This is a genomic window from Glycomyces harbinensis (assembly GCF_900101745.1).
GTDB classification, from domain to species: domain Bacteria; phylum Actinomycetota; class Actinomycetes; order Mycobacteriales; family Micromonosporaceae; genus Glycomyces; species Glycomyces harbinensis.
The window spans coordinates 56706-113532 of sequence record NZ_FNAD01000007.1 but is presented as its reverse complement, the minus strand read 5'-3'; the positions used below and the strand labels follow the sequence as shown (position 1 = coordinate 113532).

50 protein-coding genes (2 of these 50 only partly in view) are annotated in these 56827 nt (G+C 71.5%); 25 read left to right on the top strand and 25 right to left on the bottom strand.

Going from position 1 to position 56827, the window contains the following annotated elements; genetic code table 11:
• Nucleotides 1-240: the beginning of a TetR/AcrR family transcriptional regulator gene (locus tag BLQ63_RS13360; protein WP_091035265.1), read on the bottom strand. The gene continues 390 nt to the left of window position 1, outside the view; the window shows 240 of its 630 coding nt (coding positions 1-240); the start codon lies at nucleotides 238-240; its stop codon lies off the left edge, out of view.
• 70 nt (nucleotides 241-310) lie between these two features.
• Between BLQ63_RS13360 and BLQ63_RS13355 the strand changes: the two genes are divergently transcribed.
• The 5 genes from BLQ63_RS13355 to BLQ63_RS13335 all read left to right on the top strand — a co-directional run bounded on the left by BLQ63_RS13355 (nucleotide 311) and on the right by BLQ63_RS13335 (nucleotide 5633).
• A complete protein-coding gene (locus BLQ63_RS13355; RefSeq protein WP_091035262.1) occupies nucleotides 311-1180 on the top strand; it encodes a ketopantoate reductase family protein in 870 nt (289 codons plus the stop codon).
• 272 nt (nucleotides 1181-1452) lie between these two features.
• Entirely contained in the window at nucleotides 1453-2727 is a 1275-nt protein-coding gene (locus tag BLQ63_RS13350; protein WP_091035260.1) for a vanadium-dependent haloperoxidase, read from the top strand.
• 131 nt (nucleotides 2728-2858) lie between these two features.
• The gene (locus BLQ63_RS13345) at nucleotides 2859-3800 is read left to right on the top strand and encodes a sigma-70 family RNA polymerase sigma factor (RefSeq protein WP_177154926.1); all 942 of its coding nucleotides are present in this window, start codon (nucleotides 2859-2861) and stop codon (nucleotides 3798-3800) included.
• Nucleotides 3801-3887: 87 nt separating this feature from the next.
• The gene (locus BLQ63_RS13340; protein ID WP_091035256.1) at nucleotides 3888-5030 is read left to right on the top strand and encodes an NAD(P)/FAD-dependent oxidoreductase; all 1143 of its coding nucleotides are present in this window, start codon (nucleotides 3888-3890) and stop codon (nucleotides 5028-5030) included.
• A 147-nt stretch (nucleotides 5031-5177) separates the two neighbouring features.
• Nucleotides 5178-5633 carry a hypothetical protein gene (locus BLQ63_RS13335; protein WP_143014876.1) on the top strand — a complete coding sequence of 152 codons (456 nt, stop codon included), beginning with the start codon at nucleotides 5178-5180 and terminating at the stop codon, nucleotides 5631-5633.
• Nucleotides 5634-6162: 529 nt separating this feature from the next.
• Here the strand turns inward: BLQ63_RS13335 and BLQ63_RS13330 are convergent.
• From BLQ63_RS13330 to BLQ63_RS13320, 3 genes are all read right to left on the bottom strand, one after another.
• Nucleotides 6163-6828: a GAP family protein gene (locus tag BLQ63_RS13330; protein ID WP_177154925.1), complete on the bottom strand. Its 666-nt coding sequence runs from the start codon at nucleotides 6826-6828 to the stop codon at nucleotides 6163-6165.
• 183 nt (nucleotides 6829-7011) lie between these two features.
• Nucleotides 7012-9531, bottom strand: coding sequence for a tetratricopeptide repeat protein (locus BLQ63_RS13325; RefSeq protein WP_091035244.1), 2520 nt, complete (start codon nucleotides 9529-9531; stop codon nucleotides 7012-7014).
• 148 nt (nucleotides 9532-9679) lie between these two features.
• On the bottom strand, nucleotides 9680-10336 hold the full coding sequence (locus BLQ63_RS13320; RefSeq protein WP_091035240.1) for a hypothetical protein: 657 nt from the start codon (nucleotides 10334-10336) through the stop codon (nucleotides 9680-9682).
• 120 nt (nucleotides 10337-10456) lie between these two features.
• Between BLQ63_RS13320 and BLQ63_RS13315 the strand changes: the two genes are divergently transcribed.
• From BLQ63_RS13315 to BLQ63_RS13305, 3 genes are all read left to right on the top strand, one after another.
• Entirely contained in the window at nucleotides 10457-11020 is a 564-nt protein-coding gene (locus tag BLQ63_RS13315; protein ID WP_091035963.1) for a DinB family protein, read from the top strand.
• Between the two features lie 132 nt (nucleotides 11021-11152).
• Complete coding sequence (locus BLQ63_RS13310; protein WP_091035236.1) at nucleotides 11153-11734, top strand: TetR/AcrR family transcriptional regulator; 582 nt, start codon at nucleotides 11153-11155, stop codon at nucleotides 11732-11734.
• Entirely contained in the window at nucleotides 11731-13296 is a 1566-nt protein-coding gene (locus BLQ63_RS13305) for an MDR family MFS transporter (RefSeq protein ID WP_091035232.1), read from the top strand. The genes BLQ63_RS13310 and BLQ63_RS13305 overlap by 4 nt, the downstream gene beginning before the upstream one ends.
• A gap of 50 nt (nucleotides 13297-13346) precedes the next feature.
• Here the strand turns inward: BLQ63_RS13305 and BLQ63_RS13300 are convergent, their stop codons facing one another.
• The gene (locus BLQ63_RS13300) at nucleotides 13347-13829 is read right to left on the bottom strand and encodes a MarR family winged helix-turn-helix transcriptional regulator (protein ID WP_091035228.1); all 483 of its coding nucleotides are present in this window, start codon (nucleotides 13827-13829) and stop codon (nucleotides 13347-13349) included.
• A 46-nt stretch (nucleotides 13830-13875) separates the two neighbouring features.
• Entirely contained in the window at nucleotides 13876-15198 is a 1323-nt protein-coding gene (locus tag BLQ63_RS13295; protein ID WP_091035959.1) for a bifunctional pirin family protein/GNAT family N-acetyltransferase, read from the bottom strand.
• Nucleotides 15199-15312: 114 nt separating this feature from the next.
• Here BLQ63_RS13295 and BLQ63_RS13290 point away from each other — a divergent pair, with 114 nt between their 5' ends.
• The 3 genes from BLQ63_RS13290 to BLQ63_RS13280 all read left to right on the top strand — a co-directional run bounded on the left by BLQ63_RS13290 (nucleotide 15313) and on the right by BLQ63_RS13280 (nucleotide 17698).
• Nucleotides 15313-15780: a carboxymuconolactone decarboxylase family protein gene (locus BLQ63_RS13290; protein WP_218125243.1), complete on the top strand. Its 468-nt coding sequence runs from the start codon at nucleotides 15313-15315 to the stop codon at nucleotides 15778-15780.
• Nucleotides 15781-15905: 125 nt separating this feature from the next.
• Nucleotides 15906-16958 carry an LLM class flavin-dependent oxidoreductase gene (locus tag BLQ63_RS13285; protein ID WP_091035225.1) on the top strand — a complete coding sequence of 351 codons (1053 nt, stop codon included), beginning with the start codon at nucleotides 15906-15908 and terminating at the stop codon, nucleotides 16956-16958.
• Nucleotides 16955-17698, top strand: coding sequence for an NADPH-dependent F420 reductase (locus BLQ63_RS13280; protein WP_091035221.1), 744 nt, complete (start codon nucleotides 16955-16957; stop codon nucleotides 17696-17698). The genes BLQ63_RS13285 and BLQ63_RS13280 overlap by 4 nt, the downstream gene beginning before the upstream one ends.
• On the opposite strand, the gene BLQ63_RS13275 is transcribed toward BLQ63_RS13280, so the two are convergent.
• A complete protein-coding gene (locus tag BLQ63_RS13275; protein WP_091035218.1) occupies nucleotides 17643-18530 on the bottom strand; it encodes a hypothetical protein in 888 nt (295 codons plus the stop codon). The two genes, BLQ63_RS13280 and BLQ63_RS13275, sit on opposite strands and share 56 nt — an antisense overlap.
• A gap of 194 nt (nucleotides 18531-18724) precedes the next feature.
• On the opposite strand from BLQ63_RS13275, the gene BLQ63_RS13270 reads away from it, so the two are divergent.
• The 3 genes from BLQ63_RS13270 to BLQ63_RS13260 all read left to right on the top strand — a co-directional run bounded on the left by BLQ63_RS13270 (nucleotide 18725) and on the right by BLQ63_RS13260 (nucleotide 23631).
• The gene (locus tag BLQ63_RS13270; RefSeq protein WP_091035215.1) at nucleotides 18725-19519 is read left to right on the top strand and encodes a hypothetical protein; all 795 of its coding nucleotides are present in this window, start codon (nucleotides 18725-18727) and stop codon (nucleotides 19517-19519) included.
• A 164-nt stretch (nucleotides 19520-19683) separates the two neighbouring features.
• Nucleotides 19684-20970, top strand: coding sequence for an MFS transporter (locus BLQ63_RS13265; RefSeq protein ID WP_177154924.1), 1287 nt, complete (start codon nucleotides 19684-19686; stop codon nucleotides 20968-20970).
• Nucleotides 20971-21105: 135 nt separating this feature from the next.
• Nucleotides 21106-23631 (top strand): ATP-binding protein, encoded by a 2526-nt coding sequence (locus BLQ63_RS13260; RefSeq protein WP_091035206.1) that lies wholly within the window; start codon nucleotides 21106-21108, stop codon nucleotides 23629-23631.
• Between the two features lie 80 nt (nucleotides 23632-23711).
• Here the strand turns inward: BLQ63_RS13260 and BLQ63_RS13255 are convergent, their stop codons facing one another.
• Nucleotides 23712-24323, bottom strand: a complete 612-nt coding sequence (locus tag BLQ63_RS13255) for a hypothetical protein (RefSeq protein ID WP_091035202.1) — start codon at nucleotides 24321-24323, stop codon at nucleotides 23712-23714.
• Between the two features lie 207 nt (nucleotides 24324-24530).
• Between BLQ63_RS13255 and BLQ63_RS13250 the strand changes: the two genes are divergently transcribed.
• The gene (locus tag BLQ63_RS13250; RefSeq protein ID WP_143014874.1) at nucleotides 24531-25628 is read left to right on the top strand and encodes a hypothetical protein; all 1098 of its coding nucleotides are present in this window, start codon (nucleotides 24531-24533) and stop codon (nucleotides 25626-25628) included.
• Between the two features lie 118 nt (nucleotides 25629-25746).
• Here the strand turns inward: BLQ63_RS13250 and aztA are convergent, their stop codons facing one another.
• Nucleotides 25747-26382 carry a zinc ABC transporter ATP-binding protein AztA gene (aztA, locus tag BLQ63_RS13245; protein WP_091035951.1) on the bottom strand — a complete coding sequence of 212 codons (636 nt, stop codon included), beginning with the start codon at nucleotides 26380-26382 and terminating at the stop codon, nucleotides 25747-25749.
• Nucleotides 26383-26441: 59 nt separating this feature from the next.
• Here aztA and aztB point away from each other — a divergent pair, with 59 nt between their 5' ends.
• The 5 genes from aztB (at nucleotide 26442) to BLQ63_RS13220 (ending at nucleotide 31142) form a co-directional block, all read left to right on the top strand.
• Entirely contained in the window at nucleotides 26442-27290 is an 849-nt protein-coding gene (aztB, locus tag BLQ63_RS13240) for a zinc ABC transporter permease AztB (RefSeq protein ID WP_091035197.1), read from the top strand.
• Complete coding sequence (locus BLQ63_RS13235; protein WP_091035195.1) at nucleotides 27291-28454, top strand: hypothetical protein; 1164 nt, start codon at nucleotides 27291-27293, stop codon at nucleotides 28452-28454.
• Complete coding sequence (gene aztC / locus BLQ63_RS13230) at nucleotides 28448-29374, top strand: zinc ABC transporter substrate-binding protein AztC (protein WP_091035192.1); 927 nt, start codon at nucleotides 28448-28450, stop codon at nucleotides 29372-29374. The genes BLQ63_RS13235 and aztC overlap by 7 nt, the downstream gene beginning before the upstream one ends.
• A gap of 67 nt (nucleotides 29375-29441) precedes the next feature.
• Entirely contained in the window at nucleotides 29442-30587 is a 1146-nt protein-coding gene (aztD, locus tag BLQ63_RS13225; protein WP_091035190.1) for a zinc metallochaperone AztD, read from the top strand.
• Between the two features lie 225 nt (nucleotides 30588-30812).
• A complete protein-coding gene (locus BLQ63_RS13220) occupies nucleotides 30813-31142 on the top strand; it encodes a nuclear transport factor 2 family protein (protein ID WP_091035188.1) in 330 nt (109 codons plus the stop codon).
• Between the two features lie 74 nt (nucleotides 31143-31216).
• On the opposite strand, the gene BLQ63_RS13215 is transcribed toward BLQ63_RS13220, so the two are convergent.
• Nucleotides 31217-32068 (bottom strand): SDR family oxidoreductase, encoded by an 852-nt coding sequence (locus BLQ63_RS13215; RefSeq protein WP_091035186.1) that lies wholly within the window; start codon nucleotides 32066-32068, stop codon nucleotides 31217-31219.
• Between the two features lie 17 nt (nucleotides 32069-32085).
• Nucleotides 32086-33114 (bottom strand): LysR family transcriptional regulator, encoded by a 1029-nt coding sequence (locus BLQ63_RS13210; protein ID WP_091035183.1) that lies wholly within the window; start codon nucleotides 33112-33114, stop codon nucleotides 32086-32088.
• Nucleotides 33115-33188: 74 nt separating this feature from the next.
• On the opposite strand from BLQ63_RS13210, the gene BLQ63_RS28440 reads away from it, so the two are divergent.
• From BLQ63_RS28440 to BLQ63_RS13200, 3 genes are all read left to right on the top strand, one after another.
• Complete coding sequence (locus BLQ63_RS28440; protein WP_177154923.1) at nucleotides 33189-33335, top strand: hypothetical protein; 147 nt, start codon at nucleotides 33189-33191, stop codon at nucleotides 33333-33335.
• A gap of 8 nt (nucleotides 33336-33343) precedes the next feature.
• Nucleotides 33344-33781 (top strand): VOC family protein, encoded by a 438-nt coding sequence (locus tag BLQ63_RS13205; RefSeq protein ID WP_091035181.1) that lies wholly within the window; start codon nucleotides 33344-33346, stop codon nucleotides 33779-33781.
• Nucleotides 33782-33914: 133 nt separating this feature from the next.
• A complete protein-coding gene (locus BLQ63_RS13200; RefSeq protein WP_143014873.1) occupies nucleotides 33915-34721 on the top strand; it encodes a CPBP family intramembrane glutamic endopeptidase in 807 nt (268 codons plus the stop codon).
• A 16-nt stretch (nucleotides 34722-34737) separates the two neighbouring features.
• On the opposite strand, the gene BLQ63_RS13195 is transcribed toward BLQ63_RS13200, so the two are convergent.
• On the bottom strand, nucleotides 34738-37773 hold the full coding sequence (locus tag BLQ63_RS13195) for a DUF5107 domain-containing protein (protein WP_177154922.1): 3036 nt from the start codon (nucleotides 37771-37773) through the stop codon (nucleotides 34738-34740).
• Nucleotides 37774-37864: 91 nt separating this feature from the next.
• Here BLQ63_RS13195 and BLQ63_RS13190 point away from each other — a divergent pair, with 91 nt between their 5' ends.
• Nucleotides 37865-38728 carry a helix-turn-helix transcriptional regulator gene (locus tag BLQ63_RS13190; RefSeq protein ID WP_091035174.1) on the top strand — a complete coding sequence of 288 codons (864 nt, stop codon included), beginning with the start codon at nucleotides 37865-37867 and terminating at the stop codon, nucleotides 38726-38728.
• Here BLQ63_RS13190 and BLQ63_RS13185 read toward each other — a convergent pair.
• From BLQ63_RS13185 to BLQ63_RS13145, 9 genes are all read right to left on the bottom strand, one after another.
• Nucleotides 38725-39657, bottom strand: coding sequence for an aldose epimerase family protein (locus BLQ63_RS13185; protein ID WP_091035172.1), 933 nt, complete (start codon nucleotides 39655-39657; stop codon nucleotides 38725-38727). The two genes, BLQ63_RS13190 and BLQ63_RS13185, sit on opposite strands and share 4 nt — an antisense overlap.
• Nucleotides 39647-41782 (bottom strand): alpha-galactosidase, encoded by a 2136-nt coding sequence (locus tag BLQ63_RS13180; protein WP_091035169.1) that lies wholly within the window; start codon nucleotides 41780-41782, stop codon nucleotides 39647-39649. The genes BLQ63_RS13185 and BLQ63_RS13180 overlap by 11 nt, the downstream gene beginning before the upstream one ends.
• A gap of 3 nt (nucleotides 41783-41785) precedes the next feature.
• Entirely contained in the window at nucleotides 41786-42643 is an 858-nt protein-coding gene (locus BLQ63_RS13175) for a carbohydrate ABC transporter permease (RefSeq protein ID WP_091035166.1), read from the bottom strand.
• A complete protein-coding gene (locus tag BLQ63_RS13170) occupies nucleotides 42636-43559 on the bottom strand; it encodes a carbohydrate ABC transporter permease (protein ID WP_218125241.1) in 924 nt (307 codons plus the stop codon). Before BLQ63_RS13170 ends, BLQ63_RS13175 begins: the two co-directional genes overlap by 8 nt.
• Nucleotides 43556-44800, bottom strand: a complete 1245-nt coding sequence (locus tag BLQ63_RS13165; protein WP_091035160.1) for an ABC transporter substrate-binding protein — start codon at nucleotides 44798-44800, stop codon at nucleotides 43556-43558. Before BLQ63_RS13165 ends, BLQ63_RS13170 begins: the two co-directional genes overlap by 4 nt.
• 2 nt (nucleotides 44801-44802) lie before the next feature.
• A complete protein-coding gene (locus BLQ63_RS13160; RefSeq protein WP_091035156.1) occupies nucleotides 44803-47289 on the bottom strand; it encodes a glycoside hydrolase family 97 catalytic domain-containing protein in 2487 nt (828 codons plus the stop codon).
• 177 nt (nucleotides 47290-47466) lie between these two features.
• The gene (locus BLQ63_RS13155; protein ID WP_091035152.1) at nucleotides 47467-50091 is read right to left on the bottom strand and encodes a glycoside hydrolase family 97 N-terminal domain-containing protein; all 2625 of its coding nucleotides are present in this window, start codon (nucleotides 50089-50091) and stop codon (nucleotides 47467-47469) included.
• A 154-nt stretch (nucleotides 50092-50245) separates the two neighbouring features.
• Nucleotides 50246-51763 (bottom strand): alpha/beta hydrolase, encoded by a 1518-nt coding sequence (locus tag BLQ63_RS13150; protein ID WP_091035148.1) that lies wholly within the window; start codon nucleotides 51761-51763, stop codon nucleotides 50246-50248.
• A 105-nt stretch (nucleotides 51764-51868) separates the two neighbouring features.
• Nucleotides 51869-52582, bottom strand: coding sequence for a MerR family transcriptional regulator (locus BLQ63_RS13145; RefSeq protein WP_091035144.1), 714 nt, complete (start codon nucleotides 52580-52582; stop codon nucleotides 51869-51871).
• 166 nt (nucleotides 52583-52748) lie between these two features.
• On the opposite strand from BLQ63_RS13145, the gene BLQ63_RS13140 reads away from it, so the two are divergent.
• Nucleotides 52749-54080, top strand: a complete 1332-nt coding sequence (locus BLQ63_RS13140; RefSeq protein ID WP_091035140.1) for an ABC transporter substrate-binding protein — start codon at nucleotides 52749-52751, stop codon at nucleotides 54078-54080.
• A 55-nt stretch (nucleotides 54081-54135) separates the two neighbouring features.
• On the opposite strand, the gene BLQ63_RS13135 is transcribed toward BLQ63_RS13140, so the two are convergent.
• The 4 genes in view from BLQ63_RS13135 to BLQ63_RS13120 are tightly spaced (at most 23 nt apart) and all read right to left on the bottom strand, a layout consistent with a single transcriptional unit that may run on beyond the window.
• On the bottom strand, nucleotides 54136-55392 hold the full coding sequence (locus tag BLQ63_RS13135; protein ID WP_091035136.1) for a HesA/MoeB/ThiF family protein: 1257 nt from the start codon (nucleotides 55390-55392) through the stop codon (nucleotides 54136-54138).
• Nucleotides 55382-55582 (bottom strand): hypothetical protein, encoded by a 201-nt coding sequence (locus BLQ63_RS13130; RefSeq protein WP_091035133.1) that lies wholly within the window; start codon nucleotides 55580-55582, stop codon nucleotides 55382-55384. Before BLQ63_RS13130 ends, BLQ63_RS13135 begins: the two co-directional genes overlap by 11 nt.
• Before the next feature lie 23 nt (nucleotides 55583-55605).
• Nucleotides 55606-56043, bottom strand: a complete 438-nt coding sequence (locus BLQ63_RS13125; RefSeq protein WP_091035128.1) for a hypothetical protein — start codon at nucleotides 56041-56043, stop codon at nucleotides 55606-55608.
• Nucleotide 56044: 1 nt separating this feature from the next.
• Nucleotides 56045-56827: the 3' portion of a hypothetical protein gene (locus BLQ63_RS13120; RefSeq protein WP_143014872.1), read on the bottom strand. 333 nt of this gene lie beyond the right edge of the window; the window shows 783 of its 1116 coding nt (coding positions 334-1116); its start codon lies beyond the right edge, outside the window; it ends in the stop codon at nucleotides 56045-56047.

Sequence of the window (56827 nt, the reverse complement as noted above, 5' to 3'; positions counted from 1 at the left end):
GGGGGTCCGGGCGAGCAGTTCGTCGAGCCCGGCGCGCTGGGCGGCGTTCATGGGTTCGACCACGCGGCGGGCGACTGCGGCCATCAGCTCCGCCTTCGAGCCGAAGTGGTAGCCGACGGCGGCCAGGTTCGCTCCGGCGAGTCTGGTGATCGCGCGGACCGAAGTGCCTCGGTATCCGTGCTCGGCGAAGAGGCGCTCGGCCGCGTCGAGGATCTGGGTGCGGGTGTCAGGGCTCGCCACAGGAGGGATTTTACATATGTTTGAATGAAACGTACGTATGAATCAAACGGACGTGTGAAAGAAGGCTGTCATGAAGCTGCTCGTCTACGGCGCCGGAGTCTGCGGCAGCATGTTCGCCGCCCGCATGCACGAGGCCGGCCACGACGTCTCGCTCCTCGCCCGGGGCGAGCGCCTGGCCGCTCTGCGCCGGCACGGCGTGAGACTCGCCGAGGAGGACGCCCCGGTCGTCGAGCAGGTGCCGGTGCCGGTGGTCGAGCGCCCGGACGGCGGGTACGACCTGATCGCCGTCTTCGTCCGCACCCACCAGGTCGACGCGGTGCTGGCATCACTCGCCGGTGTCGAAGGCGACGTGCTGTTCCTGCTCAACTGGGCGGCCGGTCCCGCGCCGCTCAGTGCGGCGATCGGACGCGAGCGGGTGCTGCTCGGCTTCCCCGCGACCGGAGGCACGATGGACGGCGACGTGGTCCGCTACCGCAAGAGCAATGTCGTCACCCGCCTGGTCGCGATGCCGATCGGCGAGATCGACGGCCGGACCACCCCGCGACTGGAGCGGATCGCGGCGGCGTTCCGCACCGCCGGGTTCAACGCCAAGGCCGAGCCGCAGATGGACGCCTGGCTCAGGACGCACGCCGCGTTCGAGGTCCCGCTCGGGCAGGCGGTGCACGCGGCGGGCGGCCCGGTGAGGCTGGCCGACGACCCGGACGCGGTCCGCGCCATGCTCCACGTCATGCGGCAGAACCTCGCCGCGATGGAGGCGCCGCCGGTGCCTCGCGCGTTCACGGCGTTGCGGACGCTGCCGCAGGGGCTCCTCGTGGCCGTGCTCCGGCGCTTCCTGAAGAGCCCGACGGCCGTGCAAAGCGGACTCAGCGACTTCTCACCCGCCGCGACGGGCGAACTCGAGCGGCTGGCCGAACAGCTCGGCGATCGGCTCAGCCCCTAGCGAGTCCTATCATCCACATGGGAATCTTGGTATCGTGGGCGGCACGACGCCCCGCCGCCGCGCTCGCGCGGCGACCCGAGATCGACCGGATGCGCACCGCCTGCGCGCACCGACACCCCGTCCACCTTCTCTCGAGGCCCCGAGCTCATCCGGGCTCATCGCGACCGAGGCTCTCATATCCGTCCACTTCGCAGCCGTCCTCTCAACGGTCGCTCCGCGGGCGTCGCCTTCCCGGCCCCAGGCAGCCGCCGACACAGGAGAGTGACCACCCCATGCTCACCCGATCCGATCACGACCCCGCACTCGGACACCGCCGCCGCACCCTCCTGCTCGCCGCCGCCCTGACCCCGGTGGCCGCCGGCTTCGGCACCGGCCTGGCCGAACCCGCCTCCGCATCCACCGCCGGCGGCAGCGCGCAGGACGCCCTGAGCTGGTTCGACACGACCGTCACCGTCACCGCCGCAGGCGGATCGACGGTCCGGGTGATCAACGACCGCTCCTGGGCCATCGCCTGGAGCGCCGGCGCACGCGCCGTCCGGTCGGCGCCGCGCCGCTCCCGCGACGCCTTCTCCCGCGCCGCCCTCGCCTCAGCGCTCCACACCGGACTGTCGGCGCTCACCACCGGACAGCAGGCGACGCTCGACGCGGCGTTGGCGGACGCGCTCGCCCGCATCCCCGACGGCAGGGCCAAACGCGACGGCGTCGCCGCCGGAGCCCGGGAAGCCCGGGCCCTGATCGCCGACCGCGAAGGCGACGGGCTCGACGCGGCTTCGATCAGCCCCGTGATCGAAGTCCCCGCTCCGGCACCGGGCATCTGGCAGCCCACCGCGCCGTCCTTCTCGCGGCCCACCACCGCCGGCATCGCCCACGCGCGTCCGTTCGCGCTCGAGTCCGCCGAGCAGTTCCGCCCCGCCGGGCCGCCTCCGCTCGGCACCGACGCCTACCGGACCGAGTTGGACGAGGTCAGGACCCTGGGTCGGATCGACTCCACCGAGCGCACCGAAGAGCAGTCGTTCATCGCGCAGTTCTGGCTCACCTCGGCGGTCCCGCTGCTCCAGCAGTCGCTGCGCCGGGGCCTCGAGCGGACGGACGACCTTCTCGACCGGGTCGAGCTGGTGGCCCTGACCTACATCGCCCAGGTCGACTCCCAGATCGCGGGCGCCGAGACGAAGTACCACTACTGGCACTGGCGGCCGATCACCGCCGTCCGTGAGGACCCCGAGAACCCCGAACCGGAATGGACGCCGTTCGAGACGACGCCCAGTCACCCCGACTACATCAGCGGCACCAGCCTCTACGCCGGCGTGGGCTCGGCGGTGCTGGGCGCGTTGGTGCCGCGGGGGCCCGGCCGGCGGTTCCAGCTCACGAGCCCGGCCTTCCCCGATACGCCGCGCTCGTACTCGAGCTGGGCCGCACTGGGTCCGGAGGCGGTCTCGGCACGGGTGTTCACCGGCATCCATTTCCGCACGGCCGGAGCCGACGCCCTGACGCTCGGCGCGGACGTCGCCGACCACGCCGTGCACCGCCGGGACGACCTGTTCTGCTGACGCGACCGCCCCGTCCTACTCCCCCGCGGCCGGCGCCGCTTCGACGCCCTGCCGCCGGGACAGAGAAGTCCGCCGTTGCGGGGTGCCGCTGACGGGAGTGCAGGTTCCCCGACAGCACCTACTATCGGGGCATGTCACTGACCGCAGGCGAGGTCGACCAGTTCGAGGCGTGCCGGCCCCGGCTGGCCGCCCTCGCCTACCGCCTTCTCGGCTCGGCCTCCGATGCCGAAGACGCGGTGCAGGACGCCTTCCTGCGGTGGGCGGCCGTCGATCGCGACGAGATCCGCACGCCCGAGGCCTGGCTGACGAAGGCGCTGACGAACGGCTGCCTCGACCGGCTGTCCTCGGCGCGGGCGCGCCGCGAGCGCTCCTTCGGGCAGTGGCTGCCCGAACCCGTCCTCGACGGCGACCCGCTGCTGGACCCGGCCGAGACCGCCGAACAGCGCGAGTCGGTGTCCCTCGCGATGCTCCTCCTCCTCGAACGGCTCGGCCCCGCCGAACGGGCCGTGTACGTCCTGCGCGAAGCGTTCTCCTACAGCCACCGCGAGATCGCGCAGATGCTCGACCTCACCGAGGCCGCCAGTCAGCAGCACCTCCACCGGGCACGCGAACGCATCGGGACCGTCGATCGCGAGGAACCGGTCGATGCGGCCGCCGGCCGCCGGATCATCGAGGCCTTCCTCGCCGCCGCGGCATCGGGCCGCACCGAACGGCTCGTCGCGCTCCTGCGCGACGACGCGACGGCGACCGGGGACGGCGGCCCCGTCCCGACCATCCCCGGCGAGTACCGCGGCGCCGAGCGCATCGCCGCGTACGTGCGGGGCGTCTTCAAGCCGACGCCCGTCAAACGGCGGCTCCTCGGGGGCGCTCCGGCCGTCCACGCCGCGGCCGTCAACGGCTGCCCCGCGCTCGTCGCGGTCCTCGACGACCGCGTGGTCGGGGTCATGGCCTTCGCCGTCGTCGGAGGGAAGATCGCGGCCGTCCGCAACTTCGCCGACCCGGCCAAGCTCGCGTACCTCAGCCGCCGGTGGCGTACGCGTGCGCCGGAGGCACCGCTGATCGCCTCCTGGTGACCTGCGCCGCACTTCCTCCGCGCCTGTCAGGAAACGCCGCCCCGCCTCTTCTAGGGGGTGTTCACGACAAGCAAGGAGGACAGGCAGATGGGACACCGCGTGCTCATGCTCGGGGCCGGCTACGCCGGGCTCACCGCCGCCCGCAGGCTCAGCACTCTGTTGCGGCACAACGACGTCGAGATCGTGCTGGTCAACGACCGGACCGACTTCGTCGAACGCATCAGGCTCCACCAGCTCGCCGCCGGGCAGGACCTGCCCCGCCACGAACTGGCCGATCTACTGGCCGGGACGGGCGTGCGGCTGCACTGCGCCCGGGTCGAATCCATCGACGCCGAAGAGCGCACCGTCGTCGCCGACGGCGAAGCGATCGGATACGACACGCTCGTCTACGCACTGGGCAGCGCGGGCGCCCCGCTGCCCGGCGCCGCCGAGCACGGCTGGAGCGCGGCCTCGCCCGCCGGGGCGCTGCGGCTGCGCGGCAGGCTCGGGCGAGCCGGACAGGGCGAGCGGGTGCTCGTGGTCGGCGGCGGCCTGACCGGTCTCGAGATCGCCGCCGAGATCGCCGAAGCGCGGCCCGAGCTGTCGGTCGCCCTGGCGACCTCGGGCGGGCTCGGGGACTGGCTCGCTCCTGCGGCCCGGCGGCACCTGCGCCGCGGGTTCGATCGCCTCGGTATCGAAGTGCGCGAAGGCGTCAGGATCGAGCGGTTCGGGCCCGGAGGCGCGGTCGCCGACGGGGCGCTGGTGCCCGCGGACGTGTCGATCGCCGCGACCGGGTTCGCCCCGAATCCGATCGCGGCCGGCTCGACACTACGGCTCGACGACTCGGGCCAGGTCGTGGTCGACGCGGCGATGCGCTCGGTCTCGCATCCGGACGTCTACGCGGTCGGGGACGCCGCCTGGGCGATGGGCCCGGGAGGACGGCCGCTTCGGATGTCGTGCTCCTCGGGGATGCCGACCGGCTGGATCGCCGCCGGCGAGATAGCGGCACGGCTGACCGACCGGCGGCCGCCGCGGCTGCGCGCCAGGTACTTCCACCAGACGATCAGCCTCGGCCGCCGAGACGCGGTGGTGCAGTTCGTGACCGCCGACGACCGGCCCAAGCGGGGATGCCTGACCGGCCGGGCCGCCGTGCGGTACAAGGAGACGCTGTGCCGCACGGCGGTGTGGTCCTTCGCGCACGACCTGCCCGCGAAGCCGGCCCGCAACGGTGCACTGCACTCGGCTGCTTAGATCTCAACTCCGCCTTGCGGTGGGCCCGGCCGAATACCCCGGGCCCACCCGCACGACGTGCCGTTCCGCCGCCGTGCCGTGACCGCACTCCATGTGCCCGTGCAGAATCCGTGCAGGTTCCGTGCAGGCGCGGTGGAGTCTCTTCGCATGACATCAACAGCAAAACCATGGCCGCGAGTACTCGCCGTCGCCGCCGCGGTGCTCCTCGCCGCCGTCACCGTAATGCTCAGTTCTCCGGCACAAGCCCAGGTCAACGCCGCCTCGTGGACCTGCTATGCCGGCGGCCAGTCCAACAACGGCGATGCGGACAGCCGCGACATCTGGGGGTCCTGCGAGGAAGCCGGCTCCGGCTCCGTAGGAGCCATCTTCCAGGCACTCGGCGAGCACTTCACCGTCTGCGACCGATTCCCCAACGGGCACGCCACCTTCGCCCAACTCACCGTGGAAGGGAACGGCACCGCGACCTTCTACACCAACGGAGGCGGCGGCGACTGCGACGACTTCGACCTGAGCTTCGACGAAGGCCTCTCAGTGAGCCTCAAGGTGTGCACCTCCGACACCGCCGGAGCAACCTGCACCCGCGCGACCGGCGGCATCACCTGACCTGCACCAGCAATCGGGACGGGCCGCGGCCACGACGAGTCCGATCGACATCGATTTCCCGAGCGCGAGATCGCGCGGCGCCGTGCCGGCGGTACCCCAGCTCGGAGATCGCGGACGACCGCGGTGGAGCGGCTCCTCGCTGCGCGGATTCCAAGGTTTTCCAACGGGTGCTTTCGCACGACGCCCGTAGCGGATTCAATGGCATAGCCAGGAACAGCTCACCGAACCGCCGTTCGAAGGGAGGCAGCGATGCGCGACCGCGAATACCGGTCCAACAAGGACTGGCGCCGTGAAGACGACTGGAACTAGCCGTATCCGGTCGGCCGTGAACGAAACAAAAAAGGGGCACCCGTAAAGGACAGCCCCTGGGACTAGCCGCAGACGAACACCGTACCGAGCGAGTCCGGGAGGAGGACTGACGATGCGCGACCGCGAATACCGCGCTCCGAGCGATTGGCGCCGCGACAGCGACTGGCATTAGCCGCAGCCGCAAAGGCCGGAGCCCGGGACACCGGGCTTCGGCCGCGGTTCAGCCGACCCTCAGGAGCAGGACGGCGAGGCTCGCGGCGGCACCCGCGAAGCAGGCCGCGGCCGCCTTCGGACTCGTCTCGGCGGTCCCGGAGGTACGGCCGCTCAGCATCGACTGGAGCTGCTCGCGCAGCTCCTCGTTGAACGCCAGACCCGCCGCGAGGATCAGCGCCGACGGCAGCACGTAGACCAGGGTGTAGCCGACGAGGACGACCACCGCGGCCAGAGCCGCGATATCGGAGTCGATGAGGCGTTCGACGGCCAGGACCATCGGGAACGCGTTGGGGAGGTCGCCGACCGTGGCGAGCACCCCGAACGGCAGTGCGCTCCAGGCGTTCACCCACGGCGGCAATGTGTAGCCCTTGCGCTCGTGCGGCCGGAGCCTGCGCACGCCCTTGACCACCAGCGCCGCCGCCAGGCCGGCGAACAACAGGCGGCGAAGCCACAGCGTGAACCCGTCCAGCACCGAGTCCGCGAACATCAGTCCGAAGTAGAGCATCAGGGCGAAGGCCAGGAACGACGCGGCCGCCCCGAGCAGGAACGCCCAGCCGGTCGGCGCGGGGCGCTTCGCGCCGAGCAGGATCACGATGACGATCCAGATCGTGGTGGCGTTGATCGAGTCGAGCAGTGCCAGACCCGTCAGGCCCCACAGCAGTCCGCCCGTCACCGGGCACCGGTCCGTTCCCCGGTGCGCCCCGTCAGACTGCCTCCGTTGCGGCCCATGCGCGTTCCCTCCCGGACTGCGACATCCGCGCCGCGAGTCGTGTCGAGGACGGCCCGCGCCGCCCGACCGCACAGTACCGGGCCCGGATACGGCCGACGTACGCCGCGTGAGGACCCGCCGCCGGATTCAACCGCGGCCGACCGCGGGGGCGTCCAGGTCGGCGAGCTTGGCGCGGATACGGGCCGCGTCGGGATGGTCGAGGTCGGTGAGGATCGTCGCGGCCTCGTGCCAGGCGTCGCGGGCCGCGTCGGCGGCGTTGCGGTCCAGGTGCAGGTCCCCGAGGAGGACGAGCGTGTCGGCCACTTCGTAGCGGTCGCCGAGTCCGAGGTAGAGCTCCAGCGCTTGTTCGAAGCCCGAACGGGCCTCGTCGGGTTCGTCGAGGTGCTGTTGGACGTAGCCGAAGGTGGCCCAGGCGCCAGCCTTCCCGTAGCCGAAGTCGAGTGCCTCGCACAGCCGCAGCGACTCGAGGCAGTGGACGAGCGCTTGATCGAACTCGCGTTGGAGCGCGTGGTACCAGGCGACGGCGTTGAGTGCGCGGGCCTGACCGACGCCGAAGTCGGCGGTCCGGTAGAGCCGAAGCGCGCGTCCGGACAGTTCGAGCGCCGCGGCCGTTCGGCCCTGCTGCTCGCGCAGGTAGGCGAGGTTGAGGAGCTGGTGGGCCTGCTCGCGTTCGCCGCCCAGCAGGAAGGTCAGCTCCAGTACGCGCTGCAGCCGGCGATCGGCTTCGTCGAATCGGCCCAGGCGGACGGCGGCGCGGGCCGTGACGCGGTGCGCGTGGAGCAGGGCGGTGTCGTCGCCGAGGTGCTCGGCGGCGGCCATCGCGGCCGCGCCGGCGGCGGCCTGCTCGTGCCAGAGCCCCAGCCGGTCGAGGTAATCGGAGATGCTCCACGCCAGCTGCCAGGCGCGAGTCCAGCGACCGCTGTCGTGGGCGTGGACGACGGCGGCGAGGAGCGCCGGGTGTTCGGCCGTGAACCAGGCGGTCGCGTCGGCATGTCGTTCGAACCGCTCCGGGTCGATATGCGGCCCAAGGGGGTCGAGTGCGATCGACTCCCAGTTGGGGTTCAGGCTCAGCGTCGCGGCATGGGCGGTGTGCAGGTAGTGGTCGAGCAGGCGGTCGACGGCGGCGCGCCGCTCGGACTCCGGGTCCGTGCCCCGGCAGCGCTGTACCGCGTGCTCGCGGACGAGGTCGTGGAACGTGTACCGCCCGGCGTCGTGCTCGGACAGCAGACTGGCTTGGGCGAGCTCCAGCAGCGCTGTGCGCGCGGCCGGGAGCGGACGCGCGAGGAGGCTCGCGGCGGCTTCGGCGGTGCAGTCGGGCCCCGGGTGGAGGCCCAGCAGCCGGTAGGCGCGTTTCGCTTCGTCGGTGAGGTGCCGGTAGGAGCGGTCGATGGAGTCGGCGAGGCTGGTGGACGGGTCCGTCGGCGTCACCGAGAGCCCCGCCAGGCGGTCTTCGGCGAGCGAGCGCGCGTACTCGCCGACGGTGACCCGCTGGGGGTGCCGGTGCGTCAGGAAGTCGGCGGCGGCGATCTGGAGCGCCAGCGGCAGGTGCCCGCAGGCGGCGGCGAGTGCCTCGAGATCGGCGCCCGATGCGGTCCGGGCCGCGAGTGGGCCGAGGAGGCCGCGGAGGAGGCCCGTCGCCTCGGCTCCGGTGAGCGGCTCGAGCGGCAGGTGCACGACGCCCGGGTGCGAGGCCGCCAGCCCGTGCATGCGGCTCCGGCTGGTGAGGAGCGCCAGGCAGCCCGGCCCGGTCGGCAGCAGCGGTCGCGCCTGCGCCTCGTCGTGGGCGTTGTCGAGGATGAGCAGCAGGCGCCTGCCGGTGAGGACCTGCTGGTACAGCGCGGCTCTGGCGTCGAGGTCGGCCGGGAGGCGCCGCGGTTCGACGCCGAGCTGGATCAGCAGCTTCGTCATCGCGTCCCCGGGGCGCATCGGCGGAGTGTCGGCATAGCCGTGCAGGTTCAGGTAGAGGCACCCGTCGGTGAACGTGGCCTGGACTTCGCGGGTACGGGACCAGCGGACGGCCAGCGCGGTCTTCCCGGCGCCCCCGATCCCGGTGAGCGCGGCGACGACCGGTGCGCGGCCGCGGGCGTGGTCGAGCAGGAGCCGGTCGAGTCGTCTGAGGTGGGTGCTGCGGCCGGTGAACGACCGGTTGTCGGCCGGCAGGCCCCGGAGCTTCCAGGCCGGTCCGGGCTCGGCGACGCGCATGGAGGTGCCGGTGAGGCGGCGGCGGGTCTCGTCGAGTCGGAGCCGCTGCCGGAGGTTCAGGCCGAGGCGGGGATTGCTCAGCAGCAGGTCGAAGCGGTCGGGCTCGTCGCCGACCGGGGGCCGCGGCAGGTGCTCGCCGCGCAGCCAGTTGTAGACGGTGCTGGTGCTGACGCCTTCGGTGGAGGCGGCGATCTCTCGGACCGAGCAGCCGGAGTCGGCGATGCGGCCGCGGAGCCAGTCGCCGAGCATCGCGTGCGTCTCGAGGTGGGCGAGCGATTCGTCCTCTTCGGAGTCCCGGTGTCCGGCCAGCCAGGAGTTCACGGTCGACTCGGGCACTCCGAGTTGGCGCGCGGCGTCGGCCGGCGACCGGCCGGTCGCCGAGAGGTGGGCGGCCAGCCAGGCGGCGAGCCCGCGGACGGTGCCGGGGTCTGGGGCGTCGGTCAAGGGTCGGTCGGCTCCAACGGGGATCGATACGTGCACGGGGGGTTCCAGCGGCCGTTGCGCCGCTGGGCGTCCAACGTATTCCAACGGCGCCTTCGGGTCAATGCCGCGCCTGGGTTGCTCGCGCCGACCTCGGTGGCCGTCTGCCAGGTCAGCGCTCGGCGAGGACATACTGCGCGGCGGCGTCGGCGAGCGCGTCCGCATCCCAGAGGTGAAGGAGGTCGGCAGCGTCGTTCTCGGTCGGCCAGAGGTCTCCGGCATAGGGGCACGGCAGCTCGTCGCCGACGTCGGCGCCGGCGACGTCGAACGTGCCGACCGACCGGCCCGTTCGGGTTTCGTGGACCTCGAACGTGTAGGAGGCGGGGAAGACGTCGCGAGTGTGGTCGAGGTATTCGCACCGGCCCAGTGAGGTGGTGCCCGTCTGCCTGGTCTCGGTCAGGCAGAGCACGAGCTGCGCCTTCGTCGCATCGGGCCCCGATTCCCCCTCCGGCGCGATCCACTCCTCGGGGAAGTCGCGCTCTCTGGGGATGGCGTTGGTCAGGTCCGAGGACAGGTCGCTGTCCTGGAAGACCACGACGGGGTGCGGGCCGGCGCCGGTGTAGGCCGGCGCGGAGGGAATGGGATGGCCGAACAGCTCCCCGCAGGGCAGTTGGTACTCGGACGGGGTCGTGGCGGATCCCGCGTCGTCTCGCTGGTCGGTGCCGCTCTCGTTGCGTTCTCCTGGGGCGCAGCCGACCAGGGCCAGCACCAGCATGGTGGCCGATGCCCGCCGCAGTCGGGCCGATCGCCGCTTGTTCGAGGTCGCCATCGGAGTTCATGCTCGACTCCTCCTTCACGGTCCACAAGGAGTCGTTGGAATCCGCTGTAAAAAGCGGGTCTCGGCGGCGAAGCCGCCGGTGTGTCGCAGGGATCTGGGAGGGTGGTCCTCATGACGCTCAACTGGAATCAGGCCATCGTCGGACAGCTCGAGTTCTACTGGGAGGTTCACCTGCGTCCCCGGCTGGAGGGTCTGACCGACGAGGAGTACTGGTGGGAGCCGGCGAGCGGCAGTCTGGGGCTGCGTCCGGACGCCAACGGCGAGTTGGTGTTCGAGCGCCCCGATGCCTCCTCGGCAGCCGCGCCGGTGACCACCGTCGCCTGGCGGATCGCGCACATCGGGATGGAGGGGATCGGGATGCGCGCCCGCGCCTTCTTCGGTCCCAGCGAAGCGCCGGAGGAGGCGGACATGTTCGATCCCCGGCACTGGCCCGAGCCGTTGCCGGCCACCGCCGCCGACGCGATCGCGTTCCTGGAGCTGGCGTACGGGCTGTGGCACGAGGGCATCGCCGCGCTCAGCGTCGAGGAGATGGAGCGCCCGCTCGGTCCCAAAGGCGGGCCGTTCGCCGACGACACTATGGCCGACTTGGTGCTGCACCTCAACCGCGAGGTCATGGCCCATGGCGCCGAGATCTGCCTGCTGCGGGATCTGTATCGAGCGAACACGTCGGCCTGAGCGCCGGCTCTCGGACGCGGAGGGCCCGGGCCGGGGACTGTGAAGCAGATCTCGGTCCGCGGGGTTGCGCCGTGGGCGACGCCGCGCCATTATCGAAACGAAGCGTTTTCGTTTAGTTGAGAGAAGCGGCCGATGGAACGACGTTCACGCCTGGGTCCTGAGCGCGAGGCCGAGATCTTCGCGGCGGTCGAACGGCTGGTTCGCGAGCACGGGTACGAGAAGGTCACCATGCAGCAGATCGCCGCCGAGGCGCGGACCAGTACCGCGACCCTCTACCGGCGCTGGGACGGGAAGCCGCGGCTCGTGGTCGAGGCCATCCGGCACCGCCGGCCCGCGCCGCTGGAGGCCGTCGACACCGGGAGCCTGCGCGGCGACCTGCTCGCCGGGGTGCGCGCCGTGGTCGACTCGACCCCCGAGGACCACGAGTTGATGAGCGGCCTCGCCAACGCCGCCCGCTCCGACGAGGAACTGGACCGGGCGCAGCGGGAAGTGCTCGCCGAGCCGATGCGCCGGGCCGTGGACGCGGTGCTCGACCGCGCCGCCGCCCGCGGGGAGATCGCGTCCGACGCCCCCGCCCGCGAGTTCGTCCCGGAACTCCTCTTCGCCTCGACCGTGGTGCACCGCATCCACACCGGGTCGTTCCCCGACGAGGCCTACCTCGTCCGCTTCATCGACGTCGTCCTGCTTCCCGCGCTAGGAGTCCGCAAGCCATGACCGCCATCGATTCCCGGGCCGAGCGCTCGGGGTCCCGCCTCCCCTCGCACTTCGGGTGGATCTATGCCGCGCTGATGGTGACGATGCTGCTCAGCGCCTTGGACCAGACCATCGTCTCCACCGCGCTGCCGACCATCGTCGGCGAGCTCGACGGCCTCAGCCACATGGCCTGGGTGACCACCGCGTACATCCTCGCGGCCACCATCGGCATGCCCGTCTACGGCAAGCTCGGCGACCTCATCGGACGCCGCCAGCTCTTCCTGATCGCGCTCGCGGTCTTCGTCGCCGGCTCGGGCCTGGCCGGATTCGCGCAGGACATGCCCCAGCTCATCGCCTACCGCGCCCTCCAGGGCCTCGGCGGCGGCGGGCTCATGATCGTCTCGCAGGCGATCATCGCCGACCTCGTCCCGGTGCGCCAGAGGGCGAAGTTCATGGGCCCCATGGGCGCCGTGTTCGGCCTCGCCGCCGTCGCGGGCCCGCTGCTGGGCGGATGGATCACCGACAACCACGACTGGCGCTGGGCCTTCTGGATCAACCTGCCCCTGGGGATCGCCGCACTGGTCATCAGCGCCGCGGCGATCAAGCTGCCGCGCAAGCGGGTCAAGGTCAGGTTCGACTACCTCGGGACCGCGCTCATGGCCGTGGCGGTCACCTGCCTGATCCTGCTGTGCACCTGGGGCGGCACCGAATACGACTGGACCTCGCCGACCATCCTGTGGCTGGGGGCGGTCACGATCGCGGCCGCGGCCCTGTTCTGCGTGGTCGAGAGCCGCGTCGCCGAGCCGCTCATCCCGTTGCGGATGCTGCGCAACCCGGTGTTCAGCATCGCCACGCTCATCGGCATGATCGCCATCGGCCTGGGCATGTTCGCCGTGATCAGCTACATGCCGACCTACCTCCAGATGGTCTACGGCTACTCGGCGACCGAGTCGGGCCTGCTGCTGATCCCCATGGTCGTCGGCATGATGCTCACCGCCGTGACCTCCGGTTCGCTGGTCTCCAGGCTCGGGCGCTACAAGGGTTTCGTGATCGCCGGGATGGTCGTCATGCCGATCGGCGTCTGGCTACTTTCGACATTGGACCCGTCGACGCCGGTGTGGCTGCTGTGCCTGTACATCGGGGTGCTGGGCGCCGGCATGGGCCTGGTCATGCAGAACCTGGTGCTGGCGGTGCAGAACGCCTTCCCGCAGGAGGAGGTCGGCACCGCGACCTCCTCGAACAACTTCTTCCGCGAGATCGGCGCCACGGTCGGCGTCGCGGTGGTCGGGGCGATCTTCACGAACCGGCTCACCGACGCGCTCGGCGGCATCGGCACTGACTTCGGCGGCGCCGGGGCCGAGTCGATCACGCCCGCGATCGTCCGCTCGCTCCCGGAGGCATTGCGCGACCAGGTGATCGACGCGTACGCCGACTCGCTGCTGCCGATCTTCCTCGGGCTCGTCCCGGTGGTACTGGTCGGCACCGCATTGGCGCTGTTCCTGCCGGGCCGCAAGCTCCGCGAGGACGACGAGCACCGGGGCGCCGCGGCGGACGAGCAGCCGCTCGAGGCCGCCACGGCATGACCGCGGTCTGGGCTCCCGGACGAGCCGCAGGTCGCGGTTCCGGATGGGGCTCAGGCCGTTTCGACGCGGTCGATCTGGTCCGAGAGCTTCGCGGAGAGGCGGCCGAGTTCGGCGAACTCCTCGGCGGTCAGGCCGTCGAGGACGAGGCGGCGGACGACGCGGACGTGCCTGGGAGCGGCGGCCTCGATGACGGCGCGGCCGTGCTCGGAGATCGCGACATAGGCGCCGCGCCCGTCCTCTTCGCACTCCTCGCGGGCGACCAGGTCGCGTTTGATCATGCGGCGGATCTGATGGGACAGGCGGCTCTGCTCCCAGTCGAGGTCCTTGGCGAGGTCCTGGAAGCGCACGCGGCCCTCGGAGACGTCGGTGACCGCGACGAGGACCTCGAAGTCGGCGCTGGACAGGCCCGAGTGCGACTGGAGGTCGGCGGCCATGCGGGCCGAGAGCTTCAGGTGGACGCGCACGAAGGCGCGCCAAGCGCGCTGCTCGTCGGCGCTCAGCCAGGGAACAGCGCTCGGCTCGGTGTCGTTCATGCCGTCGATACTACCCTTTAGTTGACATATCATCTAACCAGACCGTTCAGCCTTGCCGACCGAGTTCGGCCCCCAGCCATTGGAGGACCTGCGGCGAGGCCTTGTCGACGGCGTCGTCGAACTCGGGGTGCTTCTTGACGAACCGAGCGACGTACGGGCAGACCGGCACGATGCGCTTCCCGGCCGCACGCGCGTCGAGCAGCGCCCGCTCGACCAGTGTGGACGCCAAGCCCTTGCGGGCGAAGGCCTTGTCCACCTCGGTGTGGTAGAAGATCCGCTGGTCGCCGCGGTCGCGGTAGGCGGTCAGCCCGGCGCGCGCGCCGTCGACCGCGATCTCGTAGAGGCGTTCGGCGTCCACTCGCCGCACGACCGGCTCGCCCGGGTCCTCGGCCCGCTCGCGGGCCGGCGGGTTGCGCCGCGGCATGATGACCGCGTTGGGCAGCGGCGGCGCGGGGAGCCGGCGCCCGGCGTAGCCCTCGACGGTGCCGAAGCGGTCGGAGGCGGCCTCCCAGTCCTCGCGGGCTCGCACGATCTCGTCGTGGCTGCGCGCGATGAAGTTCCACCACATGACGATCTCCTCCTCGAACGGCGTCCCGCCGAGCAGGATCGTCCGCGCCGGGGCGTCCGAGTCGTTCGTCAGCGTCAGGGCGTTCGCACCCGTGGCCGCGTAGCCGAGCTCGGCCGGGCGGATCACCGTGTCCTCCAAGCGGACGCTGCCGGCGTCGACGAGCAGGCCGTGCTCGAAGCCCGGGTCGACGGCGAGCGTGACGGCGGCGTGCGGCTCAAGGTCGATCTGGGCGCCCAGCAGCGGCGTGAACGTGCGGACCGGCGCGGTGGACCCGGCGAGCGAGCCGAGGAAGACCCGGATCTCGGCCCCGTCGAGGCGCACCGGCTCGGGCACGTAGTGCTGGAAGTCGCGGCCGGCGCCGCGGTCGGCCTCGGGCAGCGCGAGCCACAGCTGGACGCCGTGCAGGACTTCGGTGCCGGAGGTGGAGACCTCGGAGTGGGCGATGCCGCTGCCGCCGGTCATCAGGTTCATCTCGCCGGGGCGGATGAACGCGTGGCTGCCGAGGCTGTCGCGGTGCTCGATCTCGCCGCTGAAGAGCCAGCTGACGGTCTGGAGGCCGGTGTGCGGATGCGGGGGCATGTCCATGCCGCCGACGGCCGGCACGCGGACCGGGCCGTAGTGGTCGGCGAAGCACCAGGCGCCGATGAGGGTCCGGGCCCGCTGCGGCAGGGTGCGCCGCACCAGCAGGGCCCGCGGGCCGCCGAGGGGGACTTCACGCGCCGAGAGCACCTGCACCCCGGCCGCGCCGCCGTCCGAGGAACCGCACCGCACCGCTTCCGGAACCGCTTCCGCATTGCTCACCTGGACCACCTGCAATCCGAACTAGTTGTCACATCATCTATATTCGCACAAGCATAACCCCGACGACCATGGACGCCGACCGGTTCCGCCGACGGCGATGCGAAGGAGGCAGACGTGAGCAGCGACGGACCCGCGAGGATCTTCATCGACCGGCAGACGCCCGAGGTGTTCGCGGCGATGCGGGAGACCTCCCGCGCGGTGCGCGACGCCGCGGCCGCGGCCGGGCTCGACCGGATCCTCGTCGAGCTGGTCAACCTGCGCGTCTCGCAGATGAACCGCTGCGCCTACTGCCTCGACCTGCACACGAAGGCGGCGCTGAAGGCGGGCGAGTCGACGCGCCGGCTGGGAGTCCTGGCGGCCTGGCGCGACACCGGGCTGTTCTCCCCCGCCGAGCGGGCCGCGCTCGCGCTGGCCGAGGCGACCACCGAGCCCGCGAACGCGAGCGCGCAGGACGCGGCGTACGAGGCCGCGCGCGAGGCGCTGACCGAGGACCAGATCGCCGCGGTCGTCTGGGCGGCGATCGCCATCAACGCGTTCAACCGGGTCTCGATCATGAGCAGGCACCCGGTGCAGCCGGACTGAGCGGGCGAGCGGTGGCGCTCGTCGCAGCCGCGGCCCATATAGTTGATGCATCATCTATCTTGGCCTACGATCGACATGTCCATCAGCTCCCGGCCCCCGCGCCGGGCGATCGAGGAGAGCGCACCGTGAACGGCATCGAGTTCGGCATCGACAGCTTCGGCGACCTGCCCCGGGACGACAAAGGCGAGATCACCTCGTTCGCCGAGGCCATCCGCGCCACCGTCGACGAGGCGGTCCTCGCCGACGAGATCGGCATCGACGTGGTCGCCCTCGGCGAGCACCACCGCCCCGAATTCGCCATCTCCTCCCCCGAGACCGTCCTGGCGGGCATCGCGACGCGGACCTCCCGCATCCGGCTCTCCTCCGGTGTGACCGTGCTCAGCTCCGACGACCCGGTCCGGGTGTTCCAGCGCTTCGCGACCGTCGACGCGCTCTCGAACGGGCGCGCCGAGATCATCCTCGGCCGCGGCTCCTTCACCGAGTCGTTCCCGCTGTTCGGCTACGACATGGCCGACTACGACGCCCTCTTCGAGGAGAAGATCGACCTCTTCCACAAGCTCCTCGACGAGAAGCCCGTGACCTGGAAGGGCACCCACACCCCGACGCTGATCGACCAGGACGTCTTCCCCAAGACCGAATCCGGGCGCCTGCCCACCTGGGTCGGCGTCGGCGGCAGCCCGCAGTCGGTCGTGCGCACCGCCAAGTACGGGTTCCGGCTCATGCTCGCCGTCATCGGCGGCCCGGCCGAGCGTTTCGCACCCTACGTCGACCTCTACCGGCGCGCCACCGACCAGCTCGGCACCACCGCGTACCCGGTCGGCCTCCACTCCCCCGGCCTCGTCGCCGACACCGACGAGGAGGCCAAGGAGCTGTTCTACCCGGGCTACAAGGTCGTGCGCGACCGCATCGGCGCGCTCCGCGGCTGGCAGCCGCTGCGCCGCGAGGAGTTCGACGGCGAGGTGGCGCACGGCTCGCTCTACATCGGATCGCCCGAGACGGTGGCCCGGAAGATCGCCGCCGCCGTCCGCGCCCTCGACGTCGGCCGCTTCGACATGATCTACTCCGCTGGCGGCGCCATGTCCGCGAGCGCCCGCCTCCGGGCCGTCGAGCTCTACGGCACCGAGGTCATCCCGATGGTCCGCGACATGCTCGCCGACAAGGACGGCGGCGCACGATGACCCGCCCGCAGACGGTCGGCATCCTCGGCGCCGGCAAGGTCGGCACCGTCCTCGCCCGCCTGGCGGTCGCGGCCGGGTACCGCGTCCTCATCGCGGGCTCGGGGGACCCGGCGAAGATCGCGCTCACCGTCGAGGTCCTCACGCCCGGGGCCGTCGCGGTGGCCCCGGCCGAGGCGGCCGGCGAGGCCGACATCGTGATCCTCGCGCTGCCCCTGGGCAAGTTCCGGACGATCCCCGCGGAGGGGCTGCGCGACGCGCTGGTCGTCGACGCCATGAACCACTGGTGGGAGGTCGACGGCGCCCGCGAGCGCGTCCTCGACCCGGGCACGACCTCCAGCGAGGCCGTGCAGGCGTTCCTGGGCGCGAAGCACGTGGTGAAGGCCTTCAACCATATGGGCTACCACGACCTCGAAGCCGAGGCTCGGCCCGCCGGTGCGGTGGGCCGCAAGGCGATCGCGATCGCCGGCGACGAGACCGACGTCGCGGCGGCCGCGGTATTGGTCGACGCCCTCGGTTTCGACCCCGTCCCCGCAGGGCCTCTCGCCGCGGGCGCCCGCATGGAACCGGGCACCCCGGTGTTCGGCGCCAACGTCGTGGCCGAACGGCTTCGCGGACTGCTCGGCGAGGCGGCCGGCACCACCGCCCCGGTGTTCGATTCCGGAAAGGCGCATCGGTCGCCGCAGGCTAAGACCCGGTTCGGTTCCGGCTCACCTCGTCCCGGGCCCAGGCGAACCGCTTGACGGGCTCTCCTGCGTAGTAGTTCCAGGGCGTCTCGGTGACCTGGTCGCCGAGCTGGTCGAACATCTCCCCGGACGCGTTCCACTGGTCGGTCACCCAGAACGCCAATGCGAAAATGTTGTGGTCGTGCTGCCAGCCGAGTCGGCGCCGATAGTGGGGGTGGCGCACCGATCTGTCGGCGGCGGCGTGCAGGCCGGCGAGCGTCGCGGGACTGTTCAGGTGCTCGTGGCCTGCGTGGCCCACTCCTGACCCGAGGTCGACCCATTGCTCCAGATGCGAGGTGACCACCAGGGTGGCCAGGCCGCTGGACGCGGGGGCGTTGGCGGCGGCGTCCTCGGCGAAGCTGAGGGCCAACTCGTGCGAGCCGCCCCATTTCCTTAGGAACTGGTTGTGCAGGTGCTGGTGGGCGACGAGATGCCAGCGGTGGCGGGCCGCGGCCTCTTGGAATCTGCGCGTGGCCTCTTCGAGGCCCAGGCTCATGCCCATGCCACAGGGGATCAGTGCCGCCCAGGCCGTGGGGTCGTCGGGGTTGCGGGCGATCGCCTCGGTCAGCAGCGCGTGCGCTCTGCGAAGCCGGCGCTCGAAGATCTTGAACTGGGCGGGAAGCGTGTCCTTGGCCAGTGCGATGCCGCGGCCGAGCCAGGCCCATTTGACCGCGTGCGCGCCGCCGACCAGGAACGGCAGAAACGAATGCGGCTCCGCCTCGATCCAGTCGTCGATCCAGGCCTGCACGCCGTTCTGCTTGGTGCAGAAGTTGAGGTAGTACTGGAGATGGTCGGGGTCCTGGATGACGCTCAGGAAGTTGTGGACCGCCCGCCAGTCGCGTCGCTCCATATCGGACATCAATCTGGCGGCAGCCGGATCGCCCAAGGTCGGATCGTATGTCGGAATATTGGTCGGTTCATGGTTCTTTCGCCCGAAAAACCCTGCCATGCGTTTCCTCCGAATCCGCGGCCTTTAGGTGCGCACCGATCCAAAATACGATACGGGGGCATTTCTCCGCGGTTGACGAGTGGTACGTTCGCCTTGTGTCGCAAGATGAGCCGGAACTCGGGCAGGTGCTCGGCGGGTTCACCGATGTCAAGGTGAACGGCGTCCGAAACGACGTGGTGGTCTACGAGGCCGGCCTGCTGCTGCTGGCGGACCACTCCCATTCAGACCCGAAGCGGCTGCGTCAGGTGCTGGAGGCGACGCCGGTACGGGAACTGCTCCGGCGCAACCGGTTCGTCGGCTTCACCGACTTCACCCACGCCCGCATCCTCAAAGCGGGCACCCCGTTCAAGGTCGCGATCGACCTGGCCGGCGGGGAGCAGCTGGAGATCGCCGAACGCTGGACGTCCACCTCGCTCGGCAAGGACGACGGCAAGCTGCTCCAGGACCTGTTGGGCGACTTGCGCAACACCGGCCCGATGCCCGACGCGGCCGCCGCCGAGGCGGCGCGGACCTGGGCCGAGGACGCGGTGATCCTGGACGCGATGTCCAACGTCAAGGTCAACGGCATCGACTACGACCTGGTCATCCTCGACATCGGGCTGGTGTTCATCGCCGACCCGGGCGGGTTCGAGCACGGTCGGCGGCGATTGGCCGCGCTGGTGCAGACCACTGCGCCGCACGAGATCGTGGGCCGCAACTGGCTGGTCCGGTACGAGCAGGTCGTCGACGCCCGGATCACCAGATCCGTTCCGGTGACCGGTGAACTCGAGCTGTACGACGGACTCCGGCTCGCGATCACCGAGGGCCGCTTCATCCAGTCGCTCACCGACGACACCAGAGACGTGCTGCGCGCGGCATTGTGCTCCGTGGGCGCCACCATCCCGATCTAGGGACGGGTCGCCCCGATGGCATCGGGGCGCCTCCACGGCAAGTGAGGCATGCCCGCCTCAACGCCTCCTGTCCAACGGATTGCAACGAGCCCTTCCCTCTCCAGGATTCGGAGGGTGCAATGGCGGACGTCGCGCATCCATTCGCGGCGGACCGAGGGAGGCCCATGACCGAGCGGACGGCGAGATTCCGTGACGTGCTCGCCATCGGCGAGTTCCGCGTCCTGTGGCTCGCCCAGGTCCAGTCCCGCATCGGCGACCAGTTCGCCCGCGTCGCACTGGCGCTGCTGGTGTTCGACCGCACCGACTCGGCCGCGATCACCGCCCTGGTCTACGCGATGACCCTGCTGCCGCCCCTCATCACCGCGCCGCTCCTGGCCGGACTCGCCGACCGGTACTCGCGCCGCACCGTCATGGCCGCCACCGAGCTCTTCCGGGCGGCGGTCAGCGCGCTCATGATCATCCCCGCGATCCCGCTGCCGGTCCTGGCGGTCCTGGTCCTGATCGTCACCTGCCCGCAACCGCTGTTCTCGGCCGCCCGCACCGCCACCACCCCGCGGGTCCTGCCCGGACCGCTCTTCCCTGTCGGCCAAGGCGTCATGTCCTCATCCGACGGCATCGCGCAGATCCTCGGCTTCACACTCGGCGGCGCACTCGTCGCCGCCACCGGCAACCCCCACCTGGCCCTGGCCGTCAACACCGTGACCTTCGCGCTGTCGGCGCTGCTCCTGCGCCTCGGTTTGCGCCCGCACCTGCCGGACGCCGGGACGACGGGACGGTCCGCCACCCGCGGCGGCTTCGCGCTCGCCGGCATCCGCTACGTCACCGCCGACCGGCGCCTGCTCGGGCTGGCGTCCCTCACCTGGCTGTTCGGCTGCTTCGTCGTCCCCGAAGCGCTCGCCGCGCCGTACGCCGCGCAGATCGGCGCCGGGCAGGCCGCCGTCGGATGGCTCATGGCCGCCGACGTCGCCGGCTCGGCGGTCGGCATGATCCTCCTCGCCCGGCTCGGCCCGACCCCGCGCCGCCGCCTCACCGTTCCCCTCGCCGCCGCCACCGGAGTCCCGCTGGTGGCGACCCTCGCGAGCCCGAGCCTGCCGGTCACCGTGGCACTGTGGACGATCTCGGGGCTGTTCGGGTCGTACATGGTCCTGGCACAGGTCGCGTTCACCGAACGCGTCCCGGACGGCATGCGCGCCAGAGCGATCGGCTTCGCGGCCGCGGGCCTCCAGACCGCCCAGGGGCTCGGCATGGCCGCCGCCGGGCTGCTCGCCGAGGTCCTCACGCCCGCGACCGCGATCGCCGCCAGCGGCGCGATCGGCTCGGTCGCCGCGGTCGCGGTCGGCCTCCACGCACGCATCGGCCGCGCCCCCGACGGACCCGCGCCGTCGGACCCGGCGGCGGACCTCGCCGCGGCGTCCGCCGGTCGAGCAACGATCATTGAAGAGAGGGAATGACATGCGCGGGACCGTGCGCGAGCGGGGCCCGACGGGCCCGCGTTCGACGTCATGGCGGAACGGGCTCGCGCCTCCCGAGGGAGCACGCCGCCGAAATCGCCGACGTAGGCCAATGTGGACCGGAATCGAGGTCGTATGAATCCCGGCGACGCGGACACCGCCGCACGGCTCGCGGCATGGCTCGCCGCCCACATGGAACGGCACCGGCTCACCGCCGGCGACGTCGCGGGAGAGCTGGCCGTCAGCACCGAGACCGTGCGCGGGTGGCTGTCCGCCGCGGGACGCCCGACGCCGGTCGAAGCCGGCGAGTTCGCGCACCTGGACACCCCCGCGAAGCTCGGGGCGTGGCTGCGGGCCCGCATCGTCGACTCCGGCCGGTCGGTGCGCGAGATCGCCGAGGACACCGAGTCGGTCAGCACCTCGACGGTCTACAACTGGCTCCGAGGCGAGCACCTACCGCCACCGCCGACCGGCGAGGAGCCCGACCGGTTCGACATGGTCTTGAGCCATCCGGCGCTCGGCCTGGACCTGCGTCGGCGCGTGCGACTCGACGAAGTCCGGCGGCGGCTCACCGGCGCCTCGCTCCGGCTCGCCGCCGAGCCGGCCGCCGACTGGCCCGCCCGCGCCCTGCCCGCCGGGAACCGGACCTTCACCGGCCGCGGCGACGAGCACCGGCGACTCGACCGGCTCCTGACCCAGCACGCGCGCGGCACCGCCGTGGTCATATCCGCGCTCACCGGCATGGGCGGGGCCGGAAAGACCGCGCTGGCGGTCCACTGGGCGCGGACGCAGCCGGTGCGCGCCACCTTCACCGACGGCTCCCTCTACATCAACTTGAACGGGTACGCCGAGGCACCGCCCCTGACCGTCGACACGGCGCTCAGGAAACTGTTGCAGCAGTTTGGCATCGACGCGAGGCAGATGCCTGCCGACACCGACGCGCTCGCCGCCTTCTACCAGGAGGCCCTGGCGGGACGGCGGCTCCTGATCGTGCTCGACAACGCGCACGCCGAACCGCAGGTGCGCCCGCTCCTGCCCGGCGATCCCGGATGCCTGGCGGTCGTCACCAGCCGCAACCGCCTCCAGGGCCTCGGGGTCACCCACGGCCCCGTCGCGCATGTGCGGCTCGACGTGCTCTCCGCCCGCGAAGCGGCGTCGCTGCTGCGCAAACTGCTGGGCGCCCTGGTCGTCAAGTCGACCTCGGACGAGGACCTCGACGCCCTCGCGGACGCCTGCGGACACCTGCCGCTGGCGTTGCAGATCGCGGCGGCCAACTACCTGACCCACGCCCACGCGACGGGCGTCTCGATCCGCGAATACGCCGATTCCCTCCACGGCCGTCGGTTGGACGCACTCGCCGTCGGCCCGACCGACCCCACCACTGCCGTGAGCGCGGTCCTGGACCACTCATACCGACACCTGTCTCCTGATGCCCGCCGCGCCTACCGGTTCCTTGGGCTCCACCCCGGCCCCGACTGGACGCTGAAGGTTGCCGCGAGCCTCCTCGCCGAGCCGGCCGACCTGGTTCGGTCGCTGATGGCCGACCTGGTGCAGGCGAACCTGGTGTCCGAGCACCGACCGGGACGGTACACCTTCCACGATCTCCTGCGCGACCACGCCGCAGCGCTGACCGCACGTCTCGACGCCGAGACCGAGCGCAGAGAAGCCAAGCAGCGCATGCTCGCCCATTACGTCCACACTGCGCAGACCGCCGCCTTCCTGGTGGATCCGGGGATCACCGAAGGAGCGATTCCACTCGGCGCACCCGCTCCGAGCGTCGATCCAGAAGCCCTTCCTGATCACGAAGCCGCAATGACCTGGTTCGAAACCGAGCATCCCGCGATGGCGGCCGTCGCAGCCCAGGCCCCCGAAGACTGCGACGTCTATATCTGGCATACAGCCCGGACCCTGTCGCCATTCCTGGTATCGCAGGGCCATTGGCTGGATGAGATCGCCGTCCAACGCGGCGGCCTGGCTGCGGCCGAGCGGCTCGGTGAGCCAGCGGCGCAGGCATACTCGTACCGGACACTCGCCCGGACCCATACCCGTCTCGGACACCTTCCAGAGAGTCGTTCGCATCTGATGCGCGCTCTTGAACTGTCAGCCAGAGCAGGTGATCTCGTAGGGCAGGCATCTACGCGCCACAGCCTGGGGCACCTCGCGAACGTGCAAGGGCAGTTCAACGATGCGCTCGGCCACTCCCGAGAAGCCCTGCCCTTGTATCGGGCCGCGGGTAACCACAGGGGTGAAGCGCAGGCACTCAACGCGATCGGCTGGTACCACGCCCTGCTCGGCGAGCTCGACGAGGCGCTCGAGTACTGCGAACGAGCGCTCGAACTCTGTCTCGAACTCGACTACCGCAACGGAGAGGCCGCCGCCACCGACAGCCTCGGCTACATCCACCATCGGCGTGGCGACCGGGACCAAGCGCTCTTCCACTATCAGCGAGCCCGCGAACTCCACCAGGCCCTAGGCGACCGATACAACGAAGCCGACACGCTCTCCCACCTGGGAGACCTCCATGCTTCCCTCGGAGCCCATGGCGCCGCACTCGAGGCTTGGCGTCAAGCACTGACCATCCTCGAGGAACTCCAACACTCCGATGCCGAATGCATCCGCGCGCTCATCGATGAGCTGCCCCGCGAAGCACCATCGGATTGAAGGTGCGGCCCCTCGGTCATCGGCAGTCCACCGCCCGATCGCGTTCAGCGCTTCGGGTTCCGACTCGCGTCGCCCCAAGGTCAGGTGGAGTCTGAAGCGGAGCCCGACGGTTCCTCGGCGCCGGGGCCGCCGCCGCAGGCGGGCGCGTTCGCGGCGGCCTCGGCGAGGTCGGGCTCGGTCAGGTACGTCTCGGCCATCATCAGCGAGTACGGCAGGTTCATGACGTCCATTCCGGCGAGCATGTACAGGCCCTCCAGGTCCGCGCTCGCGTAGACGGGGGCGATCTCGGCGTACTCGGCAAGTGTGCCCCGGGTCTCCTCCAGATCCGCCCGGTACTGGGCCAGCGCCGCTTCGGCTTCGGGAGCGGGGCCGGGCGGCACGGTGTCGGCCGCCGCCATAGCGTCCGCCAGCGCCTGGTCCGCGTCAGCGAGGGCATCGATGAGCGGCTGGCGGTCCTCGTCAGTGGTCGGCGTGTTGTGCGCCGCCGCCGTGAAGGGGACGTACAGGAGTGTGGGAATGGCCTCGGGTGCGGCGCAGAACGCTTCCGCCCATTCGACGAGTTCGGCGGCCCGCTCGTCAGCGGTGCCGGGCGCCTCGTCGGGGCCGTCGTCCGCGGATCCGCCTCCGGTGCAGGCGGTCAGGCCGAGGGCGAGGAATGCGGCGGCCAGGGCGGCGGGGGCGTTGCGGGGCACGGCGACCTCCAGGGTGAGTGCTCTCCCGCTGTTATAGGCGCGGTCGGCCGGGAGGGGTCCCGCGTGCTCGGCGCGGTCCCGATCTGCCGGTGTCCCGCCGGTGCTCCGCCTGGAGAAAACCGCTGCTTTCGGACAGAGTGACGCTGGGGGCGAATCGCCGATTCGCCGCCGGGAAGCGAATCCACGGATGACTGGGAAATTGATGCGATGCAGACCAGAGTGAATCGAAGGTTCAAGGCCCGCAAGGCGATCGCCGCCACGGCCGCGGTCGGGGCCGTCGCCGCGGCGACGGTGGTCTCGGTCCAGTTCGCCTCGGCGGACGAGTCCGACACCGCGGTGCAGCAGGCCTGCGCCTTCGAGACCCTGCCGATCCCCGAGGGCTACCAGTCCACGAGGGTCACCGGCATGAGCAACGACGGCACCGTCATCGCCTACCTCGCCGAATCGCCCGACGCGGACGGCCCCGCACCGCAGCAGCTCCTGTACGCCGACGGCGACGTCACCGAGGTGCCGATGCTGAACGACTACGCCACGCTCGAAGACGTCAACGCCAAAGGGGTCGGCGTCGGCTGGACGTTCATGTCCGGGTATGTGCCGTACGTCTGGCGCGACGGCGAGCTGACCGAGCTCCCGACCGAGGAGGGCGGCTCGGCCCACGCGATCAACGCGAAGGGCGACATCGTCGGCAGCCGCGAGAGCGGCGGCACCTTCATTCCCGTCCTGTGGCCGGCCGACGGGACCGGACCGGTCGACCTGCCGCTGCCCGAGGGCAACGAGTTGGGCAGCGCCACCGACATCGGCAACGACGGCACCATCGTCGGCCATGTCAAGGTCGAGGGTGACAACTCCGGCAAGTCCAAGCCGTATGTGTGGCATGTCGACGGCACCGGCGACTACCTGGCGATGCCCGAGGGCGTCGACCTGGCCGATGCCTCCGCCGAGGTCACCGACATCAAGGGCGACTGGGCCTCAGGTTGGCTGAGCGCCCCGGGCGTCGGCTACGGGGGCGTCCGCTGGAACCTCGCCGAGGGCACCGCCGAGATGACCGACCTCGGCGACTGGGTGGCCGTCAGCGGCAAGGGGACCGTCGCCAGCCATCTCCGCGACTCGCCGATCGCGGCCTACCAGTCCGGCGAGACCATCGTCGAACTGCCGGGGCTGATCGATCCGGCCGACAACACCAGCCGCGACAACGTCGTCGCGATCAGCGCCGACGGCTCCCTGCTCGCCGGGGACGTCTTCATCGGCGAGTACGACGCCGACGAGCAGCCCCTCACGAACGCGGTCACCTGGACCTGCGGGTAGTCACCGAAGACCGTTGCGAGCGCGTGGATCGTCTCCACGCGGAGGTACGAGTCGTTCCGCGCGGCCCCTCTGTCGTCAGAGGGGCCGCCGTGGTGTCCGCGGTCCGGCGCGGCGGCGTCTACGGGGCCAGCAAGCGGCCGTTCGACAGGGTGATGCGGTGATCGGCGTCGGCGGCGTCTTCAAGGTCGTGGGTGGCGTGCACGACCGTCACCCCTCGGGCGCTCTCCTCGGCCAGCAGCGCGGCGATCTGCTCCTTGGCCTCGGCGTCGAGGCCGGTGGCGGGTTCGTCCAGTAGCAGCAGGTCCGACTGCTGCGCGAGCCCTTGGGCGAGCAGGACGCGTTGGCGCTGCCCGCCGGAGAGGGTGCTCAGCCGGCGGTCGGCGAGGGCGGCGACGCCGAGGCGGTCCATGCAGCGTTCGGCGATGGAGCGGTCTTCTCGGGTGAGGCGCCGCCATGCGCCGCGGTGCGCCCACCGGCCCATGGTCACGGCCTGGCGGACGGTGATGGGCAGCGCGTCCGGGACCTCGCTGCGCTGGACCACCAGAGCGGCGCGTCGTGCGTGCGACCGCCGCAGCGACCCCGACGCCGGCGCGTGGGCGCCGGCGAGGACGCCGAGCAGGGTCGACTTACCGGACCCGTTGTGTCCGGTCAGCGCGGTGACCCGTTGCGCCGGAATCGAAACGGTCAGGCCGTGCAGCACGGTCGCGGCGCCGTGGCGCGCACTCACCTCGGTCAGTTCGATCGAGTTCGGCATGTCGGGGATCACTCTCAAGTGCGTTGGAAACGAAAACGATTATCATTATAGTTCCTGCCATGGAATGGTTGACCGATCCCTTCGAGGTCGGCTTCGTGGCACGGGCGCTGTGGGGCGGACTCCTCGTCTCGGTGATCTGCGGGCTGGCGGGCACCTGGGTCGTACTGCGCGGCATGGCCTTCATGAGCGACGCCATGGCGCACGGGATGCTCCCGGGCGTCGCGATCGCCTCCCTGCTCGGCGGCAGCCTCCTGCTGGGGGCCGCCCTCAGCGCGGTCGCGATGGCCCTGGGCGTCACGGCCCTGTCCCGCACCTCCCGCCTGTCCCAGGACACCGGCATCGGCCTGCTGTTCGTCGGGATGCTCTCGGTCGGCGTCATCATCGTGTCCCATTCCCAGTCCTTCGCCGTCGACCTCACCGGGTTCCTGTTCGGGGACGTGCTGGCGGTGCGGAACGTCGACCTGCTGGTGCTGGCCGGGGCACTGGCGGTGGCACTGCTGCTCACCGTCGCCGGCTACCGGTCCTTCGTGGCGCTGGCGTTCGACCGGAGGAAGGCCGCGACCCTCGGGCTGCGGCCCGGCCTGGCGCACTTCCTGATGACGGCCCTGCTGACGTTGGCGATCGTGGCGTCGTTCCACGTGGTCGGCACGCTGCTGGTCTTCGGCCTCCTGATCGCGCCGCCCGCCGCGATGGCCCTGTGGGCCAATCGGATTCCCGCGATCATGCTCGGCGCCGCCGCGATCGGCGCCGGCGCCACCGTCTGCGGACTGCTGATCTCCTGGCACTTCGGGACGGCCGCCGGGGCGACCATCGCCGCGTTCGCCGTCGCGTGCTTCTTCGTCTCCGTGCTGGCCGCCCTGGTACGGGACCGGTTCCAGTTCACCGCAACGCCCCTGAAAGGACACTGAATGCCGCTTGCGCCTAGGGCCCGCGTGGCCGTCGCGACCGCTGGATGCGCCTTGCTCGCGGGTTGCTCCATCGGATCCGGCGCACCGCCCGATGCCGAGGAGCCCACCCCGCACGGATACGTCGAAGGCGCCGAGGAGACCGCCGAAGCGCAATGGCGCCTCGTCATGGCCGAGGCCGGCACGGGAGACGTCCACATCCTGGACCCGGTGACGGAGGAGTCGATCGAGATCGCCTCCGTCGACGGGGTGCGGGCGACGGGAACCGACGGCCGCTTCGTCTACGTGTCCGGCGCGTCGGACACGCAGATCATCGACAGCGGCGTCTGGACGGTCGACCACGGCGACCACGTGCACTACTACAAGACCGAGCCGGGTTCGATCGGCGCGATCGACGGCACCGGATTCACGCCCGTCGGCGATCCGGCAGTGACCGTCCTGAACGCGGCGCAGGAGGTGCTGTCGCTCGACCGCGATGCGCTGGAAGGCGGCGAGGTGGCGCAGACCGGCGAAACGGGCGCGCAGGCCGTTCTGCCCTACGACCAGCGGCTGCTGGCGGTCGACGAAGGCGCCGTCCAGGTGCTGGGCCGCGACGGGGCGCTCGAGTCCGAGCTCGCCGAGTCCTGCCCCCAGCCGCAGGCGCCGACCGTCACCAGGAGGGGCGCCGTGTTCGGCTGCGAGGACGGCGCGCTGCTGATCGCCGGTGGCGGCGACGAGGAGCTGACCGCGGAGAAGATCCCCTACCCGGACGGCGGGATCGACGGCGGCTTCCACCATCGTCCCGGCACCGCGGTCCTGGCCGCCCACGGCCTGTCCGGCGAGGTGCTGGTGCTGGACCTCAAGGAGCGGCGGTGGACGGAGATCGACGTCCCTGACGCGGTCGCGGTGAGCGCGACCGGCGAGGACTCCCCCGTCCTCGTCCTCACCGAGGACGGCGTGCTGCGGTCCTACGACCCCGGCACCGGCGCCGAACTCGCCCGGATCGAGCTGATGACCGTCGCCGACGGCGGTGTGCCGCCGACGATCCAGGTCGACACCGCCCGCGCCTATGTCAACGATCCCGGCGGCACGGCGGTCTACGAGATCGACTACCGGGACGACCTGCGCCTGGCCCGGACCTTCGAGCTGGACTTCCAGCCCGACCACATGGTGCAGACGGGATGGTAGCCGTGTTCACGCGCCGCGCATCGCTGGCGTTGTCGCTGTTCGCCGCCGCCGCGCTGTCGGGCTGCGCCGCCTTCGAATCGGACCGGTCCGGCATCGTCGTCACCACCAACATCCTGGGCGACATCACGCAGAACATCGTCGGCGACCAGGCCGAGGTGACGGTGCTGATGCAGGCGGATGCCGATCCCCACTCGTTCGGCGTCTCCGCGCAGCAGGCCGCCTCGCTCGAACAGGCCGAGCTGCTGGTTCACAATGGACTCGGCCTCGAAGAGGGGGTCATCGGCCATGTCGAGGCGGCCGTGGCGTCCGGGGTGCCCGCTCTCGCCGTCGGTGAGGGCGTCGACCCGATCGACTACACCGCCGATGCGACCGCGGGGCAGCCCGATCCCCACTTCTGGACGGATCCGGTGCGCGTGCGCGACGCCGTGGACCTCATCGCCGACCAGGTGATCGAGCAGGTCTCGGGAGTCGACGCCGAGCGGATCCGCGCCAACGCCGACGAGTATGCGGCGCAGATCGACGAGCTGCACGAGCACACCACAGAGCTGTTCGACCGGATTCCCCAGGAGCGGCGCAAGCTCGTCACCAACCACCATGTCTTCGGGTACCTGGCCGAGCGCTACGACTTCGCGATCATCGGCGCGGTCATTCCCAGCGGCACCACGCTCGCATCGCCCAGCGCGTCCGACTTGAAGGACCTGGCCGACGCCGTCGCCGAATCCGGTGTCCCCGTGGTGTTCGCCGACTCCTCGCAACCGGACCTGCTGGTCCGGGCCATGGCCGAGGAGACCGATGTGGACATCGAGATCGTGCCGCTGTTCACCGAGTCGCTCACCCGGCCCGGCGAAGGCGCCGGAACCTACCTGGAGATGGCCCGCAGCAACGCCGAGTCCATCGCCGAAGGCCTTGGCGACGAATGAAGAACTTCCTCCCACGCACGAGCGGGAGGGCCTGCCCGTACCCATCGACAACAGGAAAGTGATCTGCATGAGCGTTCGCAAACTAGCGGTGCCCTCGCTACTGGCCACAGGGCTGCTGCTCGCGGCCTGTTCCGCACCCGCCGAGGAGAACCCGGACGAGGAGGCCGTCGAGGTCGCCGACGCCGTGGTCGTCACCTACGACGGCGGCATCTACGTGCTCGACGGCGAGACGCTGGAGGTCGTGGAGGACATCCCCCTCGAAGGCTTCAACCGGCTGAACCCCGCCGGCGACGGCCACCACGTCCTCGTGTCCACCTCGACCGGATTCCGGGTGCTGGACGCGGTGTCGGCCGAGCTGACAGAGGACGAGTTCGCCGCCCCCGAACCCGGTCACGCGGTCAACCACGCCGGCGTCACCGCGCTGTTCTCCGACGGCACCGGAGAAGTCACCACGTTCGACCCGCAGGACCTGGGGGACGGACTGCCCGAGACCCGGACCTTCACCACCGAGCACGCGCACCACGGTGTCGCCGTGCAGTTGGCGAACGGCGAACTGCTGGTGACCCACGGCGACGAGGAGACCCGGACCGGCATCCAGGTGCTCGACACCGAGGGCGGCGAGATCGCCCGCAGCGAGGAATGCCCTGGGGTGCACGGCGAATCGGCAGCCTTGAACGAGGCGATCGTCGTCGGCTGCGAGAACGGCGTGCTGATCTACAAGGACGGCGCGATCACCAAGGTCGACAGTCCCGACGACTACGGCCGCATCGGCAACACGAGAGGGCATGAGGACTCCCCGTTCATCCTCGGCGACTACAAGGTCGACCCCGAGGCCGAGCTGGAGCGCCCCGAACGGGTGTCGATCATCGACACCGAGACCGGCGAACTGCGGCTGCTCGACGTGGGGACCAGCTACACCTTCAGGTCGCTGGCCCGCGGTCCCGGGGGCGAGGGCCTGCTGCTGGGCACCGACGGCGCGCTCCACGTCATCGACATGGAGAACGCCGTTGTCGCCCAGTCGTTCCCGGTGATCGACGCCTGGGAGGAGCCGATCGAATGGCAGGAGGCCCGTCCCTCCGTCTTCGTGCGCGGCGACACCGCCTATGTGAACGACCCGATCACCTCGAAGATCTACGCCGTCGACCTCGCATCCGGCGAGGTCACCGCCGAGGCGGACCTGCCGAACCCGGCCAACGAGATGACCGGGGTCTGAACGGCTCCCCGACACGCGGCCGCCGCGGGCGCTCCCCATGGGGCCCGCGGCGGCCGCGCTGATCGAGCGGGTGCGGTCGCTCCGAACTCGCGGCGGTCGCGGAACAGCGGACGCGCGGCGGCGCCGGCTCCCCCGACCGTCGATCCAGGGATGGGCGAACTCTGGATCCGGTCCCCGCATCGGCAGTAGCGTCATGACGTGCTGCAACCGAGCGTGGAGGAAGACATGACGGACATCCAGCTGCCGGCGCCGATCCAGGAGTTCATCGACGCGACCAACGCGGGCGACACCGACCGCTTCCTGGCGGTGTTCACCGCGGACGCCTACCTGAACGACTGGGGGCGCGAGTTCACCGGCGTCGAAGGGGCGGCGCGGTGGAACCAGACCGACAACATCGGCATGGAGAGCAGGTTCGAGGTCATCGCGGCCGAACCCGGCAAGAGCCCCCAGGAATGGGACGTCACCCTCAAGGTGAGCGGCAACCGGTTCAACGGCACCGGAACGCTGAAGTTCCAGGTCCGCGACGGCAAGATCGCGCGCCTGGTCATCGAATAGCGGCGGCGGCGCGGCGCCCTGAGGGCGCCGCGCGGTCGACTCCCCCGCGCTCCGGTGGCGTCGGCGATGAGCGCTCAGGCGGCGAGGTGGCTCCAGGATTCCGGCTCGCTGCGCAGGAACTCTTCGAGAGTCCAAGGGCGCCTGCCGGTCACGTGCTCGATGGTGTGGCTGGTCACCGAGGTCTCGCCCGTGGCGACGGCCTTGTAGGAGCCGGCCCACCCGTCGATCTGCCATGGTTCGGAGCCCGCGCGGGAGGCGCGGGCCTCTTCGTCGGTCTCGGCGACGTAGCCGATCTCGCGGCCGGTGACCTCGCTCAGGATCCGCGCGGACTCGTGCAGGTCGACCGGTTCGGGGCCGGACACGTCGTAGACGCGGTCGGCGTGCGCCGGATCAAGCAGGGCCTCCACCGCGAGTCGGGCCACGTCGTGGCGGGCGACCCAGGCGACCCTGCCCTGCCCGGCCGGGCCGCGGATCACGTCGCCGTCGACGAAGAGCGGCAGCATGTCGGCGTACAGCGAGTTGCGCAGCGCCGTGAGCCGCAGCCCGGACTCGGCGATGAGCCGCTCGGTCTGCGAGTGCTCGCGCGCGAAGGTGAACGTGGCCAGCGGGGATGCGCCCATGAACGAGGTGTAGACGACGCGGTCGACCCCGGCCGCCACCGCCGCGCGCACGGCGCTGCGGTGTTCGGGCATCCGGTCCGCGCTCTCGTGCGCCGAGACCAGGAACAGCGTGTCCACTCCGGACAATGCGGTGCGCAGGGCGGATTCGTCCTCGAACGACGCGACCGCGACCTCCGCCCCGTCCAGCTCGGGCGCGCGCGACGGGTCGCGGACGACGAGCCGTTGCGGCACTCCGCGATCGGCGAGCATTCGGGCCACCCGCGACCCCAGTTGACCGGTGGCCCCGGTGACGGCGATGATTCCCACGCCCTGGTCCCCTTTCCTCAGCTTCCATGACCGACCACCAGTATCCGGGTCGCACGCCGCCGGTGAGGCGGGACGGCCGTCAAGCTCGGAGCGGGCGCCCCTGGCCTAGGGCATCGCCGAAGCCGATCGGGCGGAAGGGGCGTTCCAGGTGCCCGCTGGCCGCCGCGGTTCGACGCCGATAACGCATATCGTTGCGCCGCAACATGGAGCGCGGCGATGAAGGCCGCCGTCGCCGGAGGGTCCGGGGGTTCCCCGTAGGTCACGAGGTGGACCCGCCTGCGGAAGTGGGGGATCTCGGTCGCTGCGACGCCGTCGCGATGGTGGGTGCGGAGCGCGAGGCCGGGGTTGGTGGTCACGCCGAGCCCGGCGGCGATCAGGGAGTGCTGGACGATGATGTCGTCGCTGGTGTAGGCGATCTCGGGTGTGAAGCCGACGGCCGCGCAGGCGTCCAGGAGTTCGCGGCGGCACCGCGTGCAGCCGCCGATCCACGCGGAGTCGCGGTGGTCGAGCAGCGTCTGGCCGGGTTCGGCGCTGACCAGGTACATCGGGTCGTCGAACAGGTGGACCCCGTGGACGTCGTCGGGGAGGGCGTCGTCGTAGCGGAAGATGATCGCGGCGTCGACCTCGCCGTCGCGCAGTTGCGCCAGCGCGATCTCGGGGTGGGCCTCGACCAGGTTCACCTCGACGCCGGGGTGGTCGCGGCGCATCGCCGCCGCCGCTTCGGGCACGAGCGTGCTCAGCGCCGACTGGAACCCCGCGAGCCGCACGCGCCCCATGCGCAGGCCCAGCATGTCGTCCAGCTCGGCGGCGGCCGCGTCCACGCGGCCGATGATCTCGGCGGCCCGCCGCGCCAGCATCTGGCCCTCGGGGGTGAGCCGGATGCCGCGGCCGACCCGCTGGACCAGCCGCGCGCCGGTCTCGGCCTCGAGCCGGGCGAGGTGGTGGCTGACGGACGGCTGCGCGTAGTGCAGCTGCTTCGCGGCCTTGGTGACCGAGCCGTGCTGGGCGATCGCGGCGAGGATGCGAAGCCGCACGATATCGAGCATTCATCGATACTATCGATCGGTCGGCGCGAGATCTGGCATTGGACTGATGGATCGATCGGGGGGAGGCTGATCGCATGGAAGCACCCACGATCAGCGCACCTTCAGCGCTCACCGATCTCACCGCCGCCGTGCGCTCCGCGCTGCACGTCCACGGCACCGACCTCGCACGGGTCGGCGGCAGCGCCCGCCGCCGCTACGAGCCCGCGAACGCGGAGAAATGAGCCTTCCCATGACACTGAAGCGAATGGACCACGTCGGCATCGTGGTCGAGGACCTCGCGGCGGCCGTCGCGTTCTTCACCGAACTCGGCATGGAGCTGGAAGGCGAGGCGACGGTCGAGGGCGAATGGGCGGACCGGCTCACCGCGCTCGACGGCCTGCGGTCGGACATCGCCATGCTGCGGACCCCGGACGGCAACGGCCGGGTCGAGCTGTCGGTGATCCACAGCCCCGAGGCCACCGGCCGGGCGCCGTGGGAGCCGGTGAGCACGCCGGGCATCCCGCGGCTCACGTTCGTCGTGGACGGCGTCGACGACACCGTCGAGCGGCTGCGCTCGCACGGCGCCGAACTCGTCGGCGACACCGCGCAGTACGAGGAACTCCTGCGGTACGCGTATGTGCGCGGCCCCGCCGGCGTCATCGTCGGCCTGGTGGAGTACTTCGACTGAAGGTGGGCCTTGTTGCGGTACGCGGTCGTTGAGCGGGGAGGCATCACAGCCGCGTCCGGCAGATCCGAAGAGGAGCGGACCGGCGGGTAGCGTCATGGCGCCCCTCCGACCCCACGCGTTTCGAAAGGAAGCCATGTCTCCCAGCTCCTCTCGCCCCTCCAGGGGCCCCTGGCCCGTGCTCGGCGTCTTCACGCTGCTGGCCTTCCTGTTCTCCGGGGCGCTCGGCGTGCTCCAGTCGGCGGCCGGCGTCGACGGCGAAGTGCTCACCCTGGCGCAGTTCGGTCCCGCGCTCGGCGCACTGGCGGCATGGCTGATCTACCGAAAGCGGCTCAAGGCCCTACTGCCCGAGGCGGTCTCCCGGAGGCAGGTGACCGCCCACACCGGACTGATGGTCGCGGCGGTGGGGCTCTTCGCGCTCATCGTCGTCGCGTGCACGCTCGCCTTGGGCGAGGACTTCGCGGGGGTCTCCAGTGTCGCCGGGGCGCCGTTCCTGCTGTACCTGGTGCTCCAGCTGGTCGGGGCGACCGGCGAGGAGATCGGATGGCGCGGCTTCATGCAGCCGCTGTTCGAGACCAAAATGGGCCGCCTCGCGGCGGCGAGCGCCACCGGCGTCGTCTGGGCCGTGTGGCACGTCCAGATCTTCACCGCCGGATTCGCCGTCGCCGCCTCGTTCGTCGTCGCGACCGTCGCCTTCGCGATCCTCCTGGGGTACATGGGCAACGGCGCCTTCTGGCAGCGCGTGCTGACCGCGGCGATCGGGCACTGGCTCATCAACGTCGTCCTGCACACCGTCGCCGGCGGGCAGGTCAACGAGTCGCCGCAGGTGTACGTCACCGCGGTCGCCGCCGTGGTGACGACCGCGGTGTTCCTGGCCGTGTTCGCCCGCGCCCGAGTCGTCCGCGTGCGCAAGCGGGAGCAGGAGTCCGCGGCGGCCCGATGAGGGCCGCCGCAGTCGGTCATCGCGGCGGGAACAGGAGCATGTCCGGGAGCGAGGTCGCGAAGTAGTCCACCTTGCGGTCGTCGTCCTCGGCCGGTTCCTCCTCCGGGATGGCGGCCCGGAGCGTTTCGGCTTCGGTGTGGTCGCCGCGGCGGTCGAGGAGGTCGGCCCTTCTGGTGAGCAGCCGTACCGGGTGGGCGGTCTCGATGCGGGTCTCGCCGAGGTCGGGCGGCGGGTCGATCGCGCGGTCGACGTAGTCGAGTGCGGCCGTGAGGTCCCCGTCGGCTTCGGCGGCTCGGCTGGAGGCGAGCATGAGGCCTTCCCAGGCGGCGAGGGTGCGGCCTTCGCCGCCTTCCCACGGTGCGAACGCGCGATGCTCCATGATGGACCTGGCCTCGTCGTGGCGGCCCGCCTCCGTCAGGAGCTCGCAGTAGACCACCGTCGCGTCGTCGCGTTCGAGCACGATCGCGGGGTCGAGCCGGGCGAGCCGGTCCTGTGCTGAAACGCCGCGGCGGGCCAGGAACTGGTCGAGTTCGTAGACGAGCCGGGCGTCGGGCCGCAGTGCGATCGCGCGCTCGAAGTACTGCGGGATGCGGTCGTCGTCGCCGTACACGGCGTACGTGGCGAGGGCCGCGTTCCGGTGCAGCACCGGGTCGGCGAGGCCGGCATCGATCGCGAGTTCCCAGCATTCGAGGGCTTCCTCCGTCCGGCCCCGGTCGAACAGGAGCATGCCGAGGAGGGCGGCGGCGCGGGCGTCGCCCGGGTCGGCGTCGAGTGCGGCGCGGAGCGCGTCGTGGTCGTCCAGCCCGGAGGGGAAGCAGTGCTCGGCGGGGGCGCCGCGTGCGGCTTTGCGGGCGTGTTCGGCCTCGTCGGCGCGGCCGAGCAGGTCGAGGAGCCGGGCCCGGTGGTATCCGGCGATGGGCCGCACTTCCCCGGCGGGCGTCGGCTCGCGGGTCTCGGCTTCGGCGAGGAGCGCCAGCGCCGTGTCGGACGCGCCGGCCTCGGCGAGTTCGAGGGCGACGTCGATGAAGGTGCGGGCGTCGCAGGCGAGGGTGCGGCCGTCGAGGGCCTGTGCGACCTGGTCGAGCGGATCGTCGGCGAGGCGCGCGGCGAGGAACCCGGCGGCGTCACCGGTGCGGCCGAGGCCGCGGAGGGCGACGGTGCGGACGGCGTGGGCGCGCGTGTCGTCGGGGGCGAGGCGCAGCGCGGTCTCGGCTCGATCGAGGGCTTGCGCGAGTCGCCCGGCCCGGGCGTCGATGCGCGCGATCTCGAGTGAGGCGGGGGCGAGCCAGCGGACGTCCCAGGCGGCCTTGGCGAACGCGTCGACGGCCGCCTCCTCGCGGCCGGTGCGGCGCAGGATGAGTCCGAGCACATAGGACGCTTCGCCGTCGCGGGGATTGAGGTTGCGGGCGGTGAGGCGTTCGAGCGCGCGCCTGGCGTGCCGTTCGGCGGCGGCGTACTCGGCGCGGCGGTAGGCGTCGTCGGCGAGCGCGAGGCTGCACCGGACGTCGCCGGGGTCGCGGCGCAGGCCCTCGGTCCAGTACGGGATCGGCGAGCGGCTCGGGTGGCGGTACTGGGCCAGGTGGACGCCGGTGTAGTAGAGCTCGTCGACGCTCTCGACCGACTCGGGCGGCAGGGGCGCGGTGGCGGGACGGGGTTCGGGGGCGTCGTGGTCGGGTCGCGGGCGCCAGGAGATCAGTCGGGCGCCTTCGTGGGTGACCGTCAGTTCCACTTCGGTCGGTTCGCAGGCGGCGTCGAAGGACGCTTGCAGTGGGACGCCGGGTTCGAGGTCGGCGGTCGTGGTCCACAGTGTCTCATCATCGAGGGTCACCGCTACGACGGCGCCCTTGCGGGGACGGCTGACGCAGACGCCGACGGCGATGCGGCCCGGCTCGGCGTCGAGCCGGACGGCGGCCTCGTCGTTCGCCTGGTGGGCCGGTCCGATCCCGTGGATGGGGTACCAGGTTTGCGTGAAGGACTTCGTCTCGCCGGGCTCCAGCCAGGAGAAGTCGGGCTGGTTGTCGGTGTAGACGCCGGCCATGAGCTCGACGTAGGGGCCGTCTTCGTCGGTGAGGTGGCGGTCCCAGGCGTGTCCGAACGGCGCGTTGCCCCAGGTCCACTGCTTCTTGCCGGGGGCGATGCGGCGGTCGGCGACGTGGACGAAGCCCGCGCCGGCGCGGTGGTCGTAGCCGCCGAAGAAGTCGTCCCGGGTGTCGGTGACCATATAGGACGTCGGAACGGTGATGTTGCGGTACAGGTCGAGCCGGTCGCGGCCGTCGCCGCGGGCGGGGTAGTCGACGCCGTAGTAGGGCCGGTCGGCCCGGGGGAAGGCCGTGATCGCGCGGCGGGCGTGGTCGGCCACGTAGCGGACGTCGGTCGGGAAGAAGGACTGGTAGTCGTCGTGGACGCGGGCGGCGACGTTGGCCCACCACAGGAACGTCTGCGTCTCGCTGGTGCGGTTGTGCAGGCGCACCGCGAGTTCGACCACGGCGCGGTCGGGGTGGAGGCGGATGCCGTGCGTGCCCTTCATGCGGGTGAAGGGGTCGTGGTCGGAGCACCAGACGGTGACGGCGCCGTCGGGGTGCTCCTCGATCGCGGTCTGCACGGGCAGGAACGTCGCGGGGCGGTGGTGCTGGGGCCAGTTGAACTCGACGCCGCCGGAGATCCAGGGCCCGGCCAGGCCCACGAGGGCCGGCTTGATCACGTTGTTGCGGTAGAAGAAGTCGTAGCCGGCGGTCTTGTCGAAGCCGACGTGGATCCGGCCGCCGAGTTCGGGCAGGACCATGAGGCGCAGCCAGCGGTTCTCGAGGTGGATCGCCTGCCAGGTGCGCGGCGCGCCTTCGCCCGCGATGCGGTCGGTGAACGGGATCGGGTAGACGCGGCCGCTGGAGCCCTGGTAGACGCGCCGGTCCAGGAACATCGGGTACGGGTCGGGCGCGGCGGGCTCGTACGTGGTCATGGAGACCGGCTCGCTCCAGGCCACGGCCTCGCCTGCGGCGAGTCGGGCGGCGAGGTCGGTCGGGGCGTCGGGAAGGTGCAGTCGGTCGCTGGTCACCCCTCCAGTGAAGCGGGCGCGGCGGCGTTCGGGAATGGGTGATGGGCCAGAAGGCCTGGACGATCCGCCGGTTGTGGTGGATGATGGGCCCATGCCGATCGAAGAGGGGTTCCGGGGACAGCGCCTGGTCGTGGTCCCGCGCCCGCAGGTCGCCGAGGCGCTGCGGCGGCCGGTGACGCGTCGGCTGCTGGTGACCGACGCGGGCTACTACCCGGCCGCCGCGGACCACCGGATGCAGCGTCCGAGGGGCACTGACGAGGCGATCGTCATCGTCTGCGCCTCGGGGACGGGCTGGGCGAGGGTCGGTTCGGGCGCGCACCGGCTCGGGGCCTGGCAGGCGCTGGTCATCCCCCGCGGGGTCCCGCACTCGTACGGGGCCGACGCGCGCGACCCCTGGACGATCTGGTGGGCGCACCTGGCGGGGACCGACGTGACCGAACTCGTGGAGAGCCTGGAGGCCTCGGCCGAGCGGCCCGTGGTCCCGATCCGGGCGATCGACCGGGCGGTGGCGCTGCTCGACGAGATCGTCTCGGGCCTGGAGCGGGACCAGTCCCCCGTCCGGCTGCTCGGCGCGGCCGGCGCGGCGTGGAAGCTGCTCACGCAGATCAATGTGGACAGACTGATGCCCGAGCCGGGCGATCCGCTCCAGCGGGCCATGAACTACCTCGCCGAGCGACTGGACGGGAAGGTCAAGGTGCCCGAGCTCGCGAGCCTCGTCGGCGTCTCGCCGTCCCATCTGAGCACGTTGTTTCGCAGGGCGACGGGCGGCGGCGTCCTGGCCCACCACACCGCACTGCGGATGGCGAGGGCGCGGCAGCTGCTGGACGCGACCGACGCGACGATCACCGAGATCGCCTTCGACGTGGGCTTCGACGACGCGTTCTACTTCTCGCGGGTCTTCCGCAGGCACCACGGCATGAGCCCGAGCGAGTTCAGGCAGCGGTACAGCGATTAGCTCCCGGGTTCGATGAGGCTGAGACCCCATCGGACGGTCCAGGTCTCGTCGGGTTCGATCCAGCGCAGCCCCTCGCCGGTGCGCAGGGCGTTGGGCGGCGCGGTCATCGGTTCGACGGCGACGGCCGGACGCGGGCCCTCGTCGGTGGGGAGCCCTTCGGCGATGTAGAGCTGGAACCAGCGGTGGTGCCCGTCGGCGTGGAGTTCGACGGCGGTGCCGTCCGGCGCGGAGAGCCGGTGGCGCGAAGGCTTTCCGGTGTCGGCGAGCTCGTAGGTCAGATGGCGCGGGAGCTTCGCGAAGGGCGCGCCGGTGCGCAGGTCGTAGACGGTCCCGGTGACGTCGAAGGAGGGCCCGGGAAGGTGCGTCGGGCCGGGGACGCGGGCGCTGGGGGCGTCCAGGCGCAGGGCGAGCGTCTCGGTCGGGGCGAGCCCGACCCGCGGGTACGGGTGGGCGCCCGAGGCGACCGGGGCGGGCCGGTCGCCGCGGTTGGCGAAGGCCGTCGCCACCTCGATGCCGTCGGGGCGCAGCCGGTAGGTCACGGCCACGTCGAGGTCGAAGGGATAGCCGGGGTGGCCGGTGACGGGGGCGGTGAGGGTGACCGACGCGGCCGAGGCGGCGCGCACGGTGAAGTCGTGCGCGGCCAGGAGCCCGTGGTTGGCATGTCCCAGTTCGGGTTCGGTCACCTTCAGGCGCTGCTCGGCGCCGTCGTAGCGCCAGTGGGCGTCTGCGACCCGGTTGGGCCAGGGCACGAGCACCGCGCCGGCCATGCCGGGCGGTTCGGCGAATCGCGCGGTGGGCTCGACCAGGTCGAGGCCGCGGACGCGGAGCGCGCGCAGGGACGCGGCCCGCGGCGAGACCTCGGCCGAGGAGGTCTCGCCGGCGAGACTGACGATTCCGCCCGCTCCGCGCTCCGGTCGGTCAGCCGACATCGCTGAGGCGCAGCAGGACCGAGCGGTCGACGTCGAGGGACGGCGCCTCGATGCCGGTCTCGGCGAGTGCGCGGCCCGGCAGGACGAGATCGGCCGCCATCCACGGTGGACGCTGCCCGGCGGGGACGGCTTCGGTGACGGCGAGTTCCTCGACGCGGTAGCGGCGCTCGGGGTCGAGGCCGGGGAAGCGCAGGCGCGGCGGCGGCCAGACGGCGGGCCGGGCGAGGACGGCGAACTGGTAGAGCGCTTCGCTCGCGTCCGCGGCGACGACGCCTTCGAGGCGGAACTCGGGGGCGGTGTCGGCGTGGACGACGTCGCCGGTGTGGAGCAGGGGCCGCAGACCGCGGTGGGCGTCGACCCAGGCCTTGAGTTCGGCGAAGGTGCGCTCGTCGGTCCGGGTGAGGTCGGCCTCGACGCCGAGATGTCCCCACAGGACGGTGGCGGCGCGGAACGGGAGCGTCGCGACTCTCCTGGTGGTGTGGGAGGTCTCGGCGCCGATGTGGGTGCCCTGGAGTTCGGGCGGCATGAGCAGGCCGGTCCAGCGCTGGATGTCGATGCGCTCGCTGGGGTCGTTGCAGTCGGAGGGCCACACGCGGTCGGTGTGCTCCAGGACGCCGAGGTCGATGCGGCCGCCGCCGCTGGCGCAGGACTCGATCTCCAGGCCGGGGTGGGCCTCGCGCAGTTCGCGCATCATCCGGTAGGCGCGCTCGGTCTGGCGGTGGACGCCGGGGCGGCCGTCGGTGCTGTGCCCGGCGTCGGTGAGGTATCGGTTGTGGTCCCACTTGATGTAGGCGATGCCGAGCCGGCCCACGAGCGTCGAGATCCGGTCGAGGACGAGCCGGTAGGCGCCGTCGTGGCCGAGGTCGAGCACGTGCTGGTGGCGGGAGGCCGGGCCGGGGCCGTGGCCGCCGTCGAAGACCCATTCGGGATGGGCGCGTGCGAGTTCGGAGTCGAGGTTGACCATCTCGGGTTCGAACCAGAGGCCGAAGTCCATGCCGAGTTCGCGGACGCGGTCGGCGAGCGGTTCGAGGCCCTCGGGCCAGACCTCGGGGTCGACGGTCCAGTCGCCGAGGGACGTGTGGTCGTCGCGGCGGCCGAGGAACCAGCCGTCGTCCACGACGAAGCGCTCGGCGCCGAGTTCGGCGCTGCGTTCGGCCAGGCGCAGCAGCCGGTCGGGGTCGTGGTCGAAGTAGACGGCCTCCCAGGTGTTGACGATGACGGGGCGGGCCGTCCTGGGGTGCCCGGGCCGGGCGCGGAGGTGCCGGTGCACTTGGGCGGCGAGGGCGTCGAGTCCGGCCCCGCGCGCGCCGTAGAGCCACGGCGTGCGGTAGGCCTCGCCGGTGCCGAGAACCGTCTCGTCGGCGAGGAGGAGTTCGCCGCCGCGCAGGACGCGGGTGCCGGCCGGGGTGCGCTCGGCGGCGAGGACCTGGTTGCCGCTCCAGCCGAGGTGGGCGCCCCAGACGTCGCCGCCGCGGAAGCCGAACCCGGTCTCGCCAGCGACGAGCATCGTCGGGGCTTCCAGTCCGGGCTTGCCGCCGCGGCTCTCGCGGACCCAGGCGCCCACGGGGAACGGGTGGCGCTGCGGCACGCGTTCGAGGGCCCAGCGCCCGGTGAGGTCGAGGAGTTCTTCGGCGCGGTCGGGAAGCGGCAGTGCGAGTTCGAGCGCGTCGAGGCGGTAGGGCCCGCCGTCGTTGCGGAGGGTCGCCCGGGCGCGCAGGAGCCCGCTCGCCTCGAGGCGGAGTTCGACGGTGAGCGCGAGTTCGCTTGCGGCGTCGGTGGCGTCGACTTCGAGGACGGCCGCGTCACCGGTGTCGTCGAACCCGATCGCGGTGGCCGCGAACAGCGGGGCCCAGGCCCGGCCCTCGCGCGAGCCGGTGACGCCGGGGCGCCCGAGCCAGCTCTCGGCCAGTTGCGGGACCACCGGAACGGGCTGCGGGTAGGTGACGGCGCTGTCGCCGATCGTCGGCGAGGTCGCGCGCTGGATCGCGGCCAGTTCGGCGCCCGAGAGGTCGCCGAGGTCGTTGCCCCAGTGAAGGATTCGCGGCAGGCGCGCGTCCGTGAGCGACACGACGACGCTGGTGCCCGCCCGCCGCAGGTGGACGACGTCGGGAGTTGGGTCGGTCATGGTTCAGCCTTTCAAGCCGCTGCTGGCGATGCCGTTGAAGAACTGGCGCTGGAGCACCAGGAAGATGACGATGAGCGGCAGCGACGCCACGAGCGCGCCGGCCATCAGGGTCGGGTAGTCGGTGCCGTACTGGCCCTGGAGTCCGGCCAGGCCCACCGTCAGCGGGCGGTTGTCGCCGCGGGGCGAGACGATGAGCGACCACAGCAGGTCGTTCCAGGAGTACAGCGAGGTGAGCACCGCGAGCGCGCCCAGCGTGGGCTTGACCATCGGGAGCATTACGAACGCGAAGGTGCGCAGGGGTCCGGCCCCGTCGAGGCGCGCGGCCTCCTCGTAGGCGGTCGGGATCGACATGAACGCCTGCCGCATCAAGAAGATGCCGAACGCCGAGAACATGCCCGGGATCGCCAGGGCGGGAATCGTGTCGAGCAGCTTGAAGTCCCGGATCAGCTCGAACTGTCCGATGAGGAACAGCTGGCTGGGGACCATGAGCATCGCGATGAACAGGCCGAAGAGGACGGTCCGCCCGGGGAAGCGCAGCCGCGCGAAGGCGTACCCGGCGAGCGCCGCGACCACGAGCTGCCCGACGACGCGCAGCGCCAGTGCCGAGGCCGAGACGGTGAACTGGCTCCAGACCGGCACCGAGTCGAAGAACGTGGTGAACGCGTCGCCGGTCGGCGCCGCGGGCCAGAACGTCGGTGGCGACTGGGAGGCCTCGCCGGTGGACTTGAACGCGGTGAGCAGCTGCCATGCGAAGGGCGCCACCATGAGCGCCGCGGTGGCGGTGAGGGCGAGGTGCAGGACCCACTCGCCGCGCCGGCCCGCCTTCGTGCCGTTGCGGGGTTTCGTGATCGGATCAGTCATAGAACACCCACCGGCGCTGGACGCGGAACTGGAAGACGGTGGCGAGCATGATCACCAGGAGCAGCACGACCGCGATCGCGGCGCCGTAGCCCTGGTCGAACTGCACGAACGCCTTCTCGTAGAACAGGTAGACGATGGTCTTGGAGCCGTCGAGTGCGGTGTTGTCGACGCTGCGGAGCATCACGAAGACGAGGTCGAACATCTGGAGCGCGGAGATGACGGTCAGCACGGTCACCAGGAAGACGCTCGGGGACAAGAGCGGCAGCGTGATCGAGAAGAACTGCCGCACGCGGCCCGCGCCGTCCATCGAGGACGCCTCGTAGAGCTCGGGCGGGATCGACTGGAGTCCGGCGCCGAGGATGATGAGGTTGACCCCCAGGCTCATCCAGATGCCGACCGCGCCGATCGCGTAGATCGCGTAGGCGTCGTCGGCGACCCAGTACTGGCCGGGGATGCCGACCAGCGAGAGCGCCCAGTTCAGCAGGCCGAAGTCGCCGTTGTAGATGAACCGCCACACCATGCTGACGGCCACGGGCAGGGTGACCACGGGCAGGAAGTACAGCACGCGGTACACGGCCCGGCCGCGGCCGATCTGCTGGATCAGCGCCGCGAGGACCGTCGCGATCGGCACGCCCAGGAGCAGGATCGCGGTGTAGATCGCGGAGTTCCCGAAGGCCTGCCAGAAGTCGCCGTCGCCGAGCAGCTCGGTGTAGTTGTCGAGACCGGTCCAGGTGCCCGGCCCGAAGGCCGGGGTGTCCATGAAGCTCTTGCCGAAGGTCTTCGCGAACGGCCACAGGTAGAGCGCGGCGAGGCCGATGAACGCGGGGGCGATCATCGCGTAGCCCCACAGCGGGGAGGGGCCGAGCCCGCCCGCGCGGCGGCGCCGCGCGGGGGGTCGGGCGGACGGCGCGGTCACTCGGCGAGGACCTCGTCGATGGCGGCGTTGTAGGCCGCGGCGGCGTCGGCGGCGGACTGCTCGCCGTTCCATGCGGGGGTGAGGTACTCGCCTTCGAGGCCGGTCCATTCGGCGGCGTTGCCGCTGATCGGCAGCGGCACCGAGTACTCGACCGCGTCCACGAACACCTGGAGGTCGAACTCGGGCATCGAGTCGAGCCAGGTCTGCTGCGTGCCTTCGTAGGCGGGCAGCACGGCGCCGCTCTCGCCCTGGATCTTCGCGGCCTCTTCGCCGCTGGCGAAGATCAGGAACTCGGCGAGTTCCTCGGGGTGCTCGGTGCCGGCGTACCCGGCGTTGAGGATGCCCGAGATCATGGAGGCCCGCTGCTGTCCGGTCGGGAGCGGCGCGACGCCGACGTTCGCGCGGAAGGCCTCGTCGCCGTAGAGGCGCTGGGCCCAGAAGGACCCGGAGAAGTACATGGCGATCTTGCCGTCCATGAACATCTGCACCGCTTCGGTGTCGGAGAGCTGCTGGAGCGTGGGCGAGGAGCCGTCGGCCTGCATGTTCGTCCAGAACTCGATGCCGGAGACGGCTTCGGGGCTGTCGATCGCGGCCTTGCCGTCGTCGCCGATCACCTGGCCGCCGGCCTGGTAGATGCTGTTGTAGTAGCCGCCCTGGCGGTCGATCGGGGCGGCGATGCCCCAGACGCCGGCGTCGGCGTCGGTGAGCTCCTGAGCGGCCGTGCGGGTGTCCTCCCAGGTCCAGGTGTCGTCGGGGTAGGCGACCCCGGCGGCGTCGAAGAGGGCCTTGTTGAACCAGATGCCGTTGGTGTCGAAGTCCTTGGGCAGGCCGTAGAGCGCGTCGCCCGAGTCGTAGAGATCCATCACGGACTCGGGGTAGGCCGAGAGGTCGACGCCCGCTTCCTCGACGGCGCCTGCGATGTCGAGCAGCTGGCCGCCTTCGGCGTAGGCGGGGAACTGGTCGGCGAGCATCCAGAACGCGTCGGGCGCGGTGCGTCCGGCGGCGCCGACCTGGAGGGTGGACCAGTACTCGGGCCAGGGCAGGACCTGCACCTCGACGTCGATGTCCGGGTGGTCGGCCTCGAACGCCTCGGCGATGGCCTCCATCGCGGGCTTCTGGTCGTCGCTCCAGGTCGCATAGGTGAGCGTGACGTCGCCGTCCTCGCCGCCGCCGGAGCAGGCGGAGAGCACGAGGGCGGTGGCGGCGACGGCCGCGGCGGACCATCTCTTGTCGTATCGCATGGTTACTCCTTGATCGCGGGCCGGGCGTCGTCGCCCGGTCCGGTTTCGGCGAGGGGTTCGACGGGCTGCGGGCGGTCGACGTGCAGTCGGCCTGCGGCCCAGTCGATGTGCGCCGGTTCGGGATGCTCGGGCAGGGCGTCCGAGCGCAAAGTGAGGGCGGTGACGCCGCGGAGGTCGAGTGCGACGTCGAGCGCGGGTTCGCCGGAGCGGACGTCGGCGGCGAACAGCTCGCGGCCGTCGCCGTGGACGCTGACGCGCGCGGCGGTCCCGGGCGTCTCGTCGTCCACGCCGACCAGGACGGTGAGGCGGTCGGCCCCGCCGCCCGGGTACAGGTCGATGCGGGAGGGCGTCGAAGCGCCGAGGCCGTCGTCGAACGCCTTCCCGGCGATGGACATGGGGCGCCCGTCGCCGGGGTTGCCGCCGCCGTTGCTCAGGTCGCGCTCGACCGGGCCGCTCTCGTTCGCGAACGCGGCCATGGAGACCGACGAGAGCCGGTGCGCGCCTTCGGTGAGCGGTCGCACGACGCGGGCGTGGGCGACCACCGGCACCTCGGGCCCGGGGACCTCGACGGTGACCACGCCGGCGCGGCCGGGGGCCAGTGCGCGCGGGGCGCGGACGCGCCAGCGGCCGGCGCCGAGGTCGTCGGCGCTCCAGCCGGGGGCGAGCCGCACGGTGGCGCCGGGATCGGTCCGGATCTCGGCGGTGCCGTCGGCGCCCGCGAGCGCGATGGCCGGTTCGACGTTCGGGGCCGCCAGTTCGGGTCGCTCCGCGGATCGGAACAGCGGCGCGCCTTCGGGGGCGAGGATAGCGACGAAGCCGCCGTTCTCCTTGAGCTCCACCGTGAATGAACCGTCCACAGTGCGGTGTTCGGCGGCGAGGCCGTCCGGGCCGTCGCGGACGATCCACGCGTCGGCGCGGGCCGCGATGCGGTCGAGCGGGACGGTGAGCGTGCGGGCCTCGCCGGTCGCGACGGCGCCGATGAACCAGCGGTCGCCCGAGCGGCGGGCGATGACGGCCTCGCGGTCGGGATCGCCCGCGAGCAGCCGCGTCTCGTCCCAGGAGGGCGCGAGTTCGGCGAGGAACCGCGCGGCCTCGGGCCGCGCGAGGTAAGCGTCCACGTCGTCGGCGAAATGCGTGATGCCGCATTCGAAGGCCACGCTCAGCGCGAGCTCGTGGCCGTCGCTGGTGGTCCGCCCCGGGGCCGAGAACGCGACGGGCGTGTAGTCCATCGCGCCGGCGACGTTCCGCGTGAACGGCTGGATCACGTTGTGCGCGGCCGTGAGCGGCGTGTCGTCGTAGAACACGTAGTACTCGCTGCCGCGGATCGCCTCGTAGCCGACGACCTGCGGCCAGGTCCGCGCCCAGCCGCGCGGGATCACCGAGCCGTGGAAGTTGACGTGCAGGCCCAGGCGGGCGGTCTCGGCGAGGACCGTGTCGTACCAGCGGTACCGGTCCTTCGACTCCGACTCCATGAAGTCGACCTTGACGCCCGCGACGCCCCAGGAGCGCCAGAGCGCGAGCTTCGCGAGCCCTTCGGGCCCGTCGAGGTCGTGCCAGACCGCCCACAGGTGGACCTGGACGCCGCGGCGGCTCGCGTAGGACACGATCTCGGGCACCCAGGTCTCGTCCCAGCCGCAGTCGATGAGCAGGTGCTCCCAGCCGAGGCGGGCGGCGGCGTCCACGAAGTGGCGCTGGCGCTCCAGCTGCGCGCCGGAGTAGAAGTCCGACCACCAGGACCAGGCGGCGCGGCCCGGGCGGACCCAGGACGTGTCGACGGCGGGGTCCAGGGGCGCCGGCGCGAGCTCGTCGACGAAGCGGCTCTCGACGATCGCGGCGAGGCTCCCGCGGAGGAAGACGCGCCACGGGGTCAGCGGGCCGCGCGTGACCTCGACGTCGGCGTCGGCGGCGGCGAAGGCGAGGGCGCCGTCCTCGATCTGGGCGTGCGCGCCGCTGAAGCGGCCGTCGATCCCGGACTCGGTGACCAGGAGGTACCGGTCCTCGCCGGTGCGGGCCAGGAGCGGGAAGCCGTAGGCGCCCGCTTTCAGGTCGGGGAGGTCGGCGCCGAAGCGGGGCGTCTCGTACCAGGTCTGGTAGTCGAGGGCCCAGACGCGGGCGGACGGGTCGAGCCGCATGAGCGTGTGCTCGGCGGTGAGGCGGCCGTGGCCTTCGAGCCGGGCCGCGGCGTAGCGGACGGCGATCCCGTCGGCGGCGGTGCGCACATGGATCTGCCATTCGAGGCCGCTCTCGTGCCGCAGCTCGTGGACCTGCTCGACGTGGCGGTACCGGTGGGTGCCGACGGCCTTGCCGGAGCGGGCGGTCCACTCCTCGGCGATCTCGCGCTCGGAGCTGCGCAGGAGCGATGAGCCTTCGCCGAGGTCGATGCCGTTGAGCCTGAGGCCGAGCCGGAGCCCGTCGATCCCGGGCGCGCTCAGGGCGATCCCGTCGGGGCGGACCTCGAGCCCGGTCCCGCTGCTGCTCTCGTTGACCACGTCGTCTCCGTGTTGCTGGTGTGAACGGTGTGCAGGATGCGCACCGGCTGTTCTGAGGCTAACGGCCGGAGGGCCCCGCGGGAATGTTCGATCGCACGGGTCGCCTGGACGATTCGCCGCAACGCGGAAGGGCCGGGGTGCGGCAAATGCTTGCCCCCGGCCCTCGCGCTGGGACGATCAGCGCACGATGCTGACGCTGTCGACCCCGAGCCCGGGCGCGGACGCGCCCGTGACGGTGACGGTCCCGCCTGAAGTGGGCAGGTCGAGCCCGATCGTCTTCGTCGCGACCGCCGTGTCCGAGCCGGTCGCGGGCAGCGCGACCTCGACGGGCGCGCCGCCGCCGACGCTGACCAGGACGGTGGCGTCATCGGCGCTCGCGTAGTGGAGCCTCACGGTGTGGTTCCCCGCGTCGGCGGTGCCGAGGTCCGCGACGGTGAGGGACCCGGAGCCGTCGAGCCCGGTCACGAGCGAGCCGCCCGAGCATTCGGCGCACGGGGCGACCGCGGCGCCGCCGCTCAGCGTGTTCCCGGGGTCCTCGGCCTCGGTGGTCCGGCTGACCGTGAGCGCGTCGATGTCGGGCGCGTACTCGTCCGGGTTGTCGAAGCGGATCGTGTTGGGCCCGGCTTGAAGCGGCACGTCCACGGTCCACTTGTTGACGAACTCCCAGCCGCCCGAATCGGTCAGCTCCTCGGTGGCGATCACCTGGCCGTTCACGGTGATCCGCACGTCGCGCGGGTCGCCGGACGTATAGCTGAAGGTCAGCTCGTGGGTGCCGGCCTCGGCGGCGGTGACGTCGGTGAACTCGACCGAGCCGCCCGCGCCGAGGAAGCCGGCCTTGGCGCCCTCGGAGCAGCCCTTGCAGTCGCCGACCGCCGCGCCGCCGCCGAGGACCTGGTCCTCGGCCTCGTAGCGGGTGTCGTCGGCGCCGATCTGCTCCAGCGGCGTGGTCGACAGGTGCACCGAGGCGCCGCCGGTGGCGATCATCGGCAGCGACAGGGTGTCGCCGCTGGTGACCTGCTGCGTGCTGACCTCGACGCGGCCTTCGGCGTCGTCGGCGAAGATCGTCGCCGTGTAGGTGCCGGCGTCCAGGAAGTCGAGCGGGACGCTCGCGGTGCGGGCGGGGTCGGTCATGGCCCCGATGAACCAGTCCTCGCCGCTGCGGCGGGCCACGGTGATGTGGTCGCCGGGGAAGCCCTCGACGACGCGGGACTCGTCCCAGACGGTCGGGACGGCGCGCAGCAGGTGCCGGCCGGGCCACTGCTCGTACGCCGCGGCCGAGTCGGCGTAGTTGACCATCGCCGAGGTGAACACGATCGACTGGGCGAGCGTGTGCGCCTGGGTGAGGATCGAGTCGTTCTGGGAGATCATCGCGGGGGTGTAGTCCATGCCGCCGAGCGGCCCGCGCGTGAACGGCAGGGTCGCGTCGAGGCGCGCGGTGGTCGGCGGCGGGTACTTGTAGTGCTCGGTCCCCGCCACGGCCTCGGTGGTCAGGACCCAAGGCCACGTGCGGTTCTCACCGCTGGGCTTGGTGCTGCCGTGGAGGTCGAGCATGAGTTCGTGCTCCCCCGCGGCGTCGCCGATCGACTGGTACCACTCCTGGACCTCTTGCGAGTCGTTCAGGAAGAAGTCGACTTTGAGGCCCGCGACGCCGTACGCCTTGTGCTCGGCGGCGAGGGCGTCGGCCAGTTCGGGCGTGGCGAAGGGCTCCGCGGTGACCCACGCGAAGATCTTCACCCCGCGCCGCGCGGCGTACTCGCTGATCTCGGGCAGGTCGGTCGCCGGGTCGTAGCAGCAGTCGACGGTGACGTACTCCCAGCCCATGGAGGCGGCGAAGTCGACCATCTGCTTCTGCTTGTCCATGTCGGCGGCGCTGTCGTCGTCGGTGTACCAGGTCCAGCCGGCGCGGCCGGGCGCGACCCAGTCGGGCTGCTCGGCGGCGGGCGGGTTGAGGTTCTGGACGAGGTCGGTGTTGTACAGCGCGTCGAGGTCCGCGGCGATGACCGCGGTGCGCCACGGGGTCTGGAACGGGTGGGCGCTCGCGATCGGGAAGGCCTGGTCGGGCGTGCGCGCGACGCGCAGCAGTCCGGTGCCCTGGCCGTCGCCTTCGAGCATCGCGGGCGCGTAGCTCGCGTTCGCGTTGTAGACGTTCGCCTCGGTGATGAGCGCGAAGTAGCGGTTGTCCGCGATGGACGCCAGGAGCGGCATCGTGAGGTCGGCGCCCGAGTTCAGCTGCGCCGCATCGCGGTAGATGTAGTCCTGCTCGTAGTTGCCGTTCCAGTCGGCGGCCCAGCCGCCGGTCCCGGCGGGGAGGCGGAAGCCGCTGGACTCGCCGGTGACGGTCAGGTCGCCCTCGCCGGGGAGGCGGTAGCGGTAGGCCACGCCGTCGTCGTAGGCGCGGACGACGAGTTCCATGGTCTCGCCGTCCTTGGTGTACTCCAGGACCAGTTCCTCGGCCCGGTTCGTGTAGCTCGGGTCGGTTCCGGCGGGGAGCGTGTAGGTCTCGTCGATCGATGTGCGGGATTCCGCGGCGAAGGCGAGGCCTTCTGCGAAGTCGACCTCGTCGGTGGTGATGCCGAGGGGCGACTCCTCGAAGATCGCGGTGGTACCGGCCGTCACCTCGTAGGTGAGCGAGCCGTCGGGCTGGTCGGTGACGGTGAAGGTGATCGATCCGTCCGGTGAGGACACGCTGTGCGTCCCTGCGGCGTAAGCGGGTCCGGCGGCCGCGACGAGGCTGGCCGCCCCGGCCACCGCCGCCGCGGCCAGCAATCCGAGGGGACGCCGTCGTCCCGTGCTGATGCTCATGAACCACTCCTCGAATGGAGAACCCCGGGAACCGGCCGGCGCCCGGGCATATCGACGCTAAAGCGCCGTTCCATTCGCGAGAAGCCGCAAATCGCTTCCCCGCCTGGACGTTCCGACGCACCCGCCGCATGAGCGCGGCGGGCGCGTCGCGGTCCTAGGCCTCGCAGCGGACGTCGGACTCGGGCATCTCGCCGTCGACCAGGAACGCCGTGGCGGTGTTCAGCGCGCACGCGTTGCCGCCGTACACGTAGACGCCGTGGCCGAAGCCGTCGACGCTGACGAGGCGCGACCGGTCGCCGAACGCCTCGCGGTTGATCTCGGCACCCGCGTACGGGGTGGCGACGTCGAGCAGGTTCTGCACGATGAGCACGTTCTGCGGGCCCTCGTCGGTGATCGGGACCTCCGGCTCGGCGGGTTCGTCGCTCCAGAAGGCGCACGGCATGACGTTCGCGCCGGCCCCGCCGAACATCGGGTACGCCTCGCGGTCGGCGGCCGCGTTCTCGCGGTAGACCGCCAGGTCCTCCGGCCAGTCGGAGTCGTTGCACGTCACGGCGAGGTACGCGGACCAGGCGTTGTCGTAGGCCAGGACCGCACCATCAGAACCATCCTTAGTGGAGGCCGGGACGTCCAGTTCGCCGCCCAGGCGGGAGGCGGCGGCCGCGTCGCCGGCGGCCAGCGACTGCCAGAGCCGGGCGGCCCCGGGGAACGAGCCCTCGCTGTAGAGCGAGACGAACACGACGAACCGGAACATCGCGCCGTCGTACTCGGCGACAGGCTGCTCGTCGAGCTGCTCGGCGAGCGCGAAGAAGGTCTCCCGCACCGCTTCGGGGGTCCCGCCGAGGCCGTAGCCGTCGTCGCGTTCGGCCGCCCATTCGGCGAAGTGCTGGAAGTTCGGCCCGAAGTCGCTGCCCCAGCGGCGCTGGTCCTCGTAGTCGAAGGCGGTGCCGCCGGTGTTGCTGTCGAGCACGACCCGGCCGCTCGTGTCGGGGAACAGCGAGGCGTAGGCCGCGCCGAGGGTGGAGCCGTAGGAGGCGCCGTAGTAGCTGAGCTCGTCCTCGCCGAGCGCGGCCCGAACGGCGTCGATGTCCCGCGCCGTGTTGGCGGTGCTGATGTGCGGCAGGAGGCCTTCGGTGTCGGCCGCGGCGCACTGGTCGGCGACCGCCTCGGCGATCTCGGCCTGCGCGTCGACCGCGGCGTCGTCGGCCGCGTACGGCGGGACGTTGCCGCGGTAGGCCCCGCCTTCGGTGAAGCCGCAGCTCACCGGCGTCGAGTGGCCGACGCCGCGGGGGTCCATGCCGATGAGGTCGTAGGCGTCGGTGACGCTGTCGGGCAGGCCGAGGTCGGCCATCTCGACCGGCTGGCCCAGGCCCGCGCCGCCGGGCCCGCCCGGGTTGAGTAGCAGCGCGCCGCGCCGCTCCTCGGGGTTCGTACTGGCGAGGCGGGAGATCATCACGTCGATGGCGTCCCCGTCGGGTGCGTCGTAGTCGAGCGGCACGGGGACGGTGGCGCACTCCATCCGCTCCGCGCCGGGGACGTCCTCGGGGCACGCGCCCCATGCGACCGCGCTCTGCTCGTCCTCCTCGGCGGCGGCCGGCAGGACCGCGAGCGTCGCCGCGAGTCCCCCGGCGGCGGCCAGCGCCACTCCGGCGACTGCGATGCGTCGTCGTCTCATGTCATTCCCCTCCTGTGGTTTCGCCCCTCTTGCGGGGTTATGACCACAGTCCAGGCCATGCCGCTGCGGCATGGTCAAGCGCTCGGGACGGTTTCATGAACGAGATCACATGAGGTCGTGGATGCGCCGCATGACGTCGAGCTGCGCGGGGTTGTAGAGGGCCCTGAGGGTGTCGCCGATCGACCGCTTGACGAACTCGGCGCTGTGCGGGGCGTCGGTGAGGTCGTTGACCTCCGGGTAGCGGTCGCGGAGCTCGCGCGCGAAGGGGACGAGGCGTTCGGCCAGTGCGATGCGGGCGGCCTCGTCGGCGTCGGGCGGCAGGCGGTCGAACTCGTGGTCGGCGGGGCCGGGGGGCGTGTCGTTCAGCAGGTCGGCGTAGCCCTGGACGGCGCGCGGGCCGAGGACCCGCGACATGACGACGACGAGGGACCGGTCGGTGTCCGAGAGTCCTCTCCGGTTGGTCGCGGGCGCGAACTCCGGGGGGAGGTCGGTGGGCGCGGACCGGTGCAGGATCGCGCCGAGTTCGACCCGGATGCGCTGGAGGCGTTCGATGGTGGCCCCGAGTTCGGCGTCGAGGGTCCGCAGCGCCTGCTCGGGGTGGCCGTCGTCCTCGCCCATGGCGGCGATCTGCGGCAGGGAGAGGCCGAGGTCGGCGAGCCGCTTGATCCGCAGGAGTCTGACGAGGTGGGCGACGCCGTACTGCTTGTAGCCGTTGGGAAGTCGCTCGGGTTCTTCGAGCAGGCCGACCTCGTGGTAGTGGCGCACCGCCCGGAGGCTGGTGCCGGCCAGGTCGGCGATCTCGCGGGTGCTCCAGGCCATGGTCGTCTCCTCGCCTTCGGCCGAAAGTCCCAGTAAAGACCATGCCGCTGCGGCACGGTCAAGCCCGTGGCCTCCGACCTGCGGCGCCATGCGGAGTCGGATCGTCCAGGCGCGGCGGCGAGAACCCCATTCTGCGTCGGCCCGCGGAGGGGGAATACTTGACGGCATGAAGAAACCCTTCCGACTGGTCGCCGCCACCGCCGCCTGCACCGTCGTCGCCGCCTCAGGATGCAGCAGTGCGTCCGACGAGGACGGCGTGACGATCCAGTGGTGGACGTGGGACGACAAGCAGGCCGTGTCCTGGGAGCAGTGCGTTCCCGCGTTCGAGGAGGCCAATCCCGGCGTCCAGGTCGAGATCTCCCAGTACGCGTGGGACGACTACTGGACGAAGCTCACCGCGGGCTTCGTCGCCGGCAACGCCCCCGACACGTTCATGGACCACATGAACAACTATCCGGAGTACACCTCCCAGGGGCAGCTCCTGCCCCTCGACGACTACATCGAGCAGACCGGTTACGACATCGACCAGATCGCGGTCGGCATCGACACCTGGACCTACACCGACGGCTCGCTGTACGGCATCCCGAAGGACTGGGCGACGGTCGCGTTCTACTACAACGCGGACATGCTCGCCGACGCCGGACTGACGGTGGACGACGTCATGAACATGACGTGGAACCCCGAGGACGGCGGCACCTTCGAGGACGTCATCGCGCGCCTGACCGTGGACGAGAACGGCGTCCGCGGCGACGAGCCGGGCTTCGACGCCGAGAACGTCGCGGTCTACGGCATCAACTCGCTCGGCTCCGGCGGCGTCAACGGCCAGGACACCTGGGCGAACTTCGCCTCGACCACGGGGTGGACCCTCGGCGACGAGGAGAACTGGCCGACCACCCTCCAGTACTCCGACCCGCGCTACGTGGCGACGGCGGAGTACCTGCGCGGACTCGCCGAGCGGGGCCTGACCCCCGAGGACGGGGAGTTCACGCTCGGGCAGGTCGAGCAGCTCGGTTCCGGCAGCGCCGCGATCGTGCAGTCGGGGTCGTGGAACGCCACGAGCTTCTTCGGCACCGAGGGCCTGAACGTGGGCATCGCCCCGAGCGTGATCGGCCCCGAGGGCGAGCGCCGGGGCCTGTCGAACTCCAACGCGGACTCGATCTGGGCCGGCACCGAGCACCCCGACGAGGCCTTCGCGTGGATCTCCTACATGAACTCCCCCGAGTGCCAGGACGTCGCCGGGGCCGACGGGACGTTCTTCCCGTCGATCTCCTCCTCGATGGAGGTCACTTCGGAGGCGTTGAGCGCCCAGGGGATCGACGTCTCCCCGTTCACCGACCAGTTCGAGGCGGGCACGCTGTTCGAGTCGCCCGCGTTCGGTCGCGGCGAGGAGGTGGGCGCGGCCGTGGGCCCGCTCAGCGAGGCGTACTTCCTGTTCGAGCGCGACGCTGACGTCTTCGAGGAGATGGACGAGCTGAGCCGGGAGATCCTGGCCCAGTAGCCGCGGGACACGACGAGGCGCCCCTGATCGAGGTCGGGGGCGCCTTCTCGTCCGGTCAGCCGCTCGGTTTGGGTTCGACGTGGGCTCCGGGCTGGAGCGGTACGGCGTCTTCGGGCAGCACGCCTTCGAGGGACTTGGTGCCGCAGGCCGCGCACTCGGGGTTGCGCGGCACTCCGATGCCGTACCAGCGCATGATGCTCAGCTCCTCGACGCCGGTCGCCATCGGCTGCCATCTCGCGTAGTCGCTGTCGGGCTCGCGGCGGTTGATCCAGAGGTAGAGCGGCGCCACGAGGTCGTCGTAGAGGGAGTCGAGGGTCGTGGGGGTCCCGTCGAGCAGTTCCAGCATCGCGAGCTTGGCGACCTGGAGCGCGATCGGGACGATGTCGGAGGACAGTCCCGGTTCGACCGCGACCTCCCTGTCGCTGTAGGCGATCGCCGAGGCGTCCTCGGTGCTGCTGATCTCGCGGTCGGCGGCCATGTCGGGCAGGGCGTGGATGAAGCACTGGTAGCAGGGCGTCAGGTCGGAGATGACCCGCAGGACCTGCCCGCCGTAGGCGCGGCGGAAGACCCCCGCGTAGAACGAGGGGACGCCGGCCATGAGGCCGTAGCGGTTGACGAGCATCCGGCTGGCCCGGTTGTCGGTGGCGCACACGACGACGTCGGGTGCGAAGCGGTTCATCAGGTCCGAGAATGCGGCGAAGGTGTCGTCGCCGATCTGGAGCGGGCTCGTCTCGACCTTCGCCGCGGGGTTGCGGTCCAGGACCATGCTCCGTCCTGCGTGGACTTTGAGGCGGCCCACGTCGGCCAGGCCGGACTCGTGGCGACAGACGTTGCCGACTTCGATCCGGTCGTGGTCCACGAGGAGGAAGCGCCCGACGCCGCAGCGGGCCAGCTCGCGGAGGATGAAGGAGCCGCCCGAGCCGATGCCGAGGACCGCGACGGACTTGTCGCGCAGCGCATCGGTCTCGAAGACGCCCCGCACCCGGTCGAACACGTCCGCCTTCTCGGGCAGGAGCGTGAGGTCGACGGGCCGGTACGTGCCGCCGTGCCGGGCGAGGACGGCGATGGCGTCGCCGACGGCGCAGACGAGGGCCGGCGGCGAGTCGGATCCGAAGCGGCGCAGCGCCTCCGCGGCGGCGTCCTGAGTGTCCTCGACGCGCAGCACCGGGAGGTCGGGGCCCGCCTCGGGGTGGACGCGGAGCAGGTCGCCGCCGTCGTGGACGGTGGCGCGCAGGGAGGTCAGGCCCTCGCGAAGGACCAGGCGCGCCAGCCCTTCGGGGACGACGGCGTGCGCGGGGGCGTCAGCGGACACGGGCGCCTCCGAAGGACTTCATGTCCTCCGCCGTCACCGGGGCCAGGTCCGGGTCCAGCGCCTCGGACTCCGAGACCAGCTCGAACTTGCCGTTGCGCGGGTTCAGCACCATGCGCTTGCCGGGGTTGCCCTGACCGCTCGATTCGCGGTGCATGTACTCGCTGATCGCGTCGTGCTTGCTGTTGGCCATGCCGTTCCCTCTCATTCTCGGTGCTAGAGCAGGTAGTCGGCGACGGGCCGACCTGACCTGGTGTGCGATTCGTACGCGGTGATCCACAGGAGCGCCTTGCGGAGCACCTTGACCACGGAGTACTCCGCGCTCCAGTCCTCGGGGCGGACGATGCAGATCTTGACCCAGCCGTCGCGGTCGGTCTTCCAGGTGTGCATGTCGTGGCTGGAGCCGTGGAAGGCCATGTGGCGCCCGTGGAAGTCGAGCAGCGGGCTGGGCGCCACGATGTAGGTGTCGGGCACCGCGTCGGGGTAGGTCGGCGGCAGCTCGAGCTGGACGACGTACTCGCGGTCGAGGTTGCTCCACCACCGGCCCGAGAACCGCATGTAGTCGATCCCGTAGTCGTAGCCGAAGAACGGCATGAGGGCCTCGACGGCGGCGGCCTCCTGGGCGAGGCGCATCTTCTGGTATTCCTGCCACATTTCACACGCTCCCGAGTTTGCGGAACGACTGGACGGCTCGGCGCAGGGCGTCCTCGGCCCGGCACACTTCGGTGATCAGTTCCGTGGCGTCCCGGAACCTCGGATCGCGCACGCGGTGGCGGATCGCCATCAGGTTGCCGTCCACGACGGCGAGGTCGAGGTCGTGGACGAGGGAGCCGTTGGCGGCCTCCATGTTGAGCAGCACCGGCCCGGAGTCCGCGGTCGGCTCGATCGTGCAGACGACGCTCGACGGCACGCCGGCCCTCGCCAGCAGGGCTTCGAGGCCGACGAGGAAGCGGTCCAGGTCGGGGACGCCGTACCAGGGCCCGGACTGCTCCTGGGGCGCTTCGGGTTCGGAGGTCTCCGGCGCGGGCCCGATCGCGGGGGCCTCGGACAGGGCGGGTCGAGACCCGGTCGCGGGGGCCTCGGACGAGGACCGGTCCTGGGGTGCCTCCCGCCGGACGACGGACTGCGGTGTGGGCATCAGGTCGTCCTCGTACCGGTCCTCCAGCAGGAGCGACCGTTCGAGGCGGGTCGAGGCGCGCGGGCGGCGCGGGGCGCGGTCCAGCGCCGAGCGGTACGCGCGCGGGACGATGCGGTGCAGCGCCGCGCGGAGCGGGCTGACGCCGGGGATGACCTCGAAGCGGGCCGGGAGCTGGCGGCCGGCCGAGGCGTCGGCGTACACGTGCGGCTTGAGGCAGACCTCCTGCTCCTGCTCGGGAGGGCGGCGGGTGTCGAAGTAGGTCAGGATGTCGGTGAACTTCACGCGCTCGGTGCGGCGCGA

Coding starts and splice junctions, on each gene's coding strand:
- BLQ63_RS13355 (WP_091035262.1), top strand. CDS start 311: ATGAAGCTGCTCGTCTACGGCGCCGGAGTCTGCGGCAGCATGTTCGCC.
- BLQ63_RS13350 (WP_091035260.1), top strand. CDS start 1,453: ATGCTCACCCGATCCGATCACGACCCCGCACTCGGACACCGCCGCCGC.
- BLQ63_RS13345 (WP_177154926.1), top strand. CDS start 2,859: ATGTCACTGACCGCAGGCGAGGTCGACCAGTTCGAGGCGTGCCGGCCC.
- BLQ63_RS13340 (WP_091035256.1), top strand. CDS start 3,888: ATGGGACACCGCGTGCTCATGCTCGGGGCCGGCTACGCCGGGCTCACC.
- BLQ63_RS13335 (WP_143014876.1), top strand. CDS start 5,178: ATGACATCAACAGCAAAACCATGGCCGCGAGTACTCGCCGTCGCCGCC.
- BLQ63_RS13320 (WP_091035240.1), bottom strand. CDS start 10,336: ATGGCGACCTCGAACAAGCGGCGATCGGCCCGACTGCGGCGGGCATCG.
- BLQ63_RS13315 (WP_091035963.1), top strand. CDS start 10,457: ATGACGCTCAACTGGAATCAGGCCATCGTCGGACAGCTCGAGTTCTAC.
- BLQ63_RS13310 (WP_091035236.1), top strand. CDS start 11,153: ATGGAACGACGTTCACGCCTGGGTCCTGAGCGCGAGGCCGAGATCTTC.
- BLQ63_RS13305 (WP_091035232.1), top strand. CDS start 11,731: ATGACCGCCATCGATTCCCGGGCCGAGCGCTCGGGGTCCCGCCTCCCC.
- BLQ63_RS13300 (WP_091035228.1), bottom strand. CDS start 13,829: ATGAACGACACCGAGCCGAGCGCTGTTCCCTGGCTGAGCGCCGACGAG.
- BLQ63_RS13280 (WP_091035221.1), top strand. CDS start 16,955: ATGACCCGCCCGCAGACGGTCGGCATCCTCGGCGCCGGCAAGGTCGGC.
- BLQ63_RS13275 (WP_091035218.1), bottom strand. CDS start 18,530: ATGGAGCGACGCGACTGGCGGGCGGTCCACAACTTCCTGAGCGTCATC.
- BLQ63_RS13265 (WP_177154924.1), top strand. CDS start 19,684: ATGACCGAGCGGACGGCGAGATTCCGTGACGTGCTCGCCATCGGCGAG.
- BLQ63_RS13260 (WP_091035206.1), top strand. CDS start 21,106: ATGAATCCCGGCGACGCGGACACCGCCGCACGGCTCGCGGCATGGCTC.
- BLQ63_RS13250 (WP_143014874.1), top strand. CDS start 24,531: ATGCAGACCAGAGTGAATCGAAGGTTCAAGGCCCGCAAGGCGATCGCC.
- aztA (WP_091035951.1), bottom strand. CDS start 26,382: ATGCCGAACTCGATCGAACTGACCGAGGTGAGTGCGCGCCACGGCGCC.
- aztB (WP_091035197.1), top strand. CDS start 26,442: ATGGAATGGTTGACCGATCCCTTCGAGGTCGGCTTCGTGGCACGGGCG.
- BLQ63_RS13235 (WP_091035195.1), top strand. CDS start 27,291: ATGCCGCTTGCGCCTAGGGCCCGCGTGGCCGTCGCGACCGCTGGATGC.
- aztC (WP_091035192.1), top strand. CDS start 28,448: ATGGTAGCCGTGTTCACGCGCCGCGCATCGCTGGCGTTGTCGCTGTTC.
- aztD (WP_091035190.1), top strand. CDS start 29,442: ATGAGCGTTCGCAAACTAGCGGTGCCCTCGCTACTGGCCACAGGGCTG.
- BLQ63_RS13220 (WP_091035188.1), top strand. CDS start 30,813: ATGACGGACATCCAGCTGCCGGCGCCGATCCAGGAGTTCATCGACGCG.
- BLQ63_RS13210 (WP_091035183.1), bottom strand. CDS start 33,114: ATGCTCGATATCGTGCGGCTTCGCATCCTCGCCGCGATCGCCCAGCAC.
- BLQ63_RS28440 (WP_177154923.1), top strand. CDS start 33,189: ATGGAAGCACCCACGATCAGCGCACCTTCAGCGCTCACCGATCTCACC.
- BLQ63_RS13205 (WP_091035181.1), top strand. CDS start 33,344: ATGACACTGAAGCGAATGGACCACGTCGGCATCGTGGTCGAGGACCTC.
- BLQ63_RS13200 (WP_143014873.1), top strand. CDS start 33,915: ATGTCTCCCAGCTCCTCTCGCCCCTCCAGGGGCCCCTGGCCCGTGCTC.
- BLQ63_RS13190 (WP_091035174.1), top strand. CDS start 37,865: ATGCCGATCGAAGAGGGGTTCCGGGGACAGCGCCTGGTCGTGGTCCCG.
- BLQ63_RS13185 (WP_091035172.1), bottom strand. CDS start 39,657: ATGTCGGCTGACCGACCGGAGCGCGGAGCGGGCGGAATCGTCAGTCTC.
- BLQ63_RS13180 (WP_091035169.1), bottom strand. CDS start 41,782: ATGACCGACCCAACTCCCGACGTCGTCCACCTGCGGCGGGCGGGCACC.
- BLQ63_RS13175 (WP_091035166.1), bottom strand. CDS start 42,643: ATGACTGATCCGATCACGAAACCCCGCAACGGCACGAAGGCGGGCCGG.
- BLQ63_RS13165 (WP_091035160.1), bottom strand. CDS start 44,800: ATGCGATACGACAAGAGATGGTCCGCCGCGGCCGTCGCCGCCACCGCC.
- BLQ63_RS13155 (WP_091035152.1), bottom strand. CDS start 50,091: ATGAGCATCAGCACGGGACGACGGCGTCCCCTCGGATTGCTGGCCGCG.
- BLQ63_RS13150 (WP_091035148.1), bottom strand. CDS start 51,763: ATGAGACGACGACGCATCGCAGTCGCCGGAGTGGCGCTGGCCGCCGCC.
- BLQ63_RS13145 (WP_091035144.1), bottom strand. CDS start 52,582: ATGGCCTGGAGCACCCGCGAGATCGCCGACCTGGCCGGCACCAGCCTC.
- BLQ63_RS13140 (WP_091035140.1), top strand. CDS start 52,749: ATGAAGAAACCCTTCCGACTGGTCGCCGCCACCGCCGCCTGCACCGTC.
- BLQ63_RS13130 (WP_091035133.1), bottom strand. CDS start 55,582: ATGGCCAACAGCAAGCACGACGCGATCAGCGAGTACATGCACCGCGAA.
- BLQ63_RS13125 (WP_091035128.1), bottom strand. CDS start 56,043: ATGTGGCAGGAATACCAGAAGATGCGCCTCGCCCAGGAGGCCGCCGCC.